Here is a 46132-nt window from a genome sequence, read left to right as displayed (position 1 = left end):
CTCTACCAGTGGGAGAAGAACCGGGTTCACCTACCCGACGATGAGCGAGGCCATGAGGGCGCGACCGAGCACCAGACCGGCCGGCCGCTGTCCGACGAAACTAGAGTTTCGTCGCCCACAACTACTGATTCGGCCCGCCATAAGTGCGGACTCGGCGAGAGAGGGTCAGCCGACGGTGATGTTCTCGAACTCGACAGCCTTCTTGGGGGCGCCGGTGCCGTCGCCGCCGGCCTCGGCCACGCCGGCCGCGCCGACCTCCTGGAGGGTCTTGATGGCGGCCTCGTCGAGGGTGCCGAAGACGGTGTAGGCGGGCGGGAGCTGGGTGTCGCCGAAGACCATGAAGAACTGGCTGCCGCCGGAGTTGGGCTGGCCGGTGTTGGCCATCGCGAGGGTGCCGGCGGGGAAGGTGTCGCTCTCCTCGAACTCGTCGGGGATGGTGTAGCCCGGGCCGCCGGTGCCTTCGCCGGTCGGGTCGCCGCACTGCAGCAGCTCGAAGCCGGGGTTGTTGCCGAGGCGGTGGCAGCTGGTGCCGTCGTAGTAGTCCTGCGATGCCAGCGACAGGAACGAGTTGACGGTGCAGGGCGCCTTGTCGGCGTCGAGGGAGATCGCCAGCGGGCCGACGGAGGTGTTGATGGTCGCGGCGACCTTGCCGGTGTATTGCGCGGTCTTCTCCGGCGCGTCCACCTCCTTCGAGGCGCCCATCGGGTCCTCGGAGTAGGTGCAGTTGGTCGAGCCGGGCTTCACGATCGACTTCCAGTCGCTGGACTCGCTCGACTTCGGGCCCTTGCTCTCCTTCGCCTCTCCGGAGCCGGAGTCGCCGGAGGAGTCCGAGCCGCAGGCGGAGAGCGTCAGGAGCAGGGCAGCGGCGGCAGTGGCCGAGAGCGTACGAGTCAGCATGCCCAGATGCTAGGGGAGCCGTCCGAATCCACCCGCGACCGACCCCGCGTGGCGAGGCCGCCCACACTCGTCTCCAGCATCGGCGCAACGCACTATCGCACATCCTCTTCGCAGGACGCGATACTGCACCAACCTCGGCCTGACCCAGAACGCCGAGACAGGGGAGGGCTCGGCTAGCCTCCAGCTGTGCCACTGCTTTCCCTGCGATTCGAGCTCGACGACCTGACCCGCCCCGAGGTGATCCGGATCCTCGAAGACCACCTCGAGGACATGTACGCGGTGACGCCCGCCGAATCGGTGCACGCGCTCGACCTCGAGGCACTCAAGGTGCCCGAGATCGCGTTCTGGTCGGCCTGGGAAGACACCGAGCTGGTGGGTTGTGGAGCGCTGAAGTCCCTCGGCGACGACGACTACGAGCTCAAGTCGATGCGCACCACGGCAGCAGCCCGCGGCCGCGGCGTCGCGACCGCGATGCTCCGCCACCTCGTCGAAGAGGCCAGGTCACGGGGCGGGCGCCGGGTGCTCCTGGAGACCGGGACCGAACCCTTCTACCAGCCGGCCCGGCGCCTCTACGCGGGCAACGGCTTCACCGAGCGCCCGCCTTTCGGCAGCTACGTGCTCGACCCCAACTCGGTCTTCTTCGAGCTCTCGCTGTAGTCGTCGGCCGACGGAGCGCCCCGCCGGAACAGCAGGTTGTCGAGGGCGAGCTTGGTGCGGCGCACGACGATCAGGTAGACCGCGATCGCGAGCCAGCCCAGGTCGCGCAGGGTGTCGGCGAGATAGGTGGGGTCGGCCGAGGCGCCGCCACCGCCGAAGCACCCACAGTCGATGTTGAGCCCGCGCGCCCACGCAGCGGTGATCCCGACGATGAACGAGCACAGTCCGAGGGCGGTCGCCACGGCTGCCGTCCGAGTGAACAGCCCGAGGATCAACATCACCCCGAGCACGACCTCGGCGATCGGCATCGCGATGGCGTACGCAGGCGCGAGCTGCCACGGCAGCAGCTGGTAGCCGCGGACCGCCTGCTCGGTCATCGCCGGCTCAGGCAGCTTGGCGAGACCGGCGGCGAGGAACACGAAGCCGAGGTAGAGGCGGCCGGCGAGACCGATCCAGCCCAGGCTGGACTCATTGAGAATGGCCGCACGGGTCCTCATGACAGCACCACCCAGGAGGTGCGGAGCACACCGAGGACGACGAACGCCGCCATGACCGCGTATCCGGTCCACAGCAGCGGCACCGGGGAGATCTCGTCCCGGATCTCCCGCCGCACGAACCACACCCCGAGCACGAGCACTGCCACGGAGACCGCGACCAGCCCGACGACGTACCAAACCTCGTTCACCTGGCCAGGGTGCCACAGCCACGGCTCACAACCACGGCCAAGACGCCCACCCTCAGCGCATCTTCAGGCTCCGAGCCGCCTTCTCAGGAACGAGACTCACGGTTGCAGCCAGGGACCACTCGAACCCGTGAACGACGACGACATCGAGGCCATCGGGAGCCCAGCTCCTGCCGCCCCCAGCGCGGTACGCCTGGTCAGTGGCCGGGTCATCGCTCGGCGGGTCCCTTGGTGCGGTCATGTCCGAGGCACATGAACCCTATTTCACGTAGATCTCGGCGGCGTACGGGAGGTTTTCAGCCCAAGGGCCGGTGAAGTCGACGGGCGCTAGGACACCCGGCCGGTCAGCGGATCACGATCGGTGAGGCAGTAGAGCTGTCCGTACGGAGCACGCAGCACCGTCCACCACTCGGAGACGCCGACGGTCTCGGCGCCGAGCGCCTCGTGGCGACACGTCTCCGTGGCACGGTCGGCCACCGCGAGATCCGGATGTGCTCGGACCTCGCCGGCCTCGTCGTCGAGCTGTTGCAGGAGGATCCGCAGCCCGCCGTGCGGGTCGGGGTCGGCGAGGCGTACGAACTCCGGGGATTTCGTCTGCTCGGGAGTCCGTCCGGTGATCTCCGTCCAGAAGTCCACCTCCTGCTCCCAACGGGAGCGAGGAATGTCGATGCAGATCTGATCGAGCACTCGCGATGGCTCCGCCCGCGCGCAGCTCGGCGTGGTGCCTTCGCCGAGCGTGTGGCAGAAGAGCAGGCCGCCGGGGGAGCGCATCACCGGAACGCCGTCGTAGGTCCACGCCGAGCTCGCCCCGAGCGACACCGACCGCTCCAGCGCCGCGTCGCGGTCGACGGCGTCGAGATCGATGTGGATCCGCGGCTCGTCCTCTTCGATGGCCTGCATCTTCAGCCAGGCGTCGCCCGTCTGCGGTACGAGGGTGACGAACTGTTTGTCCTCACCGCGAGGCGGCGAGACCGCCCAGCCCGTCGCGGCGGACCAGAACTCGACTGCCTCCTCCCACCTCGGACGCGGGACATCGAGGAAGAGATGGAACCAGGCAGGTACGCCAGCGGTGCTCATGTCAGTCGACCCTACGCGCGCGTCGCGTCGGTTCGCGGCAGAATGACGCACGCCGGGGCGCACCACGGATGCGGCGCGCCCCGGCGTGTGCGGGTCGGGATCAGCCCTGCTGAGAGATCCCGAACTGTACGTTGCCGGAGTCATCCATCCCGGCGTCGAGGACCTTGTCGTCGAGCTCGGCGGCGGCGCCCTGGTCGAGGAAGACCCGCGCACCCTCCTGCTCGATGACCTGGTCGGCACCCTCGGGCTCGGGGACCAGGGCGGCGCTCAAAGCACCGTCCGGTTCTGCGTTGGCGGCGAGCCGGAGGCCGGCGCCCTGGGCCTGCTCGGAGATCGAGCGAACGATGGTGGTGGCGTTCTCGGTCAGCTGAAGCATGTCGAGATCTTCCGTGGTTGGGTTCGGAGTACCCTCCCCACCATTCCTCACGATCTGGCCTCGTTCAAGCCCGAGGCGTGTCCGGCGCGGCGGATCAGCCCAGGTCGGCGCCGTAGACCTTCGAGACTTCGATGGTGATGAGCACCCGTCGATCGCTGACCATCACCTCGCGATACTCGTCCCAGTCGGGGTGCTCGCCGGCGCCTCGGCGGTAGTAGTCGACGAGCGCGTCGACCTCGGGGCTGTCGAGAGAGGCGCCGGGTCCGGTGAGGGTGACATTGCCCTCGGCAGTCGCCCAGGACCGCCCGCCGGGACCGTCGACCTCGATCGCCGCCCGTGGGTCGCGTCGCAGGTTCTTGGTCTTCACCAAGCCTTCGCGGGTCGAGATCAGGATCTCGCTGCGCTCGCGGTCGTAGTACTGCCACACCGGTGAGAGCTGCGGCAGCCCGTCGGCCTTGATCGTGGCCAGGATCCCGTGGCGGGTCGTGGCGAGCAGCTCGTGCGGATCGAACGTCATGTGGAAGCGCCTCCTCGATGTGGTCTGTAGGGACAGAAGGTTCCCCGGCACGGATTCCTTCCCGCTCGCCGTCTCGCCGGGAAGGAGTGGGCTGCTCGCTGGCAGGTGAGCCGATAGGGCTTGTCTTCGAGCGCGCTCGAAGACATAGCGTCTGAGGTATGGATCTTGGACTCCACTACTTCACCTTCACCCACCCAGAGTGGGAGACCACGCTCGCCGACAAGCTGACCGAGACGGCCCGTATCGCGGACGAGGGCGGTGTCGACCTGTTCACCGTCATGGACCACTGGTTCCAGATGGAGCAGGCCGGCGGCCCCTTCGAGCCGATGCTCGAGGGCTACACCACGCTCGGCTACCTCGCCGGGATCACCGACAACGTACGCCTCAGCCTCCTCGTCACCGGAGTGACCTACCGCCACCCCGGGCTGCTCGCCAAGACCGTCACCACGCTCGACCGGCTCTCCGGAGGCCGTGCGCTCCTGGGCATGGGCGCGGCTTGGTACGAGCGGGAGCACCAGGGTCTCGGCGTGCCCTACCCGCCGACCGCCGAGCGGTTCGAGCGTCTCGAGGAGACGCTGGAGATCTGTCGCCAGATGTGGTCGGAGAACGATGGCGCCTACGACGGCAAGCACTACCAGCTCACCGAGACCATCTCGCTCCCGCAGCCCGTCAACGGCACGGTCCCGATCCTGATCGGCGGGGGAGGTGAGAAGAAGACGCTCCGCCTGGTCGCCAAGCACGGGCAGGGCACCAACCTCTTCGGCGGCCCCAGCCCCGAGGCGGTCGAGACCGTCAGGCACAAGCTCGAGGTGCTGCGCGGCCACTGCGACGACCTCGGCACCGACTACGACGCGATCGAGAAGACCATGCTCTTCCAAGGCCCCTCGGTCCAGGACCCGGACGCCTTCTTGAGGTCGATGGAGGAGTACGCAGCCCTGGGCATCACACTCGTCGGGCTGATGCCGACTCCGTACGTCGACCCGGTGCCGTGGACCACCTCGCTGGTCGACCTGGTGCCACGCCTGCAGGCCATCTGAGTGTCGGTCTATCCTGCCCGGCGCAGCGTCGCCGCGATGATCGCGCGGGTCTCGGCCGGGTCGACGACGTCGTCGATCTCGAACATCCGCGCCGCATTGAGGGCACTGGCCTGCTTGCGGTAGTCCTCGGTCAATACGGCCACTCGCTCCTCTCGCTCCGTCTCGGGCATCGCAGCGAGCTCGGCGGCCATGGAGAGGCGTACGGCGCCCTCCAGGCCCATCGGCCCCAGATGCGCGTCGGGCCAGGCGACGGTGAGCAGCGGACGGTGGGTGCTTCCGCCGAGCATCGCCTGCGCGCCGAGGCCGTAGCCGCGCCGTAGGATCACCCCGACGAGCGGCGTCGACAGCTGAGCGCCGGCGACGACCATCCGGGACGCGTGCCGGACCAGGCCACCGCGTTCGGCCTCGGGGCCGACCATGAAGCCCGGGGTGTCGACCAGAGAGACCACGGGTAGGCCCCAGCGCTCGCAGAGCGCGAGGAAGTCGGCGGCCTTGGTTGACGCCTCACTGGTGATCGCGCCGGCCAGGTGCGTGGACTGGTTGGCGACCACGCCCACGGGGATCCCGTCGATGCGTGCCAGCGCGGTGACCAGCTCCGGTGCGTACGCCTCGCGAAGCCAGGTGACCGAGTCGATGTCGGCGAGGACCTCGACGACAGGGCGTACGTCGAAGGCTTCGCGGTCGTTGTGGGGGAGGAGCGTACGCAGGTCGGCCTGGTCATCGGCCTCGCCGCCCTCGGCGGCCGGCCCGAGGTAGGACAGGATGGCGTGTACCGCCTGGACGGCCGCCGCCTCGTCCTCGGCGAGCAGGTCGATGACGCCGTTGGCGCTCTGGTCCTTGACGGGGCCGATCTCCTCCGGCGCAAAGCTCCCCAGCCCGCCGCCGGCGATCATCGCCGGGCCGGCCATGCCGAGGTTGGCGTCCGGCGTGGCGATGCGGAGGTCGGCAGAGCCGGCGAGCACCGCGTTGCCGGCGAAGCAGCGCCCGGAGACGACCGCGATACGCGGCACGACACCCTCGAGCTCGCCCCACAGCGCGAACGAGCCGACGTCGAGCGCGGAGACCAGCGGGATGTCCGTATCGCCGGGACGACCGCCGCCGCCCTCGGTGAAGAAGACTGCCGGCAGCCGCATTCGGCCGATGACCTCGATCAGCCGGTCCGACTTGCGGTGCCCGCGCATGCCCTGCGTACCGGCCATCACCAGGTAGTCGTAGGACAGCACCCCGCACGGCATCCCGGCGACGGTCGCGGTGCCGCCGACGATGCCGTCGGCAGGGGTCTCGACCACGAGATCGGCCAGGTCACGGCGCTGTTCCTGGGCCGCGGTGATGAATCTCCCGTACTCGACGAACGAGCCCGGATCGACCAGGTCGGCGATGTTCTCCCGGGCCGTACGCCGCCCCTTGGCGTGCCAACGGGCGACCTTGTCGGGTCGCGCCGCATCCGTGGTCAGGAAGCGGCGGGCGTGCAGCTCGGTCAGCCCTGTTGCGGGGGTGTCGTCGGTCACGGGGCACATGGTGCCACGGGTGTCGGTGGCCGTCCGGCGGTTATCCGGTGACGATCGGAAAGGCATGGTCGGGCGCCTCGAGCACCCCCAGAAGCCGCTGCAGCAGACCGAGGTCTCCCGAATGTTCGATCCCGTCGAGACTCCGAGCGCCGAGCAGACCGGCGAGCTGAGGTCGGGTGAGCGTCAGGGTGAGGCCGGCGGCTGGGTCCGCGGCGCCGTCGCGCCGGTGGACGAGTACGCCGTTGTGCAGCCGGGCGTGCCACCAGCCACCCTCAGGGGTGCGGTCGTGGTCGAGCAGGTGCCAGTCGATCCGGAGATCGAGATCCCACGCGCGCGGACCGTCGACCCGGATCGACAGCGAGTCCAGGAGCTGCGAGACCGAGAGCGCGGCGAGCAGACCTCGGCCGCCACCGCGCGGCTGCGCCTTCGGACCGTCGAGGAGCTCCCGGGCACCGGTCAGGTAGATGTTGCGCCAGGTGGCGTTCTCCGCGCCGTGCCCGAGCCGGGTGTAGACCTCGGCCAGCAGCTCTCGCGCCTCGCTCTCGTCAGGCTTGGCGAACACCACGTGGTCGAGCAGCGTCGCGGCGAACCTCAGCTCCCCGGTGCTCCCGTTGGCGAGCAGCGCCTCGGCATGCTCCAGCGCAGCCGCCGAGCCACCGAGGAGCCGCACCCAGTGCTCGCCCTCCTCGGCCGGTGGCAGCTCCCACAGGTGTGCCGGGTTGGCGTCGTACCAGCCCAGGTAACGCTGGTAGATCCCCTTCACGTTGTGGCTCAGCGAGCCGTAGTAGCCGCGCGTCGAGGGCTGAGTATCCAGTGCCGGCGGCAGGACCAGCTCCTCGGCGATCTCCTTGGGTGTCAGGCCGCGGTTGATGAGGCGTACGGTCTGGTCGTGCAGGTAGGCGTAGACGTCTCGCTGCCCGGCGAGGAACGTCTCGATCCGCTCGGCACCCCACGTCGGCCAGTGGTGGGTGGCGAACGCGACGTCGGTGCGGGAGGCGAACAGGTCGATCGCGTCGGTGAGATAGCGCGCCCACAGCCGAGCATCGCGCACCTCCGCCCCGCGCAGGGTGACGATGTTGTGGAGCGTGTGGACGGCGTTCTCAGCCAGACACAGCGCTCTGCGGCCGGGGAAGAGGATGTTCATCTCCGCCGGCGCCTCGCTGCCGGGGGTCAGCTGGAACTCCATCTCGACACCGTCGACTACGCGCGTCTGCCCAGTGCGGGTGATCGAGTCGGTCGGCGCGGCCAGCCCGATGGTCCCCGATGCGAGTCGCGGGCCAAGGCCGCAGCCGATGTGCCCGTCGGGCGCGACCGGGAGAAGGCTGCCGTACATGAATCCCGACCGCCGGCCCATCGCCGGACCGACGTAGACGTTCTCAGAGACCGCGTGCTCCAGGAACCCCTCCGGCGCAAGGACAGGTACGTCACCATCAGCTGCCGCGAGCACGGCGGCGATGCCGCCGAAGTGATCGGCATGAGGATGGGTCAGCACCACCCCGGTGACCGGCCGGTTCCCGCGGTGCTCGCGGTAGAGCCCCAGAGCGGCCGTCGCGGTCTCGGCCGTGGTGAGCGTGTCGATGACGATGATCCCGCGCTCGCCCTCCACGATCGTGAGGTTGGCGAGGTCGAGCCCGCGGAGCTGGTAGATGCCGTCGGTCACCTCGAAGAGGCCCTGCAGCGAGGTCAGCCGGCTGTGCTGCCACAGCCCGGCGTGAGCCGTCTCCGGCGCGGGGGAGTCGAGGAAGGCGTCGGCGTCCGCGTCGAACACGACGGAGCCGTCGGCCCGGGTCACGACACCGGGCTTCAGCGCGGCGACGAACCCACGCTGGGCGTCGATCTCTTCTTGGTGGACGTTGCTCATCAGGCCCCCAGCGACTTCACCAGGTCACGGATGACGCCGTTGCGCTGGATCTCCGAGGAGCCGGTCAGCACCCGGAACATCCGCAGCCGTCGCCAGATCACCTCGACCTCCGCGCCCCGGATCATGCCGGCCTTGCCGTGCATCTGCAGCGCGGCGTCCGCGATCTCGAAGGACCGCTCGGCCACGAAGAGCTTGCACATGAACGACTCGATGCGCGGGCGCTTGCCGGCATCGAGATCGGCGAGCGCGTCGTAGGTCATCGACCGGGCCGCGTAGTAGTCGGTGGCCATGTCGGCGAGCCGGTGCTGGATCGCCTGCTTCTCCAGGAGCAGCCCGTCGAAGACGGTGCGGTGTGCGGCGAAGTCGAGGGCCAGGGCGAGCGCGCGGCGGGCCGCGCCGAGCGCGGTCGGGCAGTGCAAGAGCCGGTTCGCGGTGACCCGGCCGAGCGCGATACGCAGCCCCTGGCCGACCTCGCCGAGCAGGTTCTCCTGCGGGACGAAGCAGTCCTCGAGCACGACGTCGCTCTCGATGTTCTGCCCCGACAGCGGCAGGTCGCCGGGGAGCACCCGGCAGCCGGGGGAGTCGAGGTCGACGAAGAACGCGGCGTACGACTCCTCCTCACCGGCCATCCGGGCCACCAGGATGGCGAAGTCGGCGAAGGTGCCGCCGGTGCTGAACACCTTGCGTCCGCTGATCCGGAAGCCGCCCGAGGTCTGCGTCGCGGTCGTCCGCATGCGGCGTACGTCGGAACCGGCGTCGTCCTCGGTCATCGAGAAGCAGCAGGCGCGCTCGCCACGTACGACCGGCATCAGATACTTCTCGACCTGGTGCTCGGTGGCGTGCTCGAAGATCGCGCCGACCCGCAGCGGGCCGCCCATGTCGCCGAGCACGCTGGTGGCGAGCTGACGACCGGAGGCGCCGATCTCCTCCTTGAGCGCGGCGAGCTCGGTGAAGCTCAGGCCCTGCCCGCCTAGCGACTCGGGCAGGTGGATGCCGTAGAAGCCGAGCTCTCGGCTGCGCTGCCACACCGGCTCCAGCATCGAGCGGTCCAGCGGTGTCTCCGGGCCCAGGCCGAGGTCGCGCTCGTAGACGGCGAGCTCGCCGTCGAGGTAGTCCCGCAGCCGGGTCACCAGCTCGTCGAGGCGAGGGTTGTCAGGGTAGGACGGGGTGAGGGAGAAGGTCATCTCAGCCGACCCTCCGCTCGGTGCCGGCCCAGTCGCGCTCGCGCAGCGCCCGCCGGTCGACCTTGCCGTTGCGGTTGTGAGGGAGTGCCTCGGCGAACTCGACGATCCGCGGTACCTTCACCGCTGAGAGACGCGTACGGCAGGAGTCGCGCAGCTCCTCCTCGGTCGCGGTGGTGCCGGCGGCGAGGGAGACGTACGCCTTGACGGTCTCGCCCCACTTCTCGCTGGGCACACCGACCACGCAGGCCTCGCTGACGGCCGGATGCTCGTAGAGCGCGGCCTCGACCTCGGAGCAGTAGACGTTGTAGCCGCCCGAGATGATCATGTCCTTCTTCCGGTCCACGATGAAGACGAAGCCGTCCGCGCGGATCCGGCCCAGGTCACCGGTGTGCACCCAGCCGTCACGGAAGGTCTCCGCGGTCGCCTCGGGGGCGTGGAAGTACTCCCGTACGCAGTCCGGGCCGCGCGCCACGATCTCGCCGATCTCGCCGGCGGGCAGCGGGTTGTGGTCGTCGTCGACCACGATCACCTCGGTGTCGTAGACCGGACGGCCGCAGGAGAGCAGCAGCTCCGGATCGGACTCGATGCCGCGGACGACGTCCTCGGCGCTGAGGAACGTGATCGCGCTCGTCGTCTCACCCTGTCCATAGCCCTGGTTGACCACCGGGCCGAACGCCTCGACGGCCTCGCGCAGCCGTGCGGGGCTGACTGGCGCACCGCCCACGGTGATGCTCCGCAACGCCGAGAGGTCGCGATCGCGCAGGGTGGGAGAGGCGAGGACGAGGTTGAGCATGACGGGCACGACGAAGGTGTGGGTGACCTGCTCACGCTCGAGCGTGTCGAGGTACGCCTCGGTGTCGAACGCCGGCAGCACGACCACGGCCGCCCCGCGGAAGAAGCAGCCGAGGATGACCATGCCGCTGGCGTGGGTGATCGGCCCGGGGGCGAGGTAGACGGCGTCGGCGGAGAGCGAGCCGTAGGGGTTCATGGCGAGCTTGCGCATGTTGGCCAGCCGGTTGCCGACGGTCTGGACCGCCGCCTTCAACGTGCCGGTCGAGCCGGAGGTGAAGTTGAGGACGGCAGGGGCGTCCTCGTCGACGTCGACGGCCACCGGGTCGGTGGAGCCTTCGGCGAGCAGGACGTCGTACGCCGTCGAGCCGCTCTCCGTGGAGGCGCCGCCGTTGTCGAGGTCGACGACCAGGCAGTCCAGGCCGTGCGCGTCGATGACCTTGCGGACCAGATCGAGGTGTGGCCCACCGGTGAAGACGACCCTCACCGCCGCGTCGAGCAGCACATGCTCGATCTCGGCGGCGGCGAGCCGGGCGCTGATCGGGACCCGAAGCGCACCCGCCTTGCAGATCGCCATCTCCGCCACGACCAGCTCACCGCGGTTGGTGGCCAGGGTGGCGACCGGAGTGCCCGGTGCGCAGCCACGGGCGATCAGGGCGCTGGCGAGCCGGTTGGTGTCGTCCTCGAGCTGTCGGTAGGTCCACCGGTCGGTGCCGGAGACCAGGGCGGTGGCGTCGGGGGTGAAGGTCGCGGTACGAGTGAGATAGCTACCGAGATTCACGGGTGCCCTCCTGGTTGTCGGGGTCGCTGCTGTGGGCGCGGTCACTCAAGATAATAGACAGAGTGTCCAGAAACAGTCCAGCCGTTCGGGAAAGTGCTAGAACAGTGCCCATGACGGTGGTTGAGGACCGGCGCAGCCGGCGAACGCGAGGGGCGCTCCGTGACGCGCTCGTCTCCCTGGTGCTTGAGCGTGGCTATGCGGCCGTGACGGTGGAGGACATCGTCGCCGCGGCCGACGTGGGCAGGGCGACCTTCTACACCCACTTCAAGGACAAGGAGGCGCTCTATGACCACGTGGTGTCCTCGGTGCTCCTGGAGCTGAAGGAGCGACTGGCCGAGGTGCTGGCTCCGGAGGACGCCGGCTTCACCGGGGAGCCGGTGGCCGAGGTTTTCCGGCATGCGACCCAGCAACCCGATCCGTATCGCATGATCCTGCGGGGCGAAGGGGACGGGCGCGGCCTGCGCGCCTTCGAGGATGCCTGGAGTGCCAGCGCCTACGAGATCTTCTCCGCCCGGGTGAAGGCGAATGCGGTGCGCCCTCGGGTGGATCTCCAGGTGCTGGCGCGAGCGTGGGTCGGTGAGCAGATGGCGGTGCTGCTGTGGTGGCTCGATGCCCCCGAACCGCGTCCGGCGACCGACCAGGTCGTGGAGACACTCGTCGAGCTCTCGCGTCATGGACGCTTCTGGGCGACAGGTTTCGACTCCGACGGGCACTGATCCGAGCACAGTTCTGGACACCGTGTCTTGTGTGGTGCGGGTCACTCGCCTTACAGTCAGACGTGATGACCGTTACTAGACGTTCTGTCTAACATTCTGAAGGGCGGATTCCCGTGTCCTACCGCACCCTGCTCACCGAGTATCCAGTCGGAGCGCGCCGTCGTGTGCTGCTGGCTGTTGTCGTGCTCGCCTTGTTCATTTCGGCGTTCGAGGGCCAGCTGGCCCCTGTGCTGCCGCTGCTCCTCGACGACCTCGGGATGTCGCTCAAGACCTACGGCCTCATCACGGCCGCGTCCCTGATCTTCGGTGCTGTCGCCGGCTATCTCGGGGGAGAGCTCGCCGACCGCGTCGGCCGGGTGCGGATCCTGGTCCCGTTCATGTTCCTCTCCGCGGGCGCCTGCCTGTTCATGGCCACCGCCGACTCGGTGGGCCACTTCGCCCTCGCCCGGATACTGCTCGCCTTCGTCGAGGGGGTCGCAGTCGCCGGGACGCAGCCGCTGATCCGCGACTTCACCCCGCGGATGGGCCGCGCTCAGGCCTTCGCGTTCTGGAGCTGGGGCTCGGTCGGCGCCAACTTCCTCGCCGCCGCCGTCGCCTCGGCGACCCTCGGCGTCTTCGACAACCAGTGGCGCTCGCAGCTGTTCATCATGGCCGGCGCCGCCCTCGTCGGCGCCATCATCATCGCGCTCACGCTGCGCGACCTCTCTCCCGAGGTCCGCCGCGCCGTACGCCTCACCGAGCACGAGGCCCACACCGTCGAGGTGCCGCAGGGCCGGAAGGGTCTGCGCGTCCTCCTCACGCACCGCGCCTTCTGGACCCACGTGCTCGCGATGTCGTTCCTCTACGTCCTGCTGGCCACCATGAACGCCTATGCCCAGACCATGCTCGTCCAGCAGTTCAGTATCTCGGTCCGCGCTGCCTCGGCGATCACCATGGTCTTCTGGCTGAGCAATCTCGCGTTGAGCCTGGTCTTCGCCCGGCTCTCGGACCGCACTCAGCGCCGTAAGAACTTCATGGTCGGCGGCGGTGTCGCCGCAGCGATCTTCGTCGGCGCCTTCCTTGCTCTGATGGGCCGGGGGAGCGAGGCATCCTCCAGCGTGGTGATCGTCCTGTTCATCGGCATCGGCGTGGCCCTCGCCGCGATCTTCGGACCGTGGATGGCGAGCTTCTCCGAGCACGTCGAGGAGGTCCACCCCGACATCCAGGGCCGAGCCTTCGGCCTCAACCATCTGCTCAACCGCATGTTCATCCTGGCGACGGTCCTCTTCGCGCCGCGTGTGGTCGAGGCGACCGGCGGCTGGGAGCGCTGGATGACGATCGTCTGGGCCGCGACGATCCTGTTCACCGTCACCGCAGCGCTCGTCCCCGGCGTGACAGGTCGTCGTCCTCGGGCTGACCTGGGCGTCGAGGCCGTCACGCAGCCAGCGTCGTGAACCGGGCGGGACGGGGGCGGCTGGACGGCTGGGTCTACGCCGAGACAGAGGAGCCCGACGTGAGGTTCACGCTGGCGAACGAGCGTACGTTCCTGGCCTGGATCCGCACCTCGCTGGCGTTCCTCGCCGTCGCGGTCGCCGTCGACGCCCTGAAGGTGGGCGGCGGCACGGCCCTGGCCGTGCTCGCCCCGCTCGGCCTCGCGATCCTCGCCGGCGGATGTGCGGCCTGGTCCTGGTGGAGCTGGGTACGCAGCGAGCGGGCGATCCGCCGGCGAGACGCCCTCCCCACCCGCCGGGCACCGCTTCCCCTGGTCTTCGGCGTGCTCGGTTCCGTCGCCCTCGTCTCGATGGCCCTGCTGGTGTGAACGGGGGAGACCCGGGCCTGCAGCCGGAGCGAACCGAGCTCGCCTGGCGACGTACGCACCTCTCCCTGGTGGTCGCCGCCCTCGTCGTTGCCAGACATCCGCTTGCCGGTGGCCAGCTGTGGTGGGGTCTCGGAACGGCGACGGTGATAGCCGCAGTGTCCGCATTCTTGCTGCTCGGGCGCCGCCGGGTCGGAATGACGGCTGCGGCTGCGGCGGTGATCGCTCTCGTCGAGGTGGCCGGGATCATCGGCATGGGGCTCGGGGCCGACGGCTGAGCCGAGCGTCCAGGTGAGGTACTGCGGCGCGGTCGTGCCGAACAGCAACCACCTGTCGAAAGTGCCGTCGCCCCGGTTGGCAAGCGCCCAAGAGGCGTCAACGACCGCCTGCCCCTGAGCGGCCCGTTTCACAGGACCCCCGGGAAGCGACGGCGCCAGCGCGATTCCCATCGCCAGAAAGCGCGAGTTCATCAGGCCCGCCGCAGCGAGTGCAGCGGGCACCCCGCCACCGCCCGCGACCACCGACAGCATCGCGAACTGGGCCGAGCCGGCGAACACGATGACCGAGGTGACGATCGCCTGCGCGACGCTGAATCCGGCCTGGCGGGCGAGCACGGCGAAGGAGAGGCTCAACACGAAGCCCACGAGCGCGAACGGCACCCCCAGCCGCATCCCTGACAGAAGTGAAGCGCGGGCATCGCCAATAGGTGCTGCTCTGCTCACCCGGACAGTCTAGGAATGCGTGGGTGACCGAGGTCAGGCCTGGTCACAGCCCGGCGATCGTGCTCAACAGGCCCGGAAAACGCGCGTCGAACTCATCGAGCCGGAGGCGGACGTACGTGCCATTTCCGGCATCGCGCTGGCGGATCAGGCCGGCCTCGCGGAGGGCGCGCCAATGGTGCGTACGTGTCGACTTGCTGACCGGCAGATCGAACGAGCTACAGGCACGCTCGGCGCCCGAGGTGTCTTCCAGCAGCTCGAGCACGACCCGGCGGCGATGCGGATCGGCCAGCGACTTCAGCACGCGGTCCAGGTCGACCTCGGCCAGATCCGGGACGGTGAACTCCACAGTGCAAACTCCTGGACGACGTACGAGATGTGTCGTACCTTGAGGTACGGCAACTATCGTACCCCTAGGAGGTCGCCATGCTGCTCGTCCTCGACGTGAACGAGACCCTGCTCGACGTCAGTGCGCTCGACCCGGTCATTTCGGACGTCGTCGGCATGCCCGGCGACAGTGCCCGACGAATCTGGTTCGACCGGATGATCCGCAGCTCCATGACGATCACTGCGGCGGGTGGATATGTGCCCTTCGGGGCGCTCGCTGCCTCCGCGCTGCGCGACGTCGCCGGCGAGCGTGGGGGAGAGGTCTCCATGGCCCAGATCGAGCGCCTCGCCGAGGGAATCAGGACGCTGCCCGCACATCCTGACGTCGCGCCCGGGTTGAGGCGGCTTCGCGCGGACGGGCACCGGATCGCGACCCTGACCAACTCGGTGCTCGAGGTCGCCGAGGCGCAGCTGAGGTCCAGCGGACTGATCGATCTCGTGGACGCGGTGTACTCGGCCGACGAGGTTCAACGGCTCAAGCCGGCGGGGGAGCCGTACCGGATGGTGCTGGAGCGCGAGCATGCTGACCAAGCGATGCTGGTTGCCGCCCATGACTGGGATGTGACAGGTGCCGCCATGGCCGGATTGGATACGGCGTTCCTCGGCAGAGAGGGGCGGTTGCCCTTCTCCGCGGTCGCCGAGCCGACCTACGTCGCCCCTGATCTCCTGGAGCTCGCTGACCTGCTCGCCGCGAACTGATCCGGCCGAAGATCACGGCCAGCCGTCAGGGCGTGATGTTCTGGTTGTGGCTGAACAGGTTCGCGGGGTCGTAGGTCCGCTTGACCTCCTTGAGTCGTGCGTAGTTGCTCCCATAGGTGTCGGTGACGCGACCCTGGTCGTCGTCGGACATGAAGTTCACGTATCCGCCCGCCTCGGAGTGCGGGGTGAGCGCGGCGGCGTAGTCGCGGACCCAAGCGATGTTGGCGTCGTCGTCGGAGGCATCCGGCCAGGCGGAGACGATGACCGTCGAGAACGTCGCGTGGCGGTAGGAGAACGCGGTATCCGTGCCACCGACACGGGAGGCGGCACCGTTGATCGGGTACAGGTGCATCGTCGAGCTCGGGTTCGGAGCCTTCGGACCGTGGGTCAGGTGCACCTCGATCGCCTCGTCTGTCAGCTCGGTGACGTAGTTGCCCTTCCAGTAGCTGCGTACGCCACGAGGGAACAGGTCGTCGAACGCGCTGTTGAGCCAGGGATACGGCATGGGTGCGACCATCTCGCCGACGCGCGGCGCGAGGTCACGGAACGGCTGCATCGCCGCTTCGCCCTCCTCGGTCGGCCCGCTCCAGTGGACGATGGCGACGCAGAACGTGTCGCCGTGGCGCTCCTCGGGAAGGAAGGGGAGCGGAGGGGCCACCTGGAACGCGGGGAAGCCACCGCAGCGCTCGTCGGCTTCGGTCACCCAGGTGCGGAAGAGGCGGAGCAGGTCGCCGGCGTGCTCCAGCTCGTAGAAGAAGAGTCCGACGACTGCCTGGTCCACCGGATGCAAGTCGAACTCGAAGGTCGTGACGACCCCGAAGTTCCCGCTGCCTCCGCGCAGAGCCCAGAACAGGTCGGGGTTCTCGGACTCGCTGGCACGGCGGAGCCTCCCGTCTGCGGTGACGACGTCCGCTGACCGGAGGTTGTCGATCGAGAGCCCGAAACCGCGGGTGAGGTATCCGATGCCGCCGCCGAGCGTGAGGCCGCCGACACCGGTGGTCGATACGATCCCGCCGGGCATGGCGAGGCCGTGCGCATGGGTCGCTTCGTTGAGGTCGGCCAGTGTCGCGCCGCCGCCCACGCGAGCAGTTCGAGCGACGGAATCGACCTCGACGGAACGCATGGGGGAGAGGTCGATGACCAGGCCGTCATCGATCGTCCCGAAACCGGGCGCGCTGTGTCCGCCCCCGCGCACGGCCAGCGGGAGGCCACCGTCGCGGGCGAGGTTCACCGCGGCGACGACGTCGGCGACGCTCTCGGCCGGCACGACAGCGGCCGGACGACGGTCGATCATTCCGTTCCAGACGGCTCGAGCCGCGTCGTAGCCGGAATCTCCGGGCGTGATGACCCGGGTCAGGTGTTCATGGAGTTCGTTGATAGTTGTCATGAAGCCAGCGTGATTCGCCGACTTCGCGGCAACCAGTCCCGAGATGCCACCTCGCCGGTACAGATTTCGTACTTCCGGCGGCGGGCCCGAGGTGGGACGATTCGAAACATGCCCGATTACGGCCATTACTGCCCGGTCGCGATGGCGAGCGAGGTCATCGCGGATCGGTGGACGCCGCTCATCATCCGCGAGCTCGTCCTGGGCAACGTACGCTTCAACGACATCGCCCGAGGCCTGCCCGGCATCTCACGGTCGCTCTTGGTCCAACGTCTGCGCCACCTGGAACGGATGGGCGTGGTCGAAACCTGGCCGTCGCCTACCGGCAAGGGGAGTGAGTACCACCTGACGCCGGCTGGCAAGGACATGGAAGGGGTCGTGGACGCGTTGGGAAAATGGGCGATCGAATGGTTGTTCGACGACATCAGGCCACACGATGTCGACGTGGTGACGCTGACGTGGTGGATGCATCGCCGCATCCGGCCCGAACGCTTCCCGCCTAGCCGGATCGTCATCGAGTTCCGGCACACGGCTCCGAAGCAGGAGACCATCTGGATCGTGCTGGATCGCGGCGAGGCGTCGGTGTGCACACAGCATCCGGGGTTCGAATCGGACCTGGTCGTCACGACCACCACAGGCGCATTGTCCGACGTGTTCAACGGCTTTTGCCATTGGGACAAGTCCATCGCGGACGGGTTGATCAGTGTCGCCGGCCTGCCACGACTGGTCCGAGCGCTCCCGACGTGGTTCATGTGGAGTCCGTTCGCCGACTCGATCCACGAGCGGGCGAGCCGCTAGGGGGCCGTGCTTTCGCGGTTGACTTGACATAATGTGCATTATCGGCGAATAGCTGAGGTCGGCGTACCAGCGCGAAAACAGGCTTGGTGAGGGCGTTTCTGCCGGGCGCGTTGGTGTGCGCAGTCGTCGTGACAGACCCGCGCGGTCAAGCCGTAATCACTCAGGCGGCTCGTACGCGTCCGCCGTCTCCCGCAGCACCTCGCGTGCTGGTGAGAGCAGCATGGCGTCGCGAGTGTCGGAAGCCGTCGCCTTGACGTAGATCCCGGTCGTCTTGAGGTCTTCGTGCCCGAGCAGCCCCTGGACGGCAGGCACAGGTACGCCGGAACGGATCAGTCCCTTGGCGGCGCTGTGCCGAAAGGCGTGCGCGGCCTCGCCAGGCTGCTTCGGGACGCCGGCGAGGCGGATCCAGGTCTCGACCAGATGGTTGAGCGCCCCTGGACGCAGCCGTTTTCCAGAGGTCAGCAGGAAGAGACCGTCGGCCGGGTCGGGACTGCCGAATCGCGCCTCGATCTCCGCCAGATAGGCATCGACGGCGTCGACCGCCTCGGGAGGCATCGGCAGGTTGCGCTGCTTGTCGCCCTTGCCGATGACACGCACCAGCGTCTCGCCGTCGGGTTCGCGCCGGATCGAGCCGACGGTGAGATCGCACAGCTCGGCGGCGCGTACGCCGGTGGTGACCAGCACTGCGAAGATCGCCCGGTCACGAGCCGGCCAGCGGCGCCGGTCGGTGCCTTCGCGTGGCGTCGAGGCGACCCGCGCCAGACGGCGCAGCTCATCGACGCTCCAGCCGGCCGGCAGCCGGCTCGGCCGCTCGGGCGCCTCGATGCGCAGCGTGGGATCCACCAGCAGATGTCCCTCGAGCTGCAGCCAGTGCGTGAAGAGCCGCAGCGTGCCGACCCGGCGCTGGCAGGTCGCTGCGGCCGAGCTCTCCCGCAACGTCCTGTAGGCGATGCGTACGTTCTGGTCGGTCAGCGCCGAGATCGGGACCAGCGCCAGTGCGTCGACCTCAGGGTCGCCGCCGTCGTCGACGTGCAGCTGCCGGGCCCAGGCGGCGATGTCCTGCCGGTAGGCGCTGCGCGACTTGTCGTTGAGGCCGCGGCGCGTGAGTGTCGCCCGGTCGGTCAGGAAGTCCTCGACCACGTCACCGAACATCACCGTCTCGTCAGGTACGCTCACATCCCCTGATATTACAGTCTTTTCGAACATTTCTGCGATAGGGGGTACTATCGCGGAAATGCCACGACGTGCCAGACTCCCGCCGTGGCCGACACCGCTGTAGCTCATCGCAACGAACACATCAACGGAATCGACCTGCACTGGGTGGAGTCAGGGCCGTCTGACGGCCGGCTCGTGCTCCTGGTCCACGGTTTCCCGGAATCCTGGTATTCATGGCGCCATCAGATCGCCGCCCTCGCCGACGCCGGCTATCGGGCGGTCGCGATCGACGTGCGCGGGTATGGCGAGTCCTCGAAACCGCGGGCCATCGAGGACTATCGGATGCTGCGCCATGTCGGCGACAACGTCGCCCTGGTGCACGCCCTGGGCGCGAAGACAGCCACCATCGTCGGTCACGACTGGGGTGCTCCCATCGCATGGACGACAGCACAGCTGAGGCCTGACGTCTTCACCGCCGTTGCCGGTCTGTCGGTGCCGTTCAGCCCAGCCGGACGCCGTCGGCCGACCGAGGCGATGGCCCAGGCGGGTGGCGACGACGAAGACTTCTACATCTCCTACTTCCAGACTCCCGGTGTCGTCGAGGCCGAGATCCTGCCCGACGTACGCCGCTGGCTGCTCGGCATCTACTACTCGATCTCGGGCGACGGCGTGCTCGCAAAGGGCGGGGATCCGCGCGGAGCGCTCGGACTGGTGCCGCGCGGCGACAAGCTCTCGGACCAGTTCGTCTACCCCGCCGAGATGCCTGAGTGGCTGACCGAAGCCGATGTCGACTTCTACGCCCGTGAGTTCGCCGGCTCCGACTTCTTCGGTCCGCTGGCGCGCTACCGCAACATCGACCGCGACTGGGAGGATCTCGCGGCGTTCAGCGACGTGCCGATCGCGGTGCCGTCCCTCTTCATCGCCGGCGAGTACGACGGCCCTGCGATCACCGGCCGACGCCAGATCGAACGATTCGACCAGACCCTTCCTGGGCTCACGCGGTCGGCGGTCCTCCCCCGGTGCGGCCACTGGGTCCAGCAGGAGCGCCCTGAGGAGACCAACCAGCTGCTGCTCGAGTTCCTGGCTAGCTCAGAGCCACGCTGATCGCCAGGGCGACGACGGCGAGAAGCGGGACCACGCCCTGCTTGAGCGCCGCGCCGCGCTTGTCGGGCGAGAAGACGAACAACACTGCCGCGGCGGCTGCCATCGAGCCGGCTCCGGCGAAGACCAGGGCGGCGCCGACCGCTGCGGAGCACACCGGGTACAGGACGATGCCGACCACGGTGACGATGGCGAGGAACAGGTTGTAGAAACCCTGGTTGAAGGCCAGCTCCTTGGTCGCCTCGGCCTCCTCCGCCCCGATACCGAACACCGCGCGCGTCTTCGGACTCGACCAGGTCAATGACTCCATCACGAAGATGTAGACGTGCACCAGGGCCGCCAGGGCGGCGAGCACCAATCCAGCAACGACCATCACAGACCTCTTCCGGATCGGGGTGCTCGAGCACCGGTTGAGGCTGACAGTAACCGACATCGAGGGTATGTGTGCTGCTGAGATCGGGTACCTGCTCTCGCTATGGGGAGCAACGTCTTGGACATGGTGGGTGCCACGGTCGTGGTGCTCATCGTCCTGATGGTGCTCGCGGCCGCAGCGGGATTCCTGCTGGCGAGGGTGGAGAGACGGCGCGCGCGCCGGATCCACGACGATCTCGTCGAGATGCGTGACCAGCGCGGCCGGCACCGCCGCTAGCGCCGCCGCTCCCCCGGCCTCCCGGCACACCTGATGCAGGTGCGTGCCACCGGGCGTGCGTCGAGCCGGCCCTCGCCGATCGGCCGACCGCAGTCCTCACAGGTCCCGTACGTGTCGGCGTCCACACGTGCCATGGCCGCCACGATCTCGGCGAGATGCTCTTGCGCCTGACGTACGAGCGCTTGGACCTGGGACCGCTCGAAGGCGATCGTCGCGCCCTCGGGATCGTGCTCGTCGTCGGCATTGGTGTCGCGCGAGGCTGCCACGACCGCGTCGAAGTCGTCGGTCAGATCTCCCAGGCGCGCCAGCGTCTGCCGACGCTCCGCCTCGAGCCGTACGCGAGCCTGCTCCATGTGGTCGACTGTAGGCCGAAGACCGACCAGGATCATCGCCCTTCCCTGGGCTCCGGGAGGTCTGGTCCAGGGCCGCCTGGATGACGTAGGTCGTAGGCGGCGGCGACCTTCTTCGGGACGCAGAGTCGCCAGGCGTCGACGACGAGCTCGCACGCCTCGACCGGGTCGAGCGCGGCCAGGGACGACTCCACCCAGTTGAACCGCATCTCCGACTCCCGGGGCAGGTGGAACGTCTCGGGTGCGCTCGCAACCAGGGCGGCGCGCTCCTCTTTCGGAGACCCGAAACCCATCTCGGTCTCGTCCAGGGAGAAGGCGACATAGACGATGGACCCGACCCGGAACTTCAGCCGGCCGCGTACGAAGACCTCGTAGGACCGCTCCAGGGTCGAGCCGAGCCAGCGGACGTCCTCCACGGTTGCCATGTTCGGAGCGTAGGCGCAGACTCCCCCGACGGCACCCGAGTTTCGCGTCTGTCGGCGCCGCGGGCGCGACATCATGGTCCTCATGGCGGCGAAGGTGGATCTGAAAAAGACGCTCGACAGCTATCGGGCGCGCCACGGCGAGTTCCGGGTGCTCGAGGTGCCCCCACTCCCCTACCTGATGGTCGACGGCCACGGTGATCCCAACACGGCCCAGGAGTACGCGGACGCGCTAGCGGCGCTCTACCCCGTGGCGTACAAGCTCAAGTTCGCCAGCAAGAGCGAGGGCCGCGACTACGTGGTGCCGCCGCTGGAGGCGCTGTGGTGGGCCGAGGACATGGAAGCGTTCGCCGGGGCGCGGGACAAGTCGCAGTGGGACTGGACCGCGATGATCATGACGCCGGAGCGGGCCACCGCGCAGATGTTCGATGAGGCGGTGACGAGGGTCGGCGCGAAGGATCGCCCGGCGAGCCTGGACAAGGTGCGGCTGGAGACGCTCGCTGAAGGCACCTGCGTGCAGACGTTGCACATCGGGCCGTACGACGACGAGGGCCCGGTGCTGGAGGAGATGCACGATCGTTTCATCCCCGAGCATGGGCTGCGGCTGACCGGGAAGCACCACGAGATCTACCTCGGCGACCCGCGGCGGGTCGAGCCAGCCAAGCTGCGGACGATCCTTCGTCAGCCGGTGCTCCGCGTGTGACCGAGCCGCTGAGCGTTTCGGTGTACAAATGTTGACTCAACCTCTTGTCGGCGTGAGCGGAGTCACATTACTCTTCAGTAACTCGGGACGGAGCAGTCCCGCTCACGTGAGGAGAGTTCCCCCATGCCTCTGCACGCATCGAGGGCGATGCTGGTCACCGCCCTGGCCGCCGCCGCGGTCTCCCCCGCCGCGTTGAGCGCGGTGGCAGTCCCTGCCGCCGCCGCCGCCGACAACGGCACCACTGCCGTGTCTCGCGGAGTCGAGATCCCCGAGTTCTACAACCCGCCGCCGACCCTCCCGGAGGCCGACGGCGACCTCGTTCGAACCGAGCCGCTCCCCCTCGGCATTGGTCTCACCATCCCGGGCATCGGATCGCTGCCAGGAACGGCGACCCGGGTCATGTACAAGACGACCGACAACAACGGCTCCCCGGCCGCGGTGACCGGCGCCTACATCGAGCCGTTCGCCCGCTGGGGCGGCGCGGGCGATCGCCCGTTGGTCGTCGTCGCGCCCGGCACCATGGGCCAGGGCGACCAGTGCTCGGCCTCGCTCGGACTCGAACGACCGATCTTCTTCAACGGCAGGACCGTCTCGGTGGGGTACGAGGACATCGGAATCTACCGCCTGCTGGCTCGCGGTGTGGCGGTGATGGTGACCGACTACGTCGGTCTGGGTGCCACCGACCGCCTTCACACCTACGTCGACAGGGTCGACGGCGGCCACGCCGTCCTGGACGCCGCACGGGCGGCGCGCCAGGTCCCAGCTACGTCGGTGACGAGCGCGTCACGGGTGGCGCTCTACGGCTACAGCCAGGGTGGCGGCGCGACCGGGTCCGCAGCCGAGCTCCACCCGACGTACGCACCCGACGTCAACCTCGTCGGTGCCTACGTCGGCGCGCCGCCGGCCGATCTGCGGGCGACGGCGCGAGGTATCGACGGCTCTGCCCTGGTGGCGGCGCTGGGTTGGACCATCAACGGCCTGGCGCAATCCAACCCGGAGCTGCGGCCGATCCTGGACGAGAATCTCAACAGGGCCGGCAAAGCCGCCCTCGAGGATCTCTCGACGGCATGCGTCGGCGACGGGATCGTCCGCTACCCGTTCCGGCGGAGCAGCAGCTGGACGGTCTCCGGGGAGAGCCTCGACGATGTCATCGAGCGCGAGCCGACGGTGAAGGCGATCATCACCGAGCAGAAGATCGGGACCATCGCACCGCGAATCCCCGTACGCCTGGCCACCGGCACGGAGGACGACATCGTCCCGCACGCGCAGGCCCGACAGCTGGCCGTCGACTGGTGCGGTCAGGGCGCCCAGGTGACCTACAAGGCGGTCGTCCTGCCCAACCTCGGCGACGGGCTGGTCACCAACCACATCACGCCACTGCTCGTCGACCAGACCGCTGCGGTCACCTGGGTCACGGACCGGGTCAAGGGTGTCGCCGCCAGCTCGAACTGCTCGACCCTGCCGCGTCAGCCCTGAGCTGCTCGTAGCCGCACCGAGAGGCAGGTGACGCAGCCTTCGAGCTTCTCGAACTCGGAGATGTCGACCGCCACGACCGTGTAGCCGCGCTCCTCGAAGATCGCTCTGCTCAGGGGCGCCGAGGCGGCCATCAGCAACGTGCGGTCGTCGAGAACGACCACGTGGCAGCCCGACTCCTCCGGGACCGGCAGGAATCGGGCTCCCCACACGCTCCGGTCGTCGACCAGCGGCTCGTGACCGATCACCGTGCCGTCGGGCAGCGCGGTGACGGCCGACTTGAGGTGGAGCACCTTCGAGACCGGGACGGCGACGACCTCGGCGCCGAGAGGACTGAGCAGGGCGCGGAGCTGAGCGATTCCGGCGGCGTTCGTACGCCCGCCCTCCCCCACCCACACGGTGTTCCCGTGCTTGAGCACGTCCCCGCCGTCGAGCGTGCCGGGTGCCTCGATGTGGGCGATCCGGTAGCCCCGCTCCCGGACGGCGTCCTCGGCAGCGTCGATCTCCGGGCGACGCTCGAGCGCACCCGGACGGCTGATCACGGCCAGGTCTGCGAAGACGACCATCGTGTCCTCGACGAAGACCGAGTCCGGGCAGCTGTCTGCTGGGACGACCTCGTGTGTGGTCCATCCGGCGCCGCGCATCGCAGCGACGTACGACTCCCACTGCTCGTGAGCGAGGTCGAGGTCGACCGGGCTCCGCTCGATGTGGGTGACGAGCCCGTCGGCGAGACGGGGCGAGGGGCGGCGTACGAGAGCGTGCATGGGTGAGAGTATCGCCGACCGCCCACTAGGTTGTTTCCATGAGCGAGGACGAGGAGCGCAGGATGTTCGAGCCGGAGTCGTGGGAGGAGCGCTACGCCGGCGAGGAGAAGGTCTGGAGCGGCGATCCGAACCCGCAGCTCGTCGCCGAGGTCGCCGCGCTGACGCCGGGAACGGCGCTGGATGTCGGCTGCGGCGAGGGCGGCGACGTCATCTGGCTCGCGCAGCAGTGCTGGACGGTCACCGGCGCCGACTTCTCGGCGAACGGGCTCGCCCGAGCGAAGCGCCATGCTGAGGAGGCGGGGTTGGCGGAGCGTACGTCCTGGTGGCAGGCCGACGCCCGCACCTTCGAGGCCGGTGATCGGGAGTTCGACCTGGTCACCTGCCACTTCTTGCACACGCCCGACGGGAGCATGGTCGACGTCGCCGGCCGGCTGGCCACCGCGGTCGGTCCCGGTGGCCATCTCCTGATCGTCGGTCACGCACCCTCGGAGGCCCTCTTTCAGCAGAGCACCCACCACAGCCACCACGACGCGATGTTCCTCGCCGAGGAGCTGCTGCCCGGACTCCCGGAGGGGTTCGAGCCGGTCGTCGTCGAGCAGCGGCCCCGCTCGACCGTCCGAGACGGCATCCGGGTCGATATCGACGACTCCACCCTGCTCGCACGTCGGCCGCGCTCGTGGTGAAAGATGATCTTCTTTCACCACGGAGACGCGACCCTCAGCCGCGGACCATGCGACGTTCGAGACCGACCGGATCGGACTGCCTCAGTCGAGGCACCACTCGTTTCCCTCGGGGTCCTGCATGACGATGAAGCCGTGGCTCATCGGCGGGTCGGGCTCGACGCGGCGGACCCGGGTGGCTCCGAGCGCGACGACGCGCTCGCACTCCGCCTCGAGTGCGGCCATCCGCTCCTCCCCCTGCAGCCCGGGAGCTGCCCGGACGTCGAGGTGGACGCGGTTCTTGGCGGTCTTCGACTCCGGAACGCGCTGGAAGAAGACCCGGGGGCCGGCGCCGGTGGGATCCTCGATCGCCGAGGCGTTGTTGCGCTGCTCGGGCGGCACGCCCACCTGCTCGAGGAACGAGTCCCACGCGTCCAGCGGATCGGCGCCCTCGGGGACCTCGACTCCCGGCGGACCGGGGTGGACGTAACCGAGGACGTCACGCCAGAAAGTGGAGAGAGCCCGTGGGTCCTGCGCGTCGAAGGTGACCTGGAAGCTTCGAGTTTCGATTGCCATGGCTCAATCCTGGCACCGAATCAGGACAGTTTTCGTCCGCTATCGGCGATGAGCAGGAGCGCGCAGCCCGAGGCCGCGACGCTCCTCCATCCGCAGCGCGATCATCGGAACCACGATCGCGGCGGCGACGATGTGCGTCAGGCACAGGACTCCGACGAAGGCCAGGTCGAACTCGAAGAACGGCACCACGTCGGGGATCAGGGAGAGCCCGGTGAGCACGATGGCAGTGATCTGGAAGGTCGAGCGGGGCAGCTTGGCGACCCGGGCCGTCACCTCGGCGATGATGATGCCGATCAGCGAGCAGTAGACGGTCAACAACGGGAAGGCCGAGATGGGCACGTCGCCGAGACTGCTGCCGAAGTCGACCCCTGCAGTCTTGGCGATCACCGCCATCAGCGTCGTGGCGACCGCCGCGATGGCCGTGGCCACCAGCCCGCGCGGCCAGACCGGCGCCGGTCGCGCCGGCACGGGAGCGATCTCCACCGGCGTGGTCTGCCTGTGCTCGGGAAGGTAGAGGGTCATCTCGGGTGCTCCTTGATTGTTGCTGCAACCAATTCACACTAAGTGTGACCCTCTACCTCGACCGCATTCAGATGCCCGTAAACGGGCGTGATTCGCGCCACCTGGGCGCTTCAGGGACCGTGCCCCGGCTCATGGTCAAGCCCCGACGTACGCCGCCAGGTGCTCGCCGGTCAGCGTCGACTTCTTCGCGACGAGCTCGGCCGGCGTGCCTTCGAAGACGACCAGCCCACCGTCGTGACCGGCGCCCGGGCCGAGATCGATGATCCAGTCGGCATGGGCCATGACGGCCTGGTGGTGCTCGATCACGATGACCGACTTGCCGGCGTCGACCAGCTTGTCCAGCAGCGCGAGAAGGTTGTCGACGTCGGCCAGGTGAAGGCCGGTGGTCGGCTCGTCCAGGACGTACGTCCCGCCCTTCTCCCCCAGGTGCATGGCCAGCTTGATCCGCTGTCGCTCGCCACCGGAAAGGGTGTTGAGCGGCTGGCCCAGCTTGAGATAGCCGAGGCCGACGTCGGACATCCGCTCCAGGATCTTGGCAGCCGGCGGCACCTTCGACTCGCCCTCGGCGAAGAACGCGAGCGCCTTCGCGACGGACAGGTCGAGCACCTCGGCGATGTTGAGCCCGCCGAGACGGTATTCGAGCACCAGCGGCTGGAACCGCTTGCCGCCGCAGTCCTCGCATGGCGACGCGACGGTCTCCATGAAGCCGAGCTCGGTGTAGATCATGCCGTTGCCCTTGCAGGTCGGGCAGGCGCCCTCGGAGTTGGCCGAGAAGAGCGCCGGCTTGACCCCGTTCGCCTTCGCGAACGCCTTCCGGATGGGCTCGAGTAGACCGGTGTACGTCGCCGGGTTGCTGCGGCGGGACCCCTTGATCGCGCTCTGGTCGACGAACTCGACCTCGGTGCCAGTCGGGATGGAGCCGTGGATCAGCGACGACTTCCCCGACCCGGCGACACCGGTGACGACCGTCAGCACACCGAGCGGGACGTCCACGTCGACGTTACGAAGGTTGTGCGAGGTCGCCCCGCGGATCTCCAGATATCCCTTCGGCTCGCGGACCGTCTCCTTGACCGAGGCGCGGTGGCCGAGGTGGCGCCCGGTCAGCGTGTCGGCGACGGCGAGCTCCTCGTAGGTGCCCTCGAAGCAGATCGTGCCGCCGTCGCTGCCGGCGCCCGGACCGAGGTCGACGATGCGGTCGGCGATCGCGATGGTCTCCGGCTTGTGCTCGACGACCAGCACGGTGTTGCCCTTGTCGCGCAGGTCGAGGAGGAGCTTGTTCATCCGCTGGATGTCGTGCGGGTGCAGACCGACGGTCGGCTCGTCGAAGACATAGGTCACGTCGGTCAGCGCCGAGCCCAGGTGGCGGACCATCTTCGTACGCTGCGCCTCACCTCCGCTCAGGGTGCCCGACGGCCGGTCGAAGGAGAGATAGCCGAGGCCGATCTCGGTCATCGAGTCGCACAGGTGGAGCAGCGAGCCGATCAACGGCGCGACGCCTGGCTCGTCGATGCCGCGCAGCCACTCGGCGAGGTCGGTGATCTGCATGGCACAGACCTCGGCGATGTCGATGCCCCTGATCTTCGAGGAGCGAGCCGACTCGTTGAGCCGGGTGCCCTCGCAGGTCGAGCACGGCGCGAAGACGGCGGCACGTTCCACGAACGCCTTGATGTGCGGCTGAAGCTGCTCGGGATCCTTGCTGAAGATCGACTCGCGCAGCTTGGGGATGAGGCCCTGGTAGGTCATGTTCATCCCGAGCGCCTTGACCTTCCCCTTCTCCTTGTAGAGGAAGTCGTGACGCTCGGTCTCGGTGTAGTCGCGGATCGGCTTGTCCCCGTCGAGCAGCCCCGTCTCGGCGAATCCCTTCACCATCCACCCGTCGGCTTTGTAGCCGGGCACGAGGATGGCGCCCTCGTTGAGCGACTTGGACTCATCGACGATGGCGCCGAGGTCGAGGTCGGACGCGACACCGCGGCCCTCGCACTCGGGGCACATGCCGCCGAGGTAGATCTCCTGCTTGATGACGTTCTTCTTGCCGGACTCCGTGACCGAGACGCCGCCGACCTTGGTGGTCGGGATGTTGAACGAGAACGCGGTCGGTCCCCCGATGTGAGGCGTCCCCAACCGGGAGAAGAGCTGCCGCAGCATCGCGTGGCCGTCGGTCACCGTGCCCAGTGTCGAGCGCGGGTTGGCGCCGAGCCGCTCCTGGTCGACGAGGATGGCGGTCGTCAGCCCCTCCATCGCGTCCACCTCGGGCCGCGGCAAGCTGGGCATGAACCCCTGGATGAAGGTCGAGTAGGTCTCGTCGATGAGGCGTCGCGACTCCGCCGCGATCGTGCCGAAGACCAGCGACGACTTCCCGGAGCCCGACACCCCGGTGAACACGGAGAGCCGGCGCTTCGGGATCTCGACCGAGACGTCCTTGAGGTTGTTCTGCCGGGCGCCCTGGACGCGGATCAGATCGTGCGTGTCGGCATCGTGTGCGGCCGTGCTGGGATGGTTCATGGCGGTCAGGCTAACCGGAGGGTTGAATCCGGGCGCGCACATTTTCCCTGCTCACTTGATCTGCTGGAGACGGACGGTGTTGCCCGCCGGGTCGCGGAAGGAGCAGTCGCGCATTCCCCAGTCCTGGTCGGTCGGCTCCGACATGATCTCGCCACCCGCGGCGTCGATGCCGGCCTGGATCTTCTCGAATGCGGCGTCGATGTCCGGCGAGGAGAGCATGATGCTGCCGAAGGTGCCCTTGGCCATCATCTCGAGGACGACGTTGCCCTCCGCCTCGGTGATGTTCGGGTCGGCGTTGGGTGGGTAGAGCACGACACTGATCCCGGGCTGCGCCGGCGGTCCGATCGTGAGCCAGCGCATCGCCTCGTACCCGACGTCCTTCCTCACCTCGAACCCCAGCAGGTCGCGGTAGAACCTCAGCGAGGCCTCGGGGTCGGTGTGGGGCAGGTAGCTGTGGCAGATGTTGATGTCCATGGCTTCACGTTAGGTATGGATCCGGTCTTGGCGCTTCTTGATTCCTGATCGAACTTCGCCGCACCGGCCGCGTGACCTGTTTGGACACACAGGGAGGGATCCCGGCCGCGCCGGCGACCGCCTTCTCGCGGTAGATGGACGGCGACATCCCGACGAGCTCGCTGAACCGTGTCGAGAACGTGCCCAGTGAGGAGAATCCGACCTCGAAGCAGATGTCGGTGACGCTGAGGTCGCCGCGCCGCAGCAGGGTCATCGCCCGCTCGACGCGGCGGGTCATCAGGTAGGAGTAGGGCGGCTCACCGTAGGCCTTCTTGAACTCCCGGCTCAGGTGTCCGGACGACATGTGCACGCCACGAGCCAGCGCCTCCACGTCCAGCGGCTGCGCGTACTCCCTGTCGATCCGGTCCTTCACCCGCCGCAGCAGCTTCAGGTCACGAAGCCGCTGCTCCTGGCTCTGCCCGCCATTGGGCTTGCTGGTCACGATGCCGATCATCCCATTTCGATGAATCTGCCGGGTGTTGAAGCAGATGTGTCGAAATCGGGCGCCCACACTCGTGGAACAGATGAAGGAACAACAGACACGGACAGGAGAAAGTCATGTGGGACACAGCCCAGAACCCCGAGAACACCAACGTACGCAGCTTCCCGGTCTCGCACTTCCTGCCGTGCCAGCGGTGCGGCCATGAGGTGCACACCTACCTCGCCTGCAGCGACACCTGCTCGTGCGCCCCGGTCATCATGCCCGGAAGCGTCCCGCTGGCCGCATAGATCTCCCGGCCTCTAGACCCTCAGGTCCGACTCGATCGCGAAGACGACGAGCTGGGCGCGGTCGCGAGCATGCAGCTTCACCATCGCACGCGAGACGTGCGTGCGGACGGTGTCCGGACTGACCACCAGCTCGGCGGCGATCTCGGCGTTGGAACGACCGGTGGCCACCCAGGCGACCATCTCCCGCTCACGCTCGGTCAGGTCTCCGAGTCGCGGATGCGGGTTCGCCGCCCGACGAGAGGAGCCGAACTCCTCGATCACCCGCTTCGTCACCGTCGGCGCGAGCAGCGAGCCACCGTCGGCGACGACCCGGATCGCATCCAGCAGCGCGACCGGCTCGGCATCCTTGAGCAGGAACCCGCTCGCTCCCAGACGCAGCGCCTCGAAGACGTACTCGTCGAGCTCGAAGGTCGTCAGCATCACCACCCGTACGTCCTGGAGGGAGGAGTCGCGGGTCACCTGCTCGAGCATGCCGAGGCCGTCGAGGACGGGCATGCGGATGTCGCACAGGACGACGTCGGGGTGGGTGCGGCGCAGCATCGGCAGCGCCGCGCTTCCGTCAGAGGCCTCGCCGACGACCTCCAGGTCGGGCTCGGCGCCGATCATGGTCGCCAGGCCCATCCGGACGAGGGGCTGGTCATCGACCAGAGCAACCCCGATCTGCTTCTGATCGCTCATGGACGCTCGCTCACGCTCGCTCATGCCAGCCCCTCCGCCGAATCCGCCGAGGACCCAGAGAGCGGAATCGAAGCCCGCAGCCGGAAGCCCCGTACCTCCGGCCCCGCCTCCAGGGTGCCCCCAAGTTCCTCCACGCGCGACCGCATTCCCACAATTCCCATACCTGAGTTTCTCTCCACGCTGGGAATGTCCGATCCCCGCCCGTCGTCACGCACGGTCACCACCATCTCGGCACCCGAGAGCGAGACGACCGAAACCTCGGCTCGCGATGCTCCCGCATGCCGCAGCACGTTGGTGAGCCCCTCCTGGACCACGGCGTACGCGGCCCGAGCCGCCTCCGCCGGCACCGACTCGGCCTCGATCCGGAGCGAGACCTCCAAGCCGCCGGTGCGCACCCGCTCGACCAGTGCGGGCAGGTCGGCGAGCCCGTGCTCCGGCGTCCGTGGCGCCGATCCGGCGTCGGGCCCCGCGTCGGTCAGCCGGGCCAGCTGGCGGCGCAGCAGGTCGAGCGACTCCTTGCTCTCTGACCGGATCGCCTCCAGGTTGCGGCGGGCGGCCTCGGGGTCGCGGTCGAGCACGTGCAGCGCAGCGCCGGCCTGCATCGCGATCACGGCCAGTCCGTGTCCGACTCCGTCGTGCAGGTCCGCGGCCATCCGCACCCGCTCGTCGCTGACCACGCGGCGCTGCCGTTGGGCGCGGGCCTCGTTACGGGCACGCAGCGCGGTCGCGACCGCACCGCAGGCGGCGATGATCGCGACCTGGCCGATGGCCTGCCATATCGACAGGTCGCTCTCGAGGCTCGGGCCGTGGCCGTCCGGTCCCCCGGACCACCACGGCGGCCCCTGTCCGGCCTGCGAGCCTGATCCCGGCGGGTCGGGGTTCAGCATGATCCCGGTCACAGCGAGCGCCGCGCCCCCGATCGCCCAGCCGACCCAGCGACGCAACGGCAGCGACAGCCCGACCGCGAAGGTGACGGCGGGCAGCACGAAGAAGATCGGCCCGGGTCCGTACCCAGCGATGAAGTAGGCACCGACGCACAGCCCGCTGACCGCGACGACCCAGCCGCGGGGCCGCTGCAGCAGCACGGGGAAGATCCCCACCAGGGCGAGCGGGGCGCCCAGGAACGTCGCGCCGCCGGCATCGGCCCGCGAGGCGGTGGCCAGCGAGCCGACCACCACGAAAACGACGACCAGCCACGGCAGCGGGTGGCGACGTAACCAGGACATGGACTCACCGTAGTTCGCGCGGACGCCCGAGGCGTACCACATCGTGGTGCACCGCACTACGCAGATCTGCGTAACCCGGATCGTCGCTGAGGCCGACGCCACCGCTGGCCTGCTGCGGAAGCGTGGTCGCCATGAACGAGCTCGTGGTTGAGACCGACGGGCTGACCAAGCGGTACGGCGACAGGCTCGCCGTCGACCGGGTCAGCATGACCGTCAAGCGTGGCGAGGTGTACGGCTTCCTCGGCCCCAACGGGGCCGGCAAGACGACGACCTTGCGGATGATGCTCGGCCTGATCCGGCCCACCGCCGGAGCGGCCAGCATCCTGGGGCGTCCGGCCGGGCGTCCCGATGTGACAGCCCGGATCGGCGCTCTGGTCGAGGGACCTGGCTTCTATCCCTACCTGAGCGGACGCGACAACCTGCGCACGATGGCGCGCTACCAGGGACTGGCCGACACGGAGGTCGACCGGGTGCTCGAGATGGTCGACCTCGCCGACCGGGCGAAGGATGCCTTCAAGGGCTACTCGCTCGGCATGAAGCAGCGTCTCGGTGTCGCCGCCGCGATGCTCGGCGCTCCTGATCTGCTGGTGCTCGACGAGCCCACCAACGGGCTCGACCCGGCCGGGATGGCCGACATGCGTGCGCTGGTCGTCTCGCTCGCCGAGGCCGGCCAGACAGTCATCCTCTCCAGCCACATCCTGGCGGAGGTGCAGGAGATCTGCGACCGCGTCGGGGTCATCGCCGAGGGCCGTCTGCTGCGCGAGTCGACCGTCGCCGACCTGCGCGGCGCCGCGACGCTCCAGATCCGGGCGACTCCGGAGGACGCTGCTCTGGCGGCGCTGATGCGGCTGGCCGGTGACGAGGGCGTACGCCGCAGCGGCAACGAGACGCTCGAGGTCGAGCTGCCCGCGACCGCGGCCCCCGACGTCGTACGGCATCTGGTCGCCCACGCCATCGATGTCCACGAGGTCACCGTCGCGGAGCGTTCTTTGGAGGACGCCTTCTTCGAGATGACCAGCTCTGAGATGACCCGCAACAAGGAGGTCGCGTCATGAACGTGAAGGCAATGAGTGACTCCACCGCAGCAGAGCTGCTGCGGCTGCGCAAGTGGTCGGCGATCTGGGTGATCGTCGGCGCCTGGCTGGCGCTGTCGCTGTCCTTCGGCTACGTCTTCAACTACGTCGCCTACAAGACCGGCGACGACAACTTCGCCGGTGACGGTGCCACCAACGCCCAGTTGCTGGCCGAGCTGATGCCGAGTGCGGTCCCGGACATCCTGGTCAGCGGCCTGCCGATGTTCGGCGGCGCTCTGGCGATGGTCGTCGGCGCCCTGGTCGCAGGCAACGGGTTCGGGTGGGGCACCTGGAAGACCGTCTTCACCCAGGGGCCGGGCCGATCCGCCGCCGTCGGCGGCTCGTTGGCCGCAGTGACCGTGTTCGTGTTCGCGATGATGACGGCGACGCTGGTGCTGTGCGCGGGCGTCTCGGTCGCGATCGCGGTGGCCGAGGGCCAGTCGATCACCATGCCGGCCCTGACCGATCTGGCGCAGTCGTTCGGCGCCGGATTCCTGGTGCTGGAGATGTGGGCGCTGCTCGGGTTCCTGGTCGGGGTGCTCGCCAAGGGGCCCGCGCTCGCCGTCGGCCTGGGCCTGGTCTGGTCGCTGGTGGTCGAGAACCTGCTCCGTGGCGTCGGCAGCCTGCTCCCAGGGGTGGAGACCGTCACCGACGCGCTTCCCGGCACCGCGGGCGGGTCGCTGGCCGGAGCGATCATCGGCGGAGCCAACGGAACCCCGGGAGTCCTGGACGCGATCTCGGGTGGGCGGGCGCTGGCCACCGTCACCGCGTACGTCCTGGTCGCGGCCGTTGCCGCAGTGGTGGTGATGAGACGCCGCGACCTGGCGTGAACGGCGCCTAACACACCTCGAGGCATGTCGATGACATGATCTCGGGGTGTGGTCGCGTAAACGAGTGTGATTCTCGTTAAGTCTACTGTGTTGGTGGACAACAACCGCGTTGCCCAAGCACTCTCAACGTCAGAAGAGGTTCCCACCCGTGTCCTCCAACACGCCCGAGCCCACCCCGCTCATCGAGGCTCCCAAGTCCAAGCTCCCGTTGATCATCGGGATCGTCATCGCCGCTGCGATCGTGCTCGGCGCCCTGGCGTTCTTCCTCACTCGTGAGGACTCCGGCAGCGACCTGACCAAGGTCACCATCGGCGTCGTCGGTGCCGACGATCCCTACTGGGAGACCTTCCAGGACGCCGCTCGCGAGGAGGGCATCGACCTCGAGGTCAAGAACTTCAGCGACTACAACCAGCCCAACCCGGCGCTGTCCGAGGGCGAGCTGGACCTCAACCAGTTCCAGCACATCATCTTCCTGGCCGACTACAACGTCCAGAACGACGACGACCTGGTCGCGCTCGGCTCGACCGCGACCTATCCGCTGGGGCTCTACTCCTCGAAGCACAAGAGCCTCGATGAGATCAAGGCCGGCGAGACCGTGATCGTCCCCGATGACGAGACCAACCAGGCCCGTGGTCTGGTGCTGCTCCAGTCCGAGGGGCTGATCGAGCTGACCGACGGCGGCACCCCGTTCAGCACCGTCAAGGACGTCGACCCCTCTTCCAAGGTGAAGATCAAGGCGGTCCAGGCCTCGATCACCGCTTCATCCCTCCCCGACGTCGCCGCCGCGATCATCAACAACGACTTCGTCGAGGACGCCGGCCTCAGGTTCGAGGACGCGCTGGTGACCGACGACCCCTCTGACCCCAAGGCGCTCCCCTACGTCAACATCTTCGCCGTCCGCGCCGAGGACAAGGACAACCCGACGTACAAGAAGCTCGTCGAGATCTTCCAGAACGACGAGGACGTGCAGAAGGGGGTCTACGAGACCTCCGGTGACACCGCCGAGCTGGTGAAGATCCCGGTCGAGGACCTGCAGAAGTCGCTCGATGACACCGAGAAGCAGGTTGAGGAGCGTCAGTGACGCACCCGGGAACCGGAGCGGTGCCGCTGGTGCGGCTCCGTGACGTCACCAAGACCTACCCGGCGGCGAAGGGCCGCAACGAGGTCCACGCGGTGGTCGACGTCGACCTGGACATCGCCGCCGGTGATGTCCAGGCGATCGTCGGCTACTCAGGGGCCGGCAAGTCCACCCTGGTCCGGCTGCTCAACGGCCTCGAGCCGGCCACCTCGGGCTCCATCCAGGTAGGCGGCACCGAGCTGGTCGGTCTGCGCGAGCGCCAGCTGCGTCCGATCCGGCTGGGCATCGGCATGATCTTCCAGCAGTTCAACCTTCTCGAGTCGCGTACGGTCTGGGGCAACCTGGCCTACCCGCTGCAGATCGCCGGCGTCGACAAGGCCGAGCAGCAGCGGCGGATCTCGGAGCTGCTCCACTTCGTCGGGTTGCCCGACAAGGCCCACACCTACCCACGCAACCTCTCCGGCGGGCAGAAGCAGCGCGTCGGCATCGCCCGGGCACTGACCACCAACCCCTCGCTCCTGCTCGCCGACGAGGCCACCAGCGCGCTCGACCCGGAGACGACCCACGAGGTGCTGCGGCTCCTGAAACGGGTCAACGAGGAGTTCGGCACCACCATCGTGGCCATCACCCACGAGATGGAGGTCGTGCGTGAGCTCGCCGACCACGTCGCGGTCATGGAGAACGGCCGGATCGTCGAGTCCGGGCCGGTCTACGACGTCTTCTCGGCACCGCGGCAGCCGGTGACCCGGCGCTTCGTCGGCACCGTCGTCGACGACGAGCCGTCCACCGACGCGCTGGCCGCGCTGCGCTCCCGCCACCCCGGCCGGTTCGTCAAGGTGGAGCTGCGTGAAGGCGGCCCCCGCCAGACCGACATCTTCGCAGTGCTCCTCGAACGCGGGATCGCCTTCGAGCTCGTCTTCGGTGGCATCGAGGAGATCCAAGGCGCCACCTTCGGCAACCTCACCCTCTCCCTCGACGGCCCCGCGACCTCCGTCGACGAGGCCGTACGTGAGCTGGCTGCCCTCGTCCCCGCCAAGGAGCTGTGATGCTGACCGCTCTCCCCACCGACACCCGCCTCGGTGAGCTGTGGCCCGACATCTGGCAGGCCACCGGCGAGACCCTGCTCATGGTGGCGCTGACGATGCTCATCGGCGGCACCCTCGGCCTCATCCTCGGGCTGGGGCTCTACCTGACCCGCAAGGGCGGGCTCTACGAGAACGTGATCGTCTCGTTCGTCCTCAACGTGCTGGTCAACTTCTTCCGGCCGATCCCGTTCATCATCTTCATCGCCGCCGTCCAGCCGGCCGCACGGCTGATCGTCGGCACCGGCATCGGCACGCCCGCGGTCGTCTTCTCCCTGGTCCTGGCCGCCATGTTCGGCATCGCCCGGATCGTCGAGCAGAACCTCGTCTCCGTCCCGCCAGGCGTCATCGAGGCCGCTCGCGCGATGGGCGCCACGCGTGCCCGGATCGCCGCGACGGTGGTCGTGCCCGAGGCGATGGCGCCGGTCATCCTCGGCTACACCTTCGCCTTCGTCGCGGTCGTCGACATGTCCGCGGTCGCCGGACTCATCGCGGGCGGTGGCCTGGGCAGCTTCGCCCAGACCTTCGGGTATCGCCAGTACGACCCGGCCGTGACCTGGGTCTGTGTGCTCATCCTGGTCGCGCTGGTGCAGGTCATCCAGCTCCTCGGCAACACGCTCTCGGCACGGATCCTGCGGCGCTGAGGCCCGGGCCTGCTGCTCGGCTCGATCCTCAGGCGCGAGCCAGGACCTCGCCGTGGAGGACCGAGAACCAGCCGTCCTCGGCAGCCGCCCACGACCGCCACCCGTCCGCGACGCGGGCGAGGTCGGCGGTCGTGGCGTCACCGGAGTCGACCAGCTGGCGGGCGACCGCCGAGTCGGTGAACCGGTCCGCCCACATGCTTCCCCACCAGGCCCGGTCCTCGGGATCTGCGAAGCACCAGGTGCTCGAGGTCGCGGTGATGTCGGCGAAGCCGGCCGCACGCGCCCAGGAGACCAGCCGCCGGCCGGCGTCGGGCTCGCCGCCGTTGGCCCTCGCGGCGTCGCGGTAGAGCCGCAGCCACTCGGTCAGCTCGGTCGACTCCGGCCACCAGACGAATCCCGCGTAGTCGCTGTCGCGCACGGCCACGATCCCACCCGGCGTCGTCACCCGCTTCATCTCACGCAGCGCCTGGACCGGGTCCGCCACGTGCTGCAGCACCTGATGGGCATGGACGACGTCGTACGCATCGTTCTCGATGCTCAACGCATGCACGTCCTCGACCCGGAAGTCGACGTTCGTCGCTCCCTGGCTCGCGGCGGCCTGCCGGGAGAGCTCGACCTCCGTCTCCCCGATCTCGGTGGCGGTCACCTGCGCGACCCGGCCGGCGAGGTCGAGCGTGATCGTCCCCGGCCCGGCGCCGACGTCGAGCAGCCGCTGGGCAGCGTCCAGGTGCGGCAGCAGGTAGGCAGCGGAGTTCTCCGCCGTACGCCACCTGTGCGAGCGCAGGACCGCCTCGTGATGGCCGTGGGTGTAGGTCGACATACGCCGGACCTTACGCGGGGAATCCCGCAAAGTGAGACGTCAATCTCGCTACGCGGTCATCGTCGGAAGCGACCTGTCTGCGCCGTCGAGGCGTCGCCGAGCCCAGAGGACACCGCCCACCAGCCCACCGAGGAGCAGCGTGTTGAGCACGATCACCACACCGGTCTCGAACGGATCCGCTCCACCGCCCGGCCGTGCGTCCTCTGGTGCGACCTCCCGACGGTCGAACCCGATCTGACCCTGGTCGGACGCCCTCAGCCCCTCGGCCGCCGCCGGCGCGGCCAACGCCGCGGCGGCGAAGACGAGGGCGACCGTCCCGGCGAGCAGGATCCGCAAGATGCGACTCATCATGCTCCCGAGCGTGCGCGCCGGCCCCGTCAGGAACCCGACACACACCGTCCCTACCGGCAACGGCCCGGTGAACATTCAGAACCCGCCGAGACCGTAGTTGTGGCGGGCCGAGACTGGAGTTGTGGGCACCGATTCGGCGGGGCGGGTCAGGTGGAGATCAGCCGGTTGAAGATCCGGTTGGCCCAGCTCGGGCTGACTTCGGAGATGGCGATGAGGACCCTGGCCTTGGTGCCGACTCCTCGGTGGACTCCGCCGAGGAGACCGTGGCCGCTGGTCGCGGCCGCGTAGACGGACTCGGCGACGTCGTCGGCGGTGAGTGAGACCTTGAGGCGCCGCAGCGCTGGGAAGTCGTGGCCCCACACCATCGAGGTGTCGGCGAAGAGCGGCCACAGTGCGGTCACGGTGATCCCGTCCGCGGACCATTCCAGGTCGAGGGCCTCGGAGAGGCCACGTACGGCGAACTTGGTGGCGGAGTAGATCGCCATCCCCGGCTGGCCGTAGATCGCCGAGGCCGAGGCGAGGTTGACGACGTGGGAGCCGCGGCGCAGGAACGGGCGCGCCAGGTGGCAGCCGTTGACGAGGCCCTTGACGTTGACGTCGATGATCGCCTGCTGCCGGTCCAGCGGAAGGTCGGCGAACCTGCCGATCTGGATGATCCCGGCGTTGTTGACGAGTACGTCGAGGCTGCCCCCGCTCACAGCGACGAAGCCGTCCAGGGCGTCCTGCCAGGACGTCGCGTCGCGTACGTCGAGGAGGCCGGTGACCACGTCCCCGCTCAGCGACTCGACCTCGGCGGCGAGGGACGCCAGGCCGTCGAGGTCGATGTCATAGGCGCCGATCAGCCACCCCTCACGGGCGAAGCGCAGCGCGGTCGCACGGCCGATTCCGGCGGCTGCGCCGGTGATCAGCACCGACCTGGGCACCGCGGTCAGCTCCTGGCGAGCTCGGTGGTGATGTCGAAGAACCAGACCGTCGAGTCGGTGCACACGATCCGGTCCAGGTTGCCGACCGCGACCTGCGACCGCGGTGTCTTGCCCGAGGCCAGCACGACGTCGTAGGCGTCGCTGGTGCGCAGCACCGACCAGGGCTCGGACTCGGTGCCGTCGCCGGTGCTGATGATGCTGTCGAGAGCCGCCTGCGCCAGGGTCGACTCGCGCTGAGCCTGCTCGGGATTGCCGAGGCCGCGCTGGGCGTCAGCGAGGGCGGCGTGGGCCGAGGGGCTGAAGATCGCGCCGGGCATCAGCCCATGGACCGCGGCGACCGCGCCGGCGTAGTCGCCGACCGACATCATCGGGGCGATCATCTCGGTGATCTCGAGGTCGGGCCGGAAGTTGGGAGCCTCGAGGATCGCCTCACGCAAGGCTCTCAGCGACTCCTGGTCGGGCTCGCGAAGATAGACGTCGAGCAGCTCAGCGTACGTAGCCAACGGGGTCCCCTTTGAATATCGGTCGCCTCGCACGGTAGCAATTGCGCATCCGCGTTGGGCGGTTGACAACGATTATGCGCCCTATTGTGACCCGGAGGGCGAGCGGTCCGAACGACGCTATCGCCAGCCGAGAGCAGGGGCGACGTGGGTCAGGATGCTCTCCAGGACATGAGCGTTGTAGTCGACGCCGAGCTGGTTCGGGACGGTGAGCAGCAGCGTGTCGGCGGCTCGGATCGCTTCGTCCTCGGCCAGCTCCTCGATCAGGACGTCGGGCTCGGCGGCGTACGAGCGCCCGAAGATGGCGCGGGTCTGGTCGTCGATGTTTCCGATCTGGTCCTTGGTCTGCCGATCGAGGCCGAAGTAGCGACGATCCTCGTCGTTGACGAGGGCGAAGATGGAGCGCGAGACCGACACGCGCGGCTCCCGCTCATGGCCGGCCTCCTTCCAGGCTTCGCGGTACGCCTCGATCTGCTCGCGCTGCTGGATGTGGAACGGCTTGCCGTTCTCGTCGTTCTTGAGGGTCGAGCTCTGCAGGTTCAGGCCGAGGCCGGCAGCCCAGCGTGCGGTCGCCAGCGAGCTGGATCCCCACCAGATCCGGTCACGCAGGGTCTCGGAGTAGGGTTCGACCCGGAGCTTTCCGGGCGGGTTGGGGAACATCGGCCGGGGGTTCGGCTCGGCGAACTGCGCGCCTTCGATGATCTTGAGATAGGTCTCGGTGTGCGCACGGGCCATGTCGGCCTCGGAGGCGTTCTCGCCGGGGTCATAGCCGAAGTAGCGCCAGCCGTCGATGACCTGCTCGGGTGAGCCTCGGCTGATTCCGAGCTGCAGGCGCTCGCCGGAGATCAGGTCGGCGGCCGCGGAGTCCTCGGCCATGTAGAGCGGGTTCTCGTAGCGCATGTCGATGACACCGGTGCCGATCTCGATCTTCGAGGTGCGGGCGCCGATCGCTGAGAGCAGCGGGAAGGGCGAGGCGTACTGCCGAGCGAAGTGATGGACCCGGAAGTACGCGCCGTCGACCCCCAACTCCTCGGCGGCGACGGCGAGGTCGATCCCCTGGATCAGCGCGTCCCGTGCCGACTGCGTCTGGGAGTGGGGCGACGGCGTCCAGTGACCGAAAGACAAGAATCCGATGTTCTTCACAGGTAGTAGAACTCTCAACAGGCTCGCAGGATTCCCGCCCCGCGGGCTCGAGCGGGGCCCAGCCCAGGTCGACCAGGCGATCCGGGACCTTCGCCTCTGGGCGTTCTGTCCTCCGGAACCGTGGCCGAGCTGACACCACCTTGTCGGTGGTCGAGCGCCGGTCCGCGTTCTGTTCTCATTCTCCCAACACCCCGAGAGCGCCCCCATACGCGCCGTAAATCGGACGTCTACATCGCACCTACAGCAGGCCCTTATGAGTTTATCTATCGGTCGACCGAATAAGCATATCGGTCGACTGACCAGGGAAAACATTGTCTCGGCGTGTTGTCCCAGCCCTTCCGAAGTCGAGGATTATCGTGTTACATATCAGGCAGTTCACCGATAAACACCGATCACCATTCTTTGGGGGATGAATAGATAATGTGGGACACCGTTGAGGTGCAAAGCTTCACGCTTTCTCACGACATGCCGTGCCGCGACTGCGGCCACGCACGTCACCGCTTCTTGCCGTGTGACGCCGACTGCGACTGCCGCGCCCACGAGGTCGCGGAGCTACTGGAGGGCGCCGGCGCTCGCTGAACAGATCTGACGTCAGCTGTCTCGGGCGTCCAGGATGGTGACCACCGCAGCCGCGGTGGTCACTGTTCTTTTGTGCGAAAGCCGGCAAGCTCAGACTCGAGTGAATGGCGGAAGCGGATCGTCCGCAACCTGTGGAGAATCGCCTCATGGACATCGTTCTCGTACCTGGCCTCTGGCTCGACGCCTCCTCATGGGACCTCGTCGTTCCCCATCTGACCGCTGCCGGCCACACGCCGCGACCACTCACCCTGCCCGGCCTCGAGTCGGCCGCGACGGACCGCTCCGGCGTGCACGTCGCCGACCAGGTCGCCGCCGTGGTCGCCGCCATCGATGAGGCAGCCGAGCCCGTGATCCTCGTCGGGCACTCGATGGGGTGTGCGGTCGCCGGCGCCGCGCTGGACGCCCGCGTCGACAAGATCGCGACCGTGGTCTATGTCGGCGGCTGGCCGGCGGAGCCGGGCATGACCCCCGCCAAGAACTTCCCGACCGACGGCGCCGATCTGCCGCCGGTGCCGTGGGAGGAGTTCGACGAGGCCGACGTACGCGACCTCGACCGCGCCGCCTTCGAGGCGCTGCTGCGTCCCTCCCCCGCCAGCCTGACCTCCGAGCCGTTCGAGCTCGGCGACGGACGCCGCTACTCGGTCCCGGCGGTCTTCGTCTGCCCCGAGTACACCGCCGCTGACCTGAAGGAATGGGTCGCCGACGGCACCGAGTCGGTCGCCGCCATCCCGAAGCACAGCGACGTCACCTACGTCGATCTCCCCACCGGACACTGGCCGCAGCTGAGCAAGCCGGCCGAGCTCGCCGCCATCATCGATCAGAGCATCGCTCGGGGCGTCTCCTAGCTTCGGGTAGCGTCGAGCGTGTGCGTAATCGGCTCGCTGCTCTGACCGCCATCGCAGCCATATCGGCGCTTGCCGCCGGCTGCGGGAGCGAGCCGTCCGCCGATCCTGGCCGCAGCCCGTCCGCGTCGACGCCGGCCCAGACGTCGCCTGCGGCGCCGAGCACGATTCCTCTCGACGACGAGTCGGTCCCGCTGGCCGCGCGCATCACCCAGGCGATGGCCACGGTCGCCTCCGGGCCCGCGGGGGCCGAGGACGTACGTGAGGCCGCGCTGTTCGAGCAGACCGCCGCCCGCGACCTCGCCCGGGCGTCGAAGGCGGAGACCGGCGACGTGCTGGGCGCGCTCGGCCGCACCGACCGCGCCCAGCTCGAAGCGGACATCGCCGCGGCACGCGAGCTCATGGTGATGACCGACCCGCAGCCGAAGCTGCCGGACTGGAGGATCGTGACGCCGCCGAGGCCGGACGAGCTGCGGCGGCTCTACCGCGAGGCACAGCAGAAGACGGGCACGCCCTGGGAATACCTCGCGGCCGTCCATCTGGTCGAGACCCGGATGGGCCGCATCCGCGGCACGAGCACCGCGGGCGCGCAGGGTCCGATGCAGTTCCTGCCCTCGACCTTCGCCCAGTACGGCGCCGGTGGCGACATCAACGACCCCGGCGACGCGATCATGGCCGCCGGGCGAATGCTCGCCAACAACGGCGCCCCCGGCGACATGTCCGGCGCCCTGTGGTCCTACAACCACTCCGACCGCTACGTGGCGGCCGTCAGCGCCTACGCAGAGCAGATGAAGCGGTCCCCTGCCGCGTACGACCTCTACTGGCACTGGCAGGTCCTCTACCGTCACCAGGACGGCACCATGCTGCTCCCCGAGGGCTACCCGGACCAGAAGCCGGTACGCATCGACTGACCTGCCGAGACGTCACTCCCGTCGCCCGAAGCGTCAAGCCTGACGTCTCGACCGTCCTAAGTGACGTCTCGGCCGACGGCGGTGACGCTTCGGCAGATGCTAGAAAGGGCGCTCGACGGCGTACTGGACGAGGCTGACGTCCTCGCCGCGATAGGTGTCGGTGCCGTGGCGGCCGGTCTCGATGAACCCGGTGGCGCGGAAGAGCTTCTTGGCGCGGTCGTTCGTCTCGTGGGTCTCGGCCCAGATCCGGCTCAGGTCGAGGACGGAGAAGCCGTAGGTGAGCGCGGTCTTGATGGCCCGCTGGCCGAGGCCCTGACCCCAGCGCGAGCTCGGTCCGATGGCGATGCCGAGCTCGCGGGTGTCAGGGGCGAGGCCATGGAGGTCGGCGTAGCCGACGACCTCCTCGTCGAGCTCCACGGCGAGCCTGATGAGCTCGGGCGGCGGAGCGTCGATCAGCCGGCGCCAGTGGCGGAGGTGACCGTCGCGGTCGCGCTCCGGCCAGCCGTTGGCGACCCGGAACTCCTCATCCTGTGCCCAGTCGGCGAAGACGTGTTCGTCGCCCGGTGACAGCGGACGAAGGCGCATGGTGTCGGTGCGGGGCATCGGCCGAGTCTCTCAGACCGGCGGCCCGGCCGATCCCCCGCCCGGGATCAGTAGGTGAGCTGGACCTTGGTCGCGAGGCGCTCGTCCATCAGTCGGTAGCCCTCGGCGGCCTCGGCGAACGGCAACGCCTTGTCGAAGACCAGACCTGGGTTGATGGTGCCTGCCAGGGTGAGGCGCAGGAGGTCGGGCAGGTAGCGGCGTACCGGCGCCATCCCGCCCTTGAGACCCACGTTGGTGCGGAAGAGCGCGTTGACCGGGAGGTTGACGTCGTGCGGAACGCCCACGAATCCGACCGTCGCGCCTGGGCGGGCAACCTTCGAGGCAGTCTTGAAGGACTGGTCGGTGCCTACGCACTCGAGGACGTAGTCGGCCCCGATGCCGCTGGTGAGCTCGCGTACGGCAGCCTCGCCCTCCTTCCCGCGGGCGGCGACGATGTCGGTGGCGCCGAACTTCTTGGCGATCTCCTGACGGGTCTCGTGGCGCGACATCGCGACGACCCGCTCGGCGCCGAGCTGGGCGGCCGCGAGCACGCCGCACAGGCCGACCGCGCCGTCGCCGACGACGACCGCGGTGCCGCCCCGGGCGCCGGAGCCGAGGCCCGACATCACCGCGGCGTGCCAGCCGGTGGCCATCACGTCGGTGAGTGCGAGCAGGTCGGGGTACATCGCCGGGTCCGGCGTCTCGTCGAGCTTGACCAGCGATCCGTCGGCCTGGTTGACCAGCGCGTACTCGCTCTGGCCGCTGACCGTGAAGCCGAGGTTGTCACAGACCGACTGGACGCCGGCGAGGCAGTGCGGACAGGTGTTGTCGCAGTGGTCGAAGGGGACGATCACGAAGTCGCCGGCCTTGAAGTCGCGTACGTCGGCACCGACCTCCTCGATGACGCCGATGCACTCGTGACCGATGGTGCGCGGCTCCTCGATCTCGCCGTTGGCGCCGCGGTAGTTCCACAGGTCGGAGCCGCAGATGCAGGAGCCGACCACCTTCACGATCGCGTCGGTGGGCTTTCCCAGCGTGGGGTCGGGTACCTGGGTGAAGCGGATGTCGCCCACCCCATGGATCGTCGTCGCGTGCATGGTGGCATCCTGTCACCCGGCGTACGACTGTGTCGCAAACAGTGGCCCTGCGGGGACGGGCCCACAGTTGGAACGAATCGCCGACACTTGGCGGGGAATCCAGGCTTATCTCATATATGAGTTACGGTGGTGCACCATGACCGACGGATACAAAGGTCGCATCGGGAATCTGATTCGCGATGCGCGCAAGCACAAGGGCCTGACCCAGGCACAGCTCGCCGACCTTCTCAACACCAGCCAGAGCGCGATCAACCGGATCGAGCAGGGGCAGCAGAACCTCTCTCTGGAGATGATCGCCCGGGTCGGTGCCGCTCTCGACTCCTCCCTCGTCGACATCGGCGCCGGACCGACTCACCTGCGTGTCACCGGCCCGACGACCCTGTCCGGCGAGATCACGGTCAAGACCTCGAAGAACGCCGGGGTCGCCCTTCTGGTCGGCTCGCTCCTCAACCGGGGCCGTACGACGCTGCGCAAGGTCGCACGCATCGAAGAGGTCAACCGGATCATCGAGGTGCTCAACTCGATCGGCGTACAGACCCGCTGGCTCAACGACGACAACGACCTCGAGATCGTGCCGCCGAAGGAGCTGCGCCTCGACGCCGTCGACGAGACCGCCGCACGCCGCACGCGCTCGGTGATCATGTTCCTCGGTCCGCTGCTGCACCGTCTCGACAGCTTCGAGCTCCCCTACGCCGGCGGCTGCAACCTCGGCACGCGCACCGTTGAGCCGCACCTGTCGGCCCTGCGCCCCTTCGGCCTCGAGGTCAAGGCGACCGACGGCGCCTACCACGCGAGCGTCAACCGCGAGATCCAGCCGGGCCGCCCGATCGTGCTGACCGAGCGAGGCGACACCGTCACCGAGAACGCACTGATGGCTGCCGCGCTGCACACAGGCACCACGGTGATCCGCAACGCGTCGTCCAACTACATGGTCCAGGACCTCTGCTTCTACCTGCAGAAGCTGGGCGTGGAGGTCGAGGGAATCGGCACCACCACGCTGCGCGTCACCGGCCGCGAGGTCATCGACGTCGATGTCGACTACGCGCCGAGCGAGGACCCGATCGAGGCGATGTCGCTGCTGACCGCCGCGATCGTGACCGACTCCGAGATCACCATCAAGCGGGTCCCGATCGAGTTCATGGAGATCGAGCTGGCGACGCTGGAGGAGATGGGCTTCAACTACACCCTCTCCGAGGAATATCTGGCGCTCAACGGCAAGACCCGCCTGGTCGACATCAACACCAAGCACTCGATCCTGCACGCGCCGCTGGACAAGATCCACCCGCTCCCCTTCCCCGGTCTCAACATCGACAACCTGCCGTTCTTCGCCGCCATCGCCGCGGTGGCTCAAGGGCAGACGCTGCTGCACGACTGGGTCTACGAGAACCGCGCGATCTACCTGACCGAGCTCAACAAGCTCGGCGGCAACGTCACGCTCATGGACCCGCACCGGGTCATGATCGAGGGCCCCACGCACTTCTCCGGCACCGAGATCGTCTGCCCGCCGGCGCTGCGTCCCGCCGTCGTCATCCTGCTCGCGATGCTCGCCTCCAAGGGCACCTCCGTGCTGCGCTCGACCTACGTCATCGCCCGCGGCTACGAGGACCTCGCCGAGCGGCTCAACCAGCTCGGCGCGAACATCACCCCCTTCCGCGACATCTGATCCAAGACCGGGCCGAGTCGGCTCGTTCTGACCACATTCCCTGCCGAGTCGGCGCGTCACACATCCGCGACCTCGACGGCGTCCACGAGGCCGAGACCTGGAGCCACCTCAGGTTCGTCAAGGAGACC

Annotated in this window: 53 protein-coding genes and 1 pseudogene; 22 read left to right on the top strand and 32 right to left on the bottom strand. The window is 68.5% G+C overall.

The genetic code is table 11. The annotated features are described in order from the left end of the window. Nucleotides 1-165: 165 nt before the first annotated feature. Complete coding sequence (locus ABZZ22_RS19610) at nt 166-897, bottom strand: peptidylprolyl isomerase (protein ID WP_354934530.1); 732 nt, start codon at nt 895-897, stop codon at nt 166-168. A 186-nt stretch (nt 898-1083) separates the two neighbouring features. Between ABZZ22_RS19610 and ABZZ22_RS19605 the strand changes: the two genes are divergently transcribed. Further along, a complete protein-coding gene (locus ABZZ22_RS19605) occupies nt 1084-1554 on the top strand; it encodes a GNAT family N-acetyltransferase (RefSeq protein ID WP_354934527.1) in 471 nt (156 codons plus the stop codon). On the opposite strand, the gene ABZZ22_RS19600 is transcribed toward ABZZ22_RS19605, so the two are convergent. The 5 genes from ABZZ22_RS19600 to ABZZ22_RS19580 form a co-directional block, all read right to left on the bottom strand. Next, a complete protein-coding gene (locus tag ABZZ22_RS19600; RefSeq protein ID WP_354934524.1) occupies nt 1509-2051 on the bottom strand; it encodes a MauE/DoxX family redox-associated membrane protein in 543 nt (180 codons plus the stop codon). The two genes, ABZZ22_RS19605 and ABZZ22_RS19600, sit on opposite strands and share 46 nt — an antisense overlap. Further along, nucleotides 2048-2239: a hypothetical protein gene (locus tag ABZZ22_RS19595; RefSeq protein WP_354934521.1), complete on the bottom strand. Its 192-nt coding sequence runs from the start codon at nt 2237-2239 to the stop codon at nt 2048-2050. Before ABZZ22_RS19595 ends, ABZZ22_RS19600 begins: the two co-directional genes overlap by 4 nt. 324 nt (nt 2240-2563) lie before the next feature. Continuing rightward, the gene (locus ABZZ22_RS19590; protein ID WP_354934518.1) at nt 2564-3313 is read right to left on the bottom strand and encodes a VOC family protein; all 750 of its coding nucleotides are present in this window, start codon (nt 3311-3313) and stop codon (nt 2564-2566) included. A 100-nt stretch (nt 3314-3413) separates the two neighbouring features. Then, complete coding sequence (locus ABZZ22_RS19585) at nt 3414-3689, bottom strand: Fe-S cluster assembly protein HesB (RefSeq protein ID WP_292650964.1); 276 nt, start codon at nt 3687-3689, stop codon at nt 3414-3416. 94 nt (nt 3690-3783) lie between these two features. Further along, nucleotides 3784-4206: a PPOX class F420-dependent oxidoreductase gene (locus ABZZ22_RS19580; RefSeq protein ID WP_354934515.1), complete on the bottom strand. Its 423-nt coding sequence runs from the start codon at nt 4204-4206 to the stop codon at nt 3784-3786. 158 nt (nt 4207-4364) lie between these two features. On the opposite strand from ABZZ22_RS19580, the gene ABZZ22_RS19575 reads away from it, so the two are divergent. Continuing rightward, on the top strand, nt 4365-5243 hold the full coding sequence (locus ABZZ22_RS19575) for an LLM class F420-dependent oxidoreductase (RefSeq protein WP_354934512.1): 879 nt from the start codon (nt 4365-4367) through the stop codon (nt 5241-5243). Nucleotides 5244-5251: 8 nt separating this feature from the next. Here the strand turns inward: ABZZ22_RS19575 and ABZZ22_RS19570 are convergent, their stop codons facing one another. Genes ABZZ22_RS19570 through ABZZ22_RS19555 form a run of 4 tightly spaced genes read right to left on the bottom strand, consistent with a single transcriptional unit; the run spans nt 5252 to nt 11366 of the window. Next, complete coding sequence (locus tag ABZZ22_RS19570) at nt 5252-6751, bottom strand: carboxyl transferase domain-containing protein (RefSeq protein WP_354934509.1); 1500 nt, start codon at nt 6749-6751, stop codon at nt 5252-5254. A 40-nt stretch (nt 6752-6791) separates the two neighbouring features. Next, complete coding sequence (locus ABZZ22_RS19565) at nt 6792-8612, bottom strand: alkyl sulfatase dimerization domain-containing protein (RefSeq protein WP_354934506.1); 1821 nt, start codon at nt 8610-8612, stop codon at nt 6792-6794. Next, the gene (locus ABZZ22_RS19560) at nt 8612-9796 is read right to left on the bottom strand and encodes an acyl-CoA dehydrogenase family protein (protein ID WP_354934503.1); all 1185 of its coding nucleotides are present in this window, start codon (nt 9794-9796) and stop codon (nt 8612-8614) included. Before ABZZ22_RS19560 ends, ABZZ22_RS19565 begins: the two co-directional genes overlap by 1 nt. Nucleotide 9797: 1 nt before the next feature. After that, nucleotides 9798-11366 (bottom strand): AMP-binding protein, encoded by a 1569-nt coding sequence (locus ABZZ22_RS19555; protein WP_354934500.1) that lies wholly within the window; start codon nt 11364-11366, stop codon nt 9798-9800. A 110-nt stretch (nt 11367-11476) separates the two neighbouring features. Between ABZZ22_RS19555 and ABZZ22_RS19550 the strand changes: the two genes are divergently transcribed. The 4 genes from ABZZ22_RS19550 (at nt 11477) to ABZZ22_RS19535 (ending at nt 14155) form a co-directional block, all read left to right on the top strand. Next, the gene (locus tag ABZZ22_RS19550) at nt 11477-12082 is read left to right on the top strand and encodes a TetR/AcrR family transcriptional regulator (RefSeq protein WP_354934497.1); all 606 of its coding nucleotides are present in this window, start codon (nt 11477-11479) and stop codon (nt 12080-12082) included. A 113-nt stretch (nt 12083-12195) separates the two neighbouring features. Beyond that, on the top strand, nt 12196-13515 hold the full coding sequence (locus ABZZ22_RS19545) for an MFS transporter (protein ID WP_354934494.1): 1320 nt from the start codon (nt 12196-12198) through the stop codon (nt 13513-13515). A gap of 59 nt (nt 13516-13574) precedes the next feature. After that, on the top strand, nt 13575-13880 hold the full coding sequence (locus tag ABZZ22_RS19540; RefSeq protein ID WP_354934491.1) for a DUF202 domain-containing protein: 306 nt from the start codon (nt 13575-13577) through the stop codon (nt 13878-13880). After that, nucleotides 13877-14155 carry a DUF202 domain-containing protein gene (locus tag ABZZ22_RS19535; protein WP_354934488.1) on the top strand — a complete coding sequence of 93 codons (279 nt, stop codon included), beginning with the start codon at nt 13877-13879 and terminating at the stop codon, nt 14153-14155. Before ABZZ22_RS19540 ends, ABZZ22_RS19535 begins: the two co-directional genes overlap by 4 nt. A 48-nt stretch (nt 14156-14203) precedes the next feature. Here the strand turns inward: ABZZ22_RS19535 and ABZZ22_RS19530 are convergent. Then, a pseudogene (locus tag ABZZ22_RS19530) lies at nt 14204-14548 on the bottom strand (AzlC family ABC transporter permease); the annotation flags it as partial. A 94-nt stretch (nt 14549-14642) separates the two neighbouring features. Next, entirely contained in the window at nt 14643-14945 is a 303-nt protein-coding gene (locus tag ABZZ22_RS19525) for a helix-turn-helix domain-containing protein (RefSeq protein ID WP_354934485.1), read from the bottom strand. 77 nt (nt 14946-15022) lie between these two features. Between ABZZ22_RS19525 and ABZZ22_RS19520 the strand changes: the two genes are divergently transcribed. After that, a complete protein-coding gene (locus ABZZ22_RS19520) occupies nt 15023-15682 on the top strand; it encodes a haloacid dehalogenase type II (RefSeq protein WP_354934482.1) in 660 nt (219 codons plus the stop codon). A gap of 25 nt (nt 15683-15707) precedes the next feature. Here the strand turns inward: ABZZ22_RS19520 and ABZZ22_RS19515 are convergent, their stop codons facing one another. Next, the gene (locus tag ABZZ22_RS19515) at nt 15708-17069 is read right to left on the bottom strand and encodes an FAD-binding oxidoreductase (RefSeq protein ID WP_354934479.1); all 1362 of its coding nucleotides are present in this window, start codon (nt 17067-17069) and stop codon (nt 15708-15710) included. Between the two features lie 108 nt (nt 17070-17177). Between ABZZ22_RS19515 and ABZZ22_RS19510 the strand changes: the two genes are divergently transcribed. After that, nucleotides 17178-17864 carry a helix-turn-helix domain-containing protein gene (locus ABZZ22_RS19510; protein ID WP_354934476.1) on the top strand — a complete coding sequence of 229 codons (687 nt, stop codon included), beginning with the start codon at nt 17178-17180 and terminating at the stop codon, nt 17862-17864. A 156-nt stretch (nt 17865-18020) separates the two neighbouring features. Here ABZZ22_RS19510 and ABZZ22_RS19505 read toward each other — a convergent pair whose 3' ends face one another. After that, entirely contained in the window at nt 18021-19040 is a 1020-nt protein-coding gene (locus ABZZ22_RS19505; RefSeq protein ID WP_354934473.1) for a tyrosine-type recombinase/integrase, read from the bottom strand. Nucleotides 19041-19124: 84 nt separating this feature from the next. On the opposite strand from ABZZ22_RS19505, the gene ABZZ22_RS19500 reads away from it, so the two are divergent. Continuing rightward, the gene (locus ABZZ22_RS19500) at nt 19125-20123 is read left to right on the top strand and encodes an alpha/beta hydrolase (RefSeq protein ID WP_354934470.1); all 999 of its coding nucleotides are present in this window, start codon (nt 19125-19127) and stop codon (nt 20121-20123) included. Here the strand turns inward: ABZZ22_RS19500 and ABZZ22_RS19495 are convergent. Next, nucleotides 20104-20493 (bottom strand): DUF1304 domain-containing protein, encoded by a 390-nt coding sequence (locus ABZZ22_RS19495; protein WP_354934467.1) that lies wholly within the window; start codon nt 20491-20493, stop codon nt 20104-20106. The two genes, ABZZ22_RS19500 and ABZZ22_RS19495, sit on opposite strands and share 20 nt — an antisense overlap. A 102-nt stretch (nt 20494-20595) precedes the next feature. Here ABZZ22_RS19495 and ABZZ22_RS19490 point away from each other — a divergent pair, with 102 nt between their 5' ends. Further along, on the top strand, nt 20596-20769 hold the full coding sequence (locus ABZZ22_RS19490) for a hypothetical protein (RefSeq protein WP_179657818.1): 174 nt from the start codon (nt 20596-20598) through the stop codon (nt 20767-20769). On the opposite strand, the gene ABZZ22_RS19485 is transcribed toward ABZZ22_RS19490, so the two are convergent. Both ABZZ22_RS19485 and ABZZ22_RS19480 read right to left on the bottom strand, forming a co-directional pair. Continuing rightward, the gene (locus ABZZ22_RS19485; protein WP_354934464.1) at nt 20766-21122 is read right to left on the bottom strand and encodes a TraR/DksA C4-type zinc finger protein; all 357 of its coding nucleotides are present in this window, start codon (nt 21120-21122) and stop codon (nt 20766-20768) included. The genes ABZZ22_RS19490 and ABZZ22_RS19485 overlap by 4 nt on opposite strands. 32 nt (nt 21123-21154) lie before the next feature. Next, nucleotides 21155-21544 carry a hypothetical protein gene (locus ABZZ22_RS19480; RefSeq protein ID WP_354934461.1) on the bottom strand — a complete coding sequence of 130 codons (390 nt, stop codon included), beginning with the start codon at nt 21542-21544 and terminating at the stop codon, nt 21155-21157. Between the two features lie 82 nt (nt 21545-21626). Between ABZZ22_RS19480 and ABZZ22_RS19475 the strand changes: the two genes are divergently transcribed. Continuing rightward, nucleotides 21627-22244 carry a GyrI-like domain-containing protein gene (locus ABZZ22_RS19475; RefSeq protein ID WP_354934458.1) on the top strand — a complete coding sequence of 206 codons (618 nt, stop codon included), beginning with the start codon at nt 21627-21629 and terminating at the stop codon, nt 22242-22244. Between the two features lie 123 nt (nt 22245-22367). Continuing rightward, complete coding sequence (locus ABZZ22_RS19470) at nt 22368-23720, top strand: lipase family protein (RefSeq protein WP_354934455.1); 1353 nt, start codon at nt 22368-22370, stop codon at nt 23718-23720. On the opposite strand, the gene ddaH is transcribed toward ABZZ22_RS19470, so the two are convergent. Then, on the bottom strand, nt 23711-24481 hold the full coding sequence (ddaH, locus tag ABZZ22_RS19465; protein ID WP_354934452.1) for a dimethylargininase: 771 nt from the start codon (nt 24479-24481) through the stop codon (nt 23711-23713). The genes ABZZ22_RS19470 and ddaH overlap by 10 nt on opposite strands. Before the next feature lie 38 nt (nt 24482-24519). On the opposite strand from ddaH, the gene ABZZ22_RS19460 reads away from it, so the two are divergent. Continuing rightward, a complete protein-coding gene (locus tag ABZZ22_RS19460; protein ID WP_354934449.1) occupies nt 24520-25164 on the top strand; it encodes a methyltransferase domain-containing protein in 645 nt (214 codons plus the stop codon). Between the two features lie 81 nt (nt 25165-25245). On the opposite strand, the gene ABZZ22_RS19455 is transcribed toward ABZZ22_RS19460, so the two are convergent. The 5 genes from ABZZ22_RS19455 to ABZZ22_RS19435 all read right to left on the bottom strand — a co-directional run bounded on the left by ABZZ22_RS19455 (nt 25246) and on the right by ABZZ22_RS19435 (nt 29695). After that, the gene (locus ABZZ22_RS19455; protein WP_354934446.1) at nt 25246-25716 is read right to left on the bottom strand and encodes a VOC family protein; all 471 of its coding nucleotides are present in this window, start codon (nt 25714-25716) and stop codon (nt 25246-25248) included. A 39-nt stretch (nt 25717-25755) separates the two neighbouring features. Beyond that, entirely contained in the window at nt 25756-26238 is a 483-nt protein-coding gene (locus ABZZ22_RS19450; protein WP_354934443.1) for a DUF6069 family protein, read from the bottom strand. Between the two features lie 135 nt (nt 26239-26373). Further along, nucleotides 26374-28740 carry an excinuclease ABC subunit UvrA gene (locus ABZZ22_RS19445; RefSeq protein WP_354934440.1) on the bottom strand — a complete coding sequence of 789 codons (2367 nt, stop codon included), beginning with the start codon at nt 28738-28740 and terminating at the stop codon, nt 26374-26376. Nucleotides 28741-28791: 51 nt separating this feature from the next. Next, entirely contained in the window at nt 28792-29214 is a 423-nt protein-coding gene (locus tag ABZZ22_RS19440) for a VOC family protein (protein ID WP_354934437.1), read from the bottom strand. A 4-nt stretch (nt 29215-29218) separates the two neighbouring features. Next, nucleotides 29219-29695, bottom strand: a complete 477-nt coding sequence (locus ABZZ22_RS19435) for a helix-turn-helix transcriptional regulator (protein ID WP_354934434.1) — start codon at nt 29693-29695, stop codon at nt 29219-29221. A 116-nt stretch (nt 29696-29811) separates the two neighbouring features. Here ABZZ22_RS19435 and ABZZ22_RS19430 point away from each other — a divergent pair, with 116 nt between their 5' ends. Beyond that, the gene (locus tag ABZZ22_RS19430; protein WP_179657828.1) at nt 29812-29982 is read left to right on the top strand and encodes a hypothetical protein; all 171 of its coding nucleotides are present in this window, start codon (nt 29812-29814) and stop codon (nt 29980-29982) included. 12 nt (nt 29983-29994) lie between these two features. On the opposite strand, the gene ABZZ22_RS19425 is transcribed toward ABZZ22_RS19430, so the two are convergent. Beyond that, nucleotides 29995-30660 (bottom strand): response regulator transcription factor, encoded by a 666-nt coding sequence (locus tag ABZZ22_RS19425; RefSeq protein WP_354934431.1) that lies wholly within the window; start codon nt 30658-30660, stop codon nt 29995-29997. Nucleotides 30661-30680: 20 nt separating this feature from the next. Continuing rightward, entirely contained in the window at nt 30681-31886 is a 1206-nt protein-coding gene (locus ABZZ22_RS19420; RefSeq protein ID WP_354934428.1) for a sensor histidine kinase, read from the bottom strand. Between the two features lie 131 nt (nt 31887-32017). Here ABZZ22_RS19420 and ABZZ22_RS19415 point away from each other — a divergent pair, with 131 nt between their 5' ends. The 5 genes from ABZZ22_RS19415 to ABZZ22_RS19395 all read left to right on the top strand — a co-directional run bounded on the left by ABZZ22_RS19415 (nt 32018) and on the right by ABZZ22_RS19395 (nt 36593). After that, entirely contained in the window at nt 32018-32941 is a 924-nt protein-coding gene (locus ABZZ22_RS19415) for an ABC transporter ATP-binding protein (protein WP_354934425.1), read from the top strand. Next, a complete protein-coding gene (locus ABZZ22_RS19410) occupies nt 32938-33789 on the top strand; it encodes an ABC transporter permease (protein ID WP_354934421.1) in 852 nt (283 codons plus the stop codon). The genes ABZZ22_RS19415 and ABZZ22_RS19410 overlap by 4 nt, the downstream gene beginning before the upstream one ends. Nucleotides 33790-33937: 148 nt before the next feature. Further along, nucleotides 33938-34870 carry a MetQ/NlpA family ABC transporter substrate-binding protein gene (locus ABZZ22_RS19405; RefSeq protein WP_354934418.1) on the top strand — a complete coding sequence of 311 codons (933 nt, stop codon included), beginning with the start codon at nt 33938-33940 and terminating at the stop codon, nt 34868-34870. Then, nucleotides 34867-35913 (top strand): methionine ABC transporter ATP-binding protein, encoded by a 1047-nt coding sequence (locus tag ABZZ22_RS19400; RefSeq protein WP_354934415.1) that lies wholly within the window; start codon nt 34867-34869, stop codon nt 35911-35913. The genes ABZZ22_RS19405 and ABZZ22_RS19400 overlap by 4 nt, the downstream gene beginning before the upstream one ends. Beyond that, on the top strand, nt 35913-36593 hold the full coding sequence (locus ABZZ22_RS19395) for a methionine ABC transporter permease (protein ID WP_292650898.1): 681 nt from the start codon (nt 35913-35915) through the stop codon (nt 36591-36593). The genes ABZZ22_RS19400 and ABZZ22_RS19395 overlap by 1 nt, the downstream gene beginning before the upstream one ends. 28 nt (nt 36594-36621) lie before the next feature. Here ABZZ22_RS19395 and ABZZ22_RS19390 read toward each other — a convergent pair whose 3' ends face one another. The 5 genes from ABZZ22_RS19390 to ABZZ22_RS19370 form a co-directional block, all read right to left on the bottom strand. Next, a complete protein-coding gene (locus ABZZ22_RS19390) occupies nt 36622-37413 on the bottom strand; it encodes a class I SAM-dependent methyltransferase (RefSeq protein WP_354934412.1) in 792 nt (263 codons plus the stop codon). A 48-nt stretch (nt 37414-37461) separates the two neighbouring features. Then, the gene (locus ABZZ22_RS19385; protein ID WP_354934409.1) at nt 37462-37764 is read right to left on the bottom strand and encodes a hypothetical protein; all 303 of its coding nucleotides are present in this window, start codon (nt 37762-37764) and stop codon (nt 37462-37464) included. Between the two features lie 146 nt (nt 37765-37910). Further along, complete coding sequence (locus ABZZ22_RS19380; protein WP_354934406.1) at nt 37911-38687, bottom strand: SDR family oxidoreductase; 777 nt, start codon at nt 38685-38687, stop codon at nt 37911-37913. Nucleotides 38688-38692: 5 nt separating this feature from the next. Beyond that, nucleotides 38693-39190, bottom strand: coding sequence for a DUF4919 domain-containing protein (locus ABZZ22_RS19375; RefSeq protein WP_354934403.1), 498 nt, complete (start codon nt 39188-39190; stop codon nt 38693-38695). Nucleotides 39191-39307: 117 nt separating this feature from the next. Beyond that, nucleotides 39308-40312, bottom strand: a complete 1005-nt coding sequence (locus ABZZ22_RS19370; protein ID WP_354934400.1) for an LLM class flavin-dependent oxidoreductase — start codon at nt 40310-40312, stop codon at nt 39308-39310. Nucleotides 40313-41055: 743 nt separating this feature from the next. Between ABZZ22_RS19370 and ABZZ22_RS19365 the strand changes: the two genes are divergently transcribed. Both ABZZ22_RS19365 and ABZZ22_RS19360 read left to right on the top strand, forming a co-directional pair. Continuing rightward, nucleotides 41056-41754, top strand: coding sequence for an alpha/beta hydrolase (locus tag ABZZ22_RS19365; RefSeq protein WP_354934397.1), 699 nt, complete (start codon nt 41056-41058; stop codon nt 41752-41754). Nucleotides 41755-41774: 20 nt separating this feature from the next. Then, nucleotides 41775-42662, top strand: a complete 888-nt coding sequence (locus tag ABZZ22_RS19360; protein ID WP_354934394.1) for a transglycosylase SLT domain-containing protein — start codon at nt 41775-41777, stop codon at nt 42660-42662. A gap of 99 nt (nt 42663-42761) precedes the next feature. Here ABZZ22_RS19360 and ABZZ22_RS19355 read toward each other — a convergent pair whose 3' ends face one another. Together ABZZ22_RS19355 and ABZZ22_RS19350 are read right to left on the bottom strand one after the other, a co-directional pair. After that, nucleotides 42762-43265 (bottom strand): GNAT family N-acetyltransferase, encoded by a 504-nt coding sequence (locus tag ABZZ22_RS19355; protein ID WP_354934390.1) that lies wholly within the window; start codon nt 43263-43265, stop codon nt 42762-42764. A gap of 47 nt (nt 43266-43312) precedes the next feature. Continuing rightward, nucleotides 43313-44341 carry a zinc-dependent alcohol dehydrogenase family protein gene (locus tag ABZZ22_RS19350; RefSeq protein ID WP_354934387.1) on the bottom strand — a complete coding sequence of 343 codons (1029 nt, stop codon included), beginning with the start codon at nt 44339-44341 and terminating at the stop codon, nt 43313-43315. 136 nt (nt 44342-44477) lie between these two features. Between ABZZ22_RS19350 and ABZZ22_RS19345 the strand changes: the two genes are divergently transcribed. After that, on the top strand, nt 44478-46004 hold the full coding sequence (locus ABZZ22_RS19345; protein WP_292653238.1) for a UDP-N-acetylglucosamine 1-carboxyvinyltransferase: 1527 nt from the start codon (nt 44478-44480) through the stop codon (nt 46002-46004). The last annotated feature ends 128 nt before the right edge of the window (nt 46005-46132 follow it).

The sequence above is a fragment of the Nocardioides sp. NPDC006273 genome (assembly GCF_040613495.1).
Classification (GTDB): domain Bacteria; phylum Actinomycetota; class Actinomycetes; order Propionibacteriales; family Nocardioidaceae; genus Nocardioides.
This window is presented reverse-complemented; position numbering and strand designations above follow the sequence as displayed.

Coding starts and splice junctions, on each gene's coding strand:
- ABZZ22_RS19580 (WP_354934515.1), bottom strand. CDS start 4,206: ATGACGTTCGATCCGCACGAGCTGCTCGCCACGACCCGCCACGGGATC.
- ABZZ22_RS19470 (WP_354934455.1), top strand. CDS start 22,368: ATGCCTCTGCACGCATCGAGGGCGATGCTGGTCACCGCCCTGGCCGCC.
- ABZZ22_RS19485 (WP_354934464.1), bottom strand. CDS start 21,122: ATGGAGCAGGCTCGCGTACGGCTCGAGGCGGAGCGTCGGCAGACGCTG.
- ABZZ22_RS19550 (WP_354934497.1), top strand. CDS start 11,477: ATGACGGTGGTTGAGGACCGGCGCAGCCGGCGAACGCGAGGGGCGCTC.
- ABZZ22_RS19480 (WP_354934461.1), bottom strand. CDS start 21,544: ATGGCAACCGTGGAGGACGTCCGCTGGCTCGGCTCGACCCTGGAGCGG.
- ABZZ22_RS19420 (WP_354934428.1), bottom strand. CDS start 31,886: ATGTCCTGGTTACGTCGCCACCCGCTGCCGTGGCTGGTCGTCGTTTTC.
- ABZZ22_RS19495 (WP_354934467.1), bottom strand. CDS start 20,493: ATGGTCGTTGCTGGATTGGTGCTCGCCGCCCTGGCGGCCCTGGTGCAC.
- ABZZ22_RS19350 (WP_354934387.1), bottom strand. CDS start 44,341: ATGCACGCGACGACGATCCATGGGGTGGGCGACATCCGCTTCACCCAG.
- ABZZ22_RS19450 (WP_354934443.1), bottom strand. CDS start 26,238: ATGACCCTCTACCTTCCCGAGCACAGGCAGACCACGCCGGTGGAGATC.
- ABZZ22_RS19345 (WP_292653238.1), top strand. CDS start 44,478: ATGACCGACGGATACAAAGGTCGCATCGGGAATCTGATTCGCGATGCG.
- ABZZ22_RS19385 (WP_354934409.1), bottom strand. CDS start 37,764: ATGATGAGTCGCATCTTGCGGATCCTGCTCGCCGGGACGGTCGCCCTC.
- ABZZ22_RS19460 (WP_354934449.1), top strand. CDS start 24,520: ATGAGCGAGGACGAGGAGCGCAGGATGTTCGAGCCGGAGTCGTGGGAG.
- ABZZ22_RS19390 (WP_354934412.1), bottom strand. CDS start 37,413: ATGTCGACCTACACCCACGGCCATCACGAGGCGGTCCTGCGCTCGCAC.
- ABZZ22_RS19410 (WP_354934421.1), top strand. CDS start 32,938: ATGAACGTGAAGGCAATGAGTGACTCCACCGCAGCAGAGCTGCTGCGG.
- ABZZ22_RS19565 (WP_354934506.1), bottom strand. CDS start 8,612: ATGAGCAACGTCCACCAAGAAGAGATCGACGCCCAGCGTGGGTTCGTC.
- ABZZ22_RS19415 (WP_354934425.1), top strand. CDS start 32,018: ATGAACGAGCTCGTGGTTGAGACCGACGGGCTGACCAAGCGGTACGGC.
- ABZZ22_RS19355 (WP_354934390.1), bottom strand. CDS start 43,265: ATGCCCCGCACCGACACCATGCGCCTTCGTCCGCTGTCACCGGGCGAC.
- ABZZ22_RS19575 (WP_354934512.1), top strand. CDS start 4,365: ATGGATCTTGGACTCCACTACTTCACCTTCACCCACCCAGAGTGGGAG.
- ABZZ22_RS19600 (WP_354934524.1), bottom strand. CDS start 2,051: ATGAGGACCCGTGCGGCCATTCTCAATGAGTCCAGCCTGGGCTGGATC.
- ABZZ22_RS19490 (WP_179657818.1), top strand. CDS start 20,596: ATGGGGAGCAACGTCTTGGACATGGTGGGTGCCACGGTCGTGGTGCTC.
- ABZZ22_RS19520 (WP_354934482.1), top strand. CDS start 15,023: ATGCTGCTCGTCCTCGACGTGAACGAGACCCTGCTCGACGTCAGTGCG.
- ABZZ22_RS19425 (WP_354934431.1), bottom strand. CDS start 30,660: ATGAGCGATCAGAAGCAGATCGGGGTTGCTCTGGTCGATGACCAGCCC.
- ABZZ22_RS19430 (WP_179657828.1), top strand. CDS start 29,812: ATGTGGGACACAGCCCAGAACCCCGAGAACACCAACGTACGCAGCTTC.
- ABZZ22_RS19590 (WP_354934518.1), bottom strand. CDS start 3,313: ATGAGCACCGCTGGCGTACCTGCCTGGTTCCATCTCTTCCTCGATGTC.
- ddaH (WP_354934452.1), bottom strand. CDS start 24,481: ATGCACGCTCTCGTACGCCGCCCCTCGCCCCGTCTCGCCGACGGGCTC.
- ABZZ22_RS19475 (WP_354934458.1), top strand. CDS start 21,627: ATGGCGGCGAAGGTGGATCTGAAAAAGACGCTCGACAGCTATCGGGCG.
- ABZZ22_RS19585 (WP_292650964.1), bottom strand. CDS start 3,689: ATGCTTCAGCTGACCGAGAACGCCACCACCATCGTTCGCTCGATCTCC.
- ABZZ22_RS19440 (WP_354934437.1), bottom strand. CDS start 29,214: ATGGACATCAACATCTGCCACAGCTACCTGCCCCACACCGACCCCGAG.
- ABZZ22_RS19455 (WP_354934446.1), bottom strand. CDS start 25,716: ATGGCAATCGAAACTCGAAGCTTCCAGGTCACCTTCGACGCGCAGGAC.
- ABZZ22_RS19610 (WP_354934530.1), bottom strand. CDS start 897: ATGCTGACTCGTACGCTCTCGGCCACTGCCGCCGCTGCCCTGCTCCTG.
- ABZZ22_RS19510 (WP_354934476.1), top strand. CDS start 17,178: ATGCCCGATTACGGCCATTACTGCCCGGTCGCGATGGCGAGCGAGGTC.
- ABZZ22_RS19515 (WP_354934479.1), bottom strand. CDS start 17,069: ATGACAACTATCAACGAACTCCATGAACACCTGACCCGGGTCATCACG.
- ABZZ22_RS19395 (WP_292650898.1), top strand. CDS start 35,913: ATGCTGACCGCTCTCCCCACCGACACCCGCCTCGGTGAGCTGTGGCCC.
- ABZZ22_RS19445 (WP_354934440.1), bottom strand. CDS start 28,740: ATGAACCATCCCAGCACGGCCGCACACGATGCCGACACGCACGATCTG.
- ABZZ22_RS19365 (WP_354934397.1), top strand. CDS start 41,056: ATGGACATCGTTCTCGTACCTGGCCTCTGGCTCGACGCCTCCTCATGG.
- ABZZ22_RS19560 (WP_354934503.1), bottom strand. CDS start 9,796: ATGACCTTCTCCCTCACCCCGTCCTACCCTGACAACCCTCGCCTCGAC.